The organism is Niallia sp. HCP3S3_B10, assembly GCF_052064465.1.
GTDB lineage: Bacteria > Bacillota > Bacilli > Bacillales > Cytobacillaceae > Niallia > Niallia hominis.
Window position 1 is genome coordinate 1 of sequence record NZ_JBQHVO010000015.1, and the last position, 57,671, is coordinate 57,671.

Sequence of the window (57,671 nt, forward strand, 5' to 3'; positions counted from 1 at the left end):
CTTACTAAATTCGACATTTTGGGGAGGTACTCCTTTTTTTGTGTCTCTGAGACCTTGAGGCTCTAAGCGTTAAATTTATGAAATTGATTCACATAATAAAAAATTTTTTAAGAAAAAATGAAACCTTTCCTGCTGTCGATTCGTAAATCGATTAGCCGCACTAGAGCGGAGGTAAATAGATGGAAGCAATCGTAAAAAAAAGGATTCAACAAGTTTTAAAAGGGGATAAAAATGCATTTGGTGACATAATCGAGCTATATAAAGATAAAGTGTTTCAAATTAGTTATCGGATGCTAGGAAATAGGCATGAAGCGGAGGATATAGCACAGGAAGCTTTTATTCGTGCATATGTTAATATCCATCGATATAATATGGAATATAAGTTTTCGACATGGCTATATCGGATTGCAACAAACCTATGTATTGACCGTATAAGAAAAAGAAAGCCAGATTATTATCTTGATGCGGAAGTTCCGGGTACAGACGGCCTTAATATGTATTCGCAAATTCCGTCAGATGGCAGATTGCCTGAGGAAGATGTGGAAGGCATGGAACTACAAGCAATGATACAACAGGAAATTTCAAAGCTTCCTGAAAAGTATCGGGCAGTTATCGTTTTAAAATATATCGAAGAACTTTCTTTAAACGAGATAAGTGAAATTCTGGAGCTTCCTTTAGGAACAGTTAAAACACGCATTCACAGGGGAAGAGAAGCGTTGAGAAAACAATTACGGTATGTCTGATAAAGAAGGTGAAATTAATATGACATGTTCAACAAAGATTATTTCCTATATGCATCAATATCTTGATGAAGAAATAGAAGAAGTGCATTTGAAAGAATTAAAGGAACATTTAGACCAGTGTGAAGAATGTGCAGCACATTTTCATGAACTGAAGAAAACGATCGCATTGGTCCAAAGCACTTCACATATCCAGGCACCAATGAACTTCACGGAGAATATACTTGATAGGTTGCCAGAAGAGCCAAAACAAGTAAGAGTGAAGCGTTGGCTAAGGCACCATCCTATGCTTGCTGCAGCCTCATTATTTTTAATTTTAATGGTGTCTAGTTTAATGTCAGCATGGAATGAGGATCATCAATTTTCTGTTTCGAAACAACCCAATATACTAGTAGAAAATAATACAGCTATTGTTCCAGAGGGAGAAACAGTAAAAGGTGATATTATTGTTCGAAATGGTGATATTAAAATAGAAGGACAAGTTGAAGGAAATGTAACAGTCATTAATGGGAAAAAATATATGGCTTCTGCCAACCAAGTGACTGGAGAAATAAAAGAAGTGAATGAAGTATTCGAGTGGCTTTGGTACCATATAAAGAAAACCGTGACCGACTTTACGGAATTATTTACGAAAGACAATAAAGAAGAAAATAGCCTCCCTGCAATTTGATGATTGCAGGGTTCTTTTTATTATGTAAAGGGATAAATATAACTGCTTCTGAATTACTATATCTCCAAATAAACATACTACTTTTAAATAAGAAGTCCGTTTATCTTTCTGGTAAAAAGAGGGCTAATTACAATGGAGACACATATACTAATTAGTGGACAATGACTGTTTCTTGCCAGTTGGTTGTGCTTTTCTTTGTATTAATTTGAATTGTGTTATAATATGATAATTGTAGGTTTTTCATCCCGCTATATTATCAATATGGAGGGCCATAATAAACTATTTAAGGTAGCAACTTTTGAAATATATACTTTGGAGGAAGGAAAATGTCGTTTGTAGATTTCCCTTTTTTAAAATATTTAGCGAATACAGTAGACATTATCCTTGTTTGGTATGTCATTTATAAAATTTTCACCATCATACGCGGGACAAAAGCTGTCCAGTTGTTGAATGGGATATTTGTTATTCTAATCATAAAGATGTTAAGTGACTATTTCCAATTACAAACATTAGGCTGGATGATGCAGCAGGTAATACAGTGGGGTGCATTAGCACTTATTATTATCTTCCAGGGAGAATTAAGAAGAGCTCTAGAGCAACTGGGGAGAGGGAAATTCTTCTCGAGGTCTGTGGTTCAAGAACATGAGCTACAACAGCAATTGGTAGAGTCCATTGTAAAGGCAGTAGACTATATGGCTAAACGACGTATAGGAGCATTAATTACGATTGAAAGAGAAACAGGAATGAGTGATTACATAGAAACAGGAATTGCTCTTGACTCAAAGATATCATCAGAGCTATTGATCAATATCTTTATTCCGAATACTCCACTTCATGATGGAGCTGTCATTATACAAAAAACGAATATCGCCGCAGCCGCATGTTACCTTCCTCTATCGGAAAGTCCTTTTATTTCAAAAGAGCTTGGAACTAGACATAGAGCTGCCTTAGGTATTAGTGAAGTCACGGATAGTTTGACCGTTGTGGTTTCAGAAGAAACGGGTTCTATCTCTATAACGAAAAACGGTGATTTGCACAGAGAATTAAAACTAGATGCTTTCAGAGATATGTTATCTAGTGCCTTGATAACACCTTCTACTAAACAAACCACTACAAGTAAGTGGAGCTGGAAGGGGAAGAAAAATGAATAAACTGTTTAATCATGTGATAGGTAAAAATTGGTTTACTAAAGTATTGTCGTTGGCTTTTGCCCTCTTACTTTTTTCCTATGTATATGATCCCAACGAAAGTTCAACAGATGTTAACGTTCCTAGTGATTCGGAAACAGCTATTTTAGAGGATATTCCGGTAACGGCGTATTACGATACTGAAAATGTTGTTGTAACAGGTATACCAAAAACGGTTACGGTAACGTTGAAGGGACCAACTGTTCATATACAACAGGCAAAACTCAAAAAGGACTTTGAAGTATATGTTAATTTAGCAAATGCAGAACTAGGTAGTAAAACTGTTCCACTGCAAATAAAAGATTTATCCGAAAAAATTAAAGCTACAATTGATCCAGAAACAATTAAAGTTACGCTGAAGGAAAAGGTAACAGAAGAATTCACCGTGGAAGCTGAATATAGTAGTAGCTCTATTGAGGATGGCTATGCAGCTGAAACAGCAATAGTTGAACCAAAAACAGTTAAGGTTACAGGAGCAAAAGATGATATAGAGAAAATTGCTTATGTCAAAGCAAATGTAAATCTTGATGGAAACATAAATGAGTCGGTTAGTCAGCAAGCGAAGGTTTCTGTGTTGGATAGTAGTCTGAATAAATTAAATGTGCAAGTGGAACCAGAAACAGTGCAAGTGAATATTCCTGTTAAAAGAACAAGTAAAACAGTACCTATAAATATTGTGGAGCAAGGCACGCCGCCTGAAAATATAACGATTGATTCCATTACATTAGATAAAAAGGAAGCAACCATAAGTGCACCAGAAGATATTTTGAAAGAAGTGGAAAGCACAAGAGTTGAGGTTGATCTAAGTGAAATTGAAAAAGATGAGGAATTAACATTGCCAGTTATCATATCCAACGGTGTAACAGCTGTCGATCCTGAGCTTGTTAAGGTAACGGTGAAAGTAACCGTTACGGAAGAGCAGCAGGATGCGGACGAGGAGGAGCAGGAGAATCAGGATTCAGAGGAAGCCGCAGCTGCTGAAAAGATAGATACCAAAACGGTAAGTAGTGTACCAATTACTGTTCAAGGACTGAATAGTAATCTGGAAGCAACCATTGAGAATCCAAAAAGTAGTAGTACAAGTCTTCGCATTTCTGGAGAGGAAAACAGAATCAGGGATTTAAGCGCCTCTGATTTTAATCTCTATTTAGATTTAACAGGGATGGATGATGGCAAGCACGAAGTACCTATTACAGTAGATGGACCTGAAGATATAGATTGGGAACTTGCTATTGATACAGCAAGTGTTTCCATTACGAATAAAGAAGCTTAACAGAAAACGTGATCTATTACTAGTTAGAAGGAGCGATATAGAAATGGGTAAATATTTCGGTACGGACGGAGTACGAGGTGTGGCAAATAGTGAACTGACACCAGAAATAGCGTTTAAGCTAGGAAGATATGGTGGTTTCGTCCTAACAAAAGACCATGATAGACCAAAGGTATTAATCGGACGAGATACTCGTATTTCCGGACACATGCTGGAAGGTGCGCTTGTAGCAGGATTACTTTCCATCGGTGCAGAGGTAATGCGCTTAGGTGTTATTTCTACACCAGGTGTTTCCTATTTGACAAAAGCTTTAGGAGCACAAGCTGGAGTAATGATTTCTGCATCGCATAACCCGGTCGCAGATAATGGAATTAAATTTTTCGGTCCTGATGGCTTTAAGCTCTCAGATGAGCAGGAGTTAGAAATTGAAGCACTAATCGATAAAGAAGAAGATACATTGCCTAGACCAACTGGTGCTGACCTTGGTCAGGTGGATGATTATTTCGAAGGTGGTCAGAAGTATCTACAATTTTTAAAACAGACAGTGGATGAAGAATTTGGAGGCATTCATATTGCCCTAGATTGTGCACATGGAGCAACATCATCCTTAGCAATGCATTTATTTGCAGATTTAGATGCTGATATTTCTACAATGGGTGCGTCACCAAATGGCTTAAACATTAACGATGGAGTAGGTTCTACACATCCAGAGGCACTAGCTAAATTTGTTTTGGAAAAAGAAGCAGATGTCGGATTAGCCTTTGATGGTGATGGAGATCGTTTGATAGCTATAGATGAAAATGGAGATATAGTAGATGGCGATCAAATTATGTATATTTGTGCAAAATATTTAAAAGAGACAGGAAGACTAAAAAATAATACAGTAGTATCTACCGTAATGAGCAATCTAGGCTTCTATAAGGCGTTAGAACAACATCAAATCACAAGCATTCCAACTGCTGTTGGTGATCGTTATGTAGTGGAGGAAATGCGTAGTAACGGCTATAATCTTGGTGGAGAACAGTCAGGACATATCATTTTTCTTGACTTCAACACAACAGGTGATGGTCTTTTAACTGGATTGCAATTGGTTAACATCATGAAAGTTACAAAGAAAAAATTATCCGAACTTGCAGGAGAAATGAAAAAATTCCCGCAAAAATTAGTGAATATTAGAGTCACGGATAAATTCCATGTCACAGATAATGAAAAAGTAAAAGAAGTTATTGCTAAAGTGGAAAAAGATATGAATGGAAATGGTAGAATATTAGTTCGTCCTTCTGGAACAGAGCCACTTGTTCGTGTTATGGCTGAAGCTCCAACAGAAGAATTGTGTGAGGCTTATGTGAATGTCATTTCTGAAGTAGTTAAAGAAGAAATGGGTTTGCCAGAAGAATAAGCGTATAATAACAAGGAGCTTATACTAATATCTATGCAATTAGGAACGAATTTAGCACGGTAGAATACATTATTAGGGTGAAGGACATTTCAGAAGGAATGTTATTCACCCTATTATTTTTCCACTTTCGTGTCGGAAAAGTATCCTACTTCACTTAGTGAAATAAAAATTTACGATTTTGTCATAGGAATGTATTTGACGGAAAGATTCTAGGTAGGGTATGATTAAATTGCTTTTTGAAAAAGCGAAACTATGAACAAGGAGGATAGGAGTGAAAATAGGAAGTGAAGCGCCTGGACTAGTGATGGACGACACGAAACTAGTTGACGAGGAGGAGGTTTATCGATTTTTCGGCGGATGCCTCCCGGTTGTGTTAGCCAATCGTAAGTACTACTTTAAAACATTAAGGCAACTTAATGCACAAAGAGTAGGGCATGCTAACAACAAGAGCATTACTTTTAAGTAGTATCGTTTACATTGTTCCGTTTATATATGCTTATCCGAAGGGAATAGAAGCATGGATGGGAAAGTAACAATGGATAGTGATAAGACTTATAAAAAAAATAATCAGAGGTAAGGGAGCAAGTTTGTTCCCTTAAATAGTGACTTCTTGCTCCCTTAGAACGGAGGAAAAGAAGTATGTGCGGAATTGTTGGTTATATTGGAAACCAGGATGCGAAAGAGATTTTATTAAAAGGTTTAGAAAAACTTGAATATAGAGGCTATGACTCAGCTGGTATTGCATTAAGCAATGGAGAAGGAGTTCAAGTATTTAAAGAAAAAGGACGAATTGCGGACCTTCGTAATATTGTGGATGAAGAAGTATTCGCACCAGCAGGAATTGGTCATACACGCTGGGCAACACATGGTGTACCAAGCAGATTAAATGCTCACCCACATAAGAGTGCATCAGAGCGTTTCACTATTGTTCATAACGGAGTAATTGAGAACTACGACTTATTAAAGAAAGAATATCTTGCTGATAGTACTTTAAAAAGTGATACAGATACAGAAGTAGTAGTTCAACTTATTGAACATTTTGTAGAAGCAGGAAGCGATGTAAAGGCAGCATTTGTTCAAACATTAAAATTATTAAAAGGGTCTTATGCTTTTGCTTTATTAGATGAGCAAAACAAAGACGTGATATATGTAGCAAAAAATAAAAGCCCGCTATTGATCGGTTTAGGTGAAAGCTTCAATGTCATTGCAAGTGATGCAATGGCTATGCTACAAGTAACAGATCAATATGTGGAATTAGTGGATAAAGAAATTGTTATCGTGACAAAAGACAGTGTAACAATTGAGACTTTAGAGGGAGAAATTATTTCCCGGGAAGCATATACAGCAGAATTAGATGCTAGTGATATCGAAAAGGGAACATACCCTCACTATATGTTAAAAGAAATTGACGAACAGCCAGTAGCTATTCGCAAAATCATTCAGGAATATCAAGATAAGGATGGTAAGCTAACGATTGATCCAGCAATTGTTGAAGCAGTAAATGCTGCAGATCGTCTATATATTGTTGCTGCTGGTACATCTTATCATGCCGGTCTTCTTGGAAAGCAATTTATTGAGAAATTAGCAAAAATTCCAGTTGAGGTTCATGTTGCAAGTGAATTTAGCTATAATATGCCATTGCTTTCGGAAAAACCATTGTTCATTTTCATTACACAAAGTGGAGAAACAGCAGATAGTCGCGCAGTACTTGTACAAGTGAAGGAAATGGGTTATCCAACGCTAACCATTACAAATGTACCAGGCTCCACATTGTCTCGTGAAGCTGACCATACCTTATTATTATTTGCTGGTCCTGAGATTGCTGTAGCATCAACGAAAGCATATACTTCGCAAATGGCTGTATTATCTATCCTTGCAGAAGTAATGGCGAAAAGCAAAGGCTATGACGTTGATCTTGACCTTATTCATGAACTAGGCATCATTGCAAATGCAATGGAAGTTATTTTTGAAGATAAGGAAGAGCTTGAGGCAATCGCTAAGGAATATCTTGAAACCTCAAGAAATGCATTCTTTATCGGACGTGGAATTGATTACTATGTTGGTTTAGAAGGTGCTCTAAAATTAAAAGAAATCTCTTACATCCAAGCAGAAGGTTTCGCAGGTGGAGAATTAAAGCATGGAACAATCGCTTTAATTGAAGATGGAACACCTATTATCGCATTAGCAACACAAGAAAGTGTTAACTTAAGCATACGTGGTAACGTAAAAGAGGTAGTAGCTCGTGGAGCAAATCCGTGCATCATTTCCATGAAAGGCTTAGAAATGGATGATGATCGCTACATCGTACCAACTGTGCACGATCTGTTAACACCCCTTATCTCTGTAGTACCATTACAATTAATTGCTTACTATGCAGCGCTTCATAGAGGCTGTGACGTAGATAAACCACGTAACTTGGCAAAGAGTGTTACGGTGGAGTGATTTGAAATTCTTTGTGGTATGAAACTATGTAGCTGTTACTTTCCTCTTCCCCATGCTAAAAAGTCGGTACCTACTGCTAAATAGTTGGTATCCAAACTGAAAAGGAAGCGGGAAGAGCTGCGGGCAAACAAATATGTATGTAACATTTACTCAACTGCAAAATCAATCAAAAATCGGGCTGGATCCAATCGTGATTCAGTCCTTTTCTTTTCGTCCATTACTCCTTCAATCCCTTGTCCAATAAGGATAGCAGAGGGAAGAGAGTAACGAAAAAAGAGCAAAGGTTCACTAAGTTTTCAGTGTAAATCCGACAGAATTTCCATGGCTTTTTCAATCATTTTTGTAGTCTTTTCTCCTGATTCTTTCCTCCATTATGGGAAGAACTTTTTAACATTGTCCGAATATTCGATACAAGCCAGAACGGAAAAAAGAGGGCGAAAATGGGGGTTTTGGGGAAGAACAATAAAGCAGAAGGAAGAATAAGGGAAGGAAGAGGAAAGAGGGAAGAGGCTTAGAGCTGCAAGGGTTTGAGGGGAGTGAGGGGGAGAGAAGGGCTTTTTGGCAGGGGAATATAGTAGAAGAAAGAAAAAGAAGAATGAAGAAAAAACAGACAGGTATATTGCATTTACTTGCCAGAAAAGAGCGTGTAATTGTGGTGGAGGATGACCTTTTAGGAATACATACGTAGGCAAAAAAAATATACTATTTACTATAGTCAATGTATAAAAAGAACACCTATTGGGAAAAATAAAAAGTTATGCTATGTGTATAAGATTGAAAAAAGGTGTCAATGATTCTAGTAGTTATGAATTACTATTAGAAAGAAGGTAATAAAGTGGAGAGTAGAAATAAAAGAATAAGATGGAGTAGAGAAAAGGCGATTGAATTTTTCCAGCAGGAAATTGTCCCCAATGTAAAACCTTTAAATAAAAATAATATTAGAAAATACTCACCAAGGTTTTATCAAGCATTACAAAAAAGAGAAATGATAACATGGCTGGAGTTATTTGCTACTATCGGTTTGGACTTCGAAGAAATTCATAGGAATCAGAGAAATATTGGGGATCGGAAATTTTGGACTAAGGGAAGATTAATTTCTTACTTCGGTAATGTAATTCTTCCAAAGAATGAGGGATTGAAACGAAGAGATTTAGTTAAAAACCATAACCACTTTTGTAGAGGAATGGATAACTCCCAAGAAATAACATGGTATGAATTATACGCATTATTTGGTCTCGATTATGAGGCAATAAAAAGGGAACCAGCATACTGGAATCGTGATCGTTTAATAGAATTTATGTTCCACTTAATAGAGATAGGAGAGCCGGTCAATTTAACGGCATTAAGTGATAATCATGAATCTTTTTATAAGGCTTTATTGTATAGTAAGGATATAACTGTTGAAGAATTATGTGAGATTTGTGGTCTGGATTATAAACTGGTAAAAAGAGAAAGGAAATATAAATCAGATGATGATGCACGGCAAGGGTTAATAAAGTTGTCAAGTAAAGGGATTACTTTATACAATGCAAAAAACGTAAGAAAAGATACAGCATTATATAAATATTTACGAGAAAGAGGAAATGGAAATTTACAGCGAGGTATGGAGTTGGTAGGATTCAAGGTAACAAAGGATAGTAGTATACCAGAGATCCGGATTAGCGATATACGATATAGTCAAATTTTGGGGCATCATTTTCAAAAGGTTGTCTCAGATATTTTCAATATATTGAGACTAGGTATTCGGGACAATATTGAATCGATTAATGGTCTTAAACCAGACTTTGTTAGTAAAAAGGATGGAACTTGGTATGATGCAAAAATTTCATCAAGAGCTGTTTATGATAGTATCATAGATGGACGGTATGCAGAGAAAGCAAAGAAAGTTGTTTATGTGTATTTAGAAAACACCAAGGAATTGAACACTGATTTGCTGCCGTCAAATGTTGAGATAGTCCATGTCGATAAATATACTGAGATGATAAAGAATAGACAGAAAAAGGATTATTTTTTGGGTAAACTTGCACTTTTAAGCGATCTATATAAGCATTTAATGATTAAAGATTCCCAAAAGAAAACAAGTAGTTAAGATTTAACAAAATATTAGGCTGGATTCAAAAGTGGCTCAGAAGAAGCATTCTCAATTCAAGTGATGGTAAAACACTTATTCACTCTTGATTACAGCAACCAACTCACAACTCTTTCATTACTTACGCTTATTGAATTTTTGTGCTACCATACATTCAATAAACTTGAGAGAAGGGATTGCAATGAGTATATCCTCTGACTATTATCCTTTAAGTCAACACTTAAACAAGTTGGTTGAAAAAGGAATTACACAGATCACACTAACTTTCAGTGAGATTGAAGATGTATTAAAAAGGAATCTACCACCAACTGCTAGAAAAAATCCAACATGGTGGTCAAATTCACGAACGGAAAAATATAGACAGTGTGCTTCTTGGCTTGATTATGGTTGGGAGAAAAAGAAAGTGGATTTAAAAGGTGAAAAGATAGAGTTCCAATACATGGCTAAATAGAAAAATCAGCTGTATCGTATTCGGAATTATCCGACTCCCCAATTTTCTCCCACCTTTGTTTCAAGGGGATAGGAAGATTTAAAAGGTTCTATTCTATATAGTGAGGAAACAAACGAAATAGAGAAATGGTAATTCATATTTTTCTAAGTGAAATGTGTTAACGCTCAACAATTATTTAAAAGTAAGATTAATTAGGCAATGTCAACATTTACTCTTTATGAATCTTTGTTATATCAATGTTTATTTTAGGAAGTGTCAACACTTTTTATCCACTGAAAAGTGTTGAGTATGCTGTAGAATCGCAAAGCCATTCAGTAGATTTAGCTCTGGGTGGCTTACTTCGTAAAAATAGGATGAATTGAATTTACCCTGGACTAACAATTTAATTAATCCTCGATTTCTATTTCCCAATCCTCAATATAGTCCGAACCAAGTAGTTTTTTGATTTCTTCCTCTGTTGCATCTGTATCTCTTTTAGATTTAAGGTAATCATACTCCTCTTTTGGTACTAAGTATTCTCCTTCCATTTGCTTTCCAGAAAGGTATCCTTGTTTAATCCAACTTATCACTTTTTCTAATGTAACCTGATAATAATCAGCCACTATTTTTGCAGGAATATAAGGTATAACAGTTTCATCCCTTCCGCCAAGATTTTTTCTATCAATATGCCGTAGAGTTTCGTCCGCTTTTTTGTCTTGTTTTTTTGTGGTGGTGAAATTATATTCTGGAATCAGCCAAACACCATTTTCAGTTTGATAAGCGTCTCGGAACATTCCTTTTTCACACATATTTTGTACTGTTTGACGACCTAAACCTAGCTTCTTGCATACTTCAGCAATAGAATACATATTTTCACCTTTTTCTTAGTAATGTAAAGTTTATCCAAATGCTTACCTTGATTATCGCATTAATCTTATTTATAATACAAATTAATAAAATGAAAAGCAGGGAAAAACTATGATTGAGAAAACTGCGTTCAAAATAAAATTCAATATATTAAATGGCTCGTATTCCAGTTAAGGGGGAATACGGGCTTTTTTATTTTCCTTTGACTTTAGTCATTGGTAATGAACTGGAAGAGATTCAAATGTGAGGAGGATGAAGAAATGGGAATTTATATTGGTCTGGACATAATCCCGAATCAAATTAAACAGGAAGATTGGCAAATGGTTTTTGAAGAGACGTTACAGTTGATTCAAGCATACTCATTTGCAACGTTAAATGTGGATAGTGTTAATGGATTTAAGCGGATCGTATTAGAACGAACAGAACGGCAAAATGTCGAAGGCTATGGTTCGGAGGCAGAATATTGGAAAATAAATGGAGACTTAGAAAGCAAAGAAACGGGAGAGAGCTTTACGTTATTTTCCAGTTTAGAAAGATATAGTGGATTTAAGGAAGAGAGATTGAAGGAAGATATTTTACTCTACTACATAGAAGACGGAGTAAATGGAGCGAGAGAAGTTTTTTATTCTAAAACACAAGGGAAGGATTACCACACATACTTACTTGCCATTGCTGCATTAATTGAAAGTAGGTTTCCGAAGTTTGCATGTGTCTATGGTGAGATTTCCAAGGACCAGGCACAAAAAGCAGTGAGTTGGGCTAATTCCATTTTAAAAAAGCCAATAGATTTACCTGTCCGGGTTAACCCTTCTAAGCTCTTAGAACGTTTAGGAGTAATTGGTGGTATAGAAATAGAAGAAAAGCAGCTTGAGGCTCTATACGATCTTTCCATTGGTGCTAGTGATGAAGTGGATGACCTTGTTGGGAAACATTTTAACATGAATGTGGTACGATACTATTTTTCTAAAAAACTTCAAGCGTTCAAAAGTCCTGTACAATTAGGAGCTGAGCTTATAATTATAAGATTTCTGAATGCTGGACTCCCATTAGAAACACTGACTGACATTTGTTGCATTGACAGCAATGGACCAAAGTTTGAACCAAATGATTTCATAAAAGCAATTTGTTCAACTTGGGTATTTGTTGAACCAGAAATAAGAGGATATATGGGGCATGTTAAAAAATCAACAGATATCCCTGAGACAGTAGATGCACAATTCGGAAACATGTTTTTAGACATGGGATTTATGGGAAGACGGACAAGGAGATATGTTCCAAAAGAAGAGGTAATAAGCGTTCTTAAAGGGAAATTGGGCGACAATAACCAGTTTGTCCAGACGATAGAAGCGAAATATCAAGATATTGTAAATATGCTAAAGGAAAAAGGAAGGAAACTGAAGGAAATAGAAGACGATTCCCAAGTTAAGTTGGAGCGGGATTTTATCTATACTTTTGATGATTTGATGTATTGGAATAATCAGTACGAGATAAGCGAAAGTATCTTGAACATTATCACAACTGTAAAGGAAGCTGTTGAAGTAAGCCTTAGTAAAAGGAGCGACCTAATGCAGATAATTGGGGAGGCAGAAGAACAAGGCCAATTAATCAAAGTGTTGAGTAATATAATTCAAGAACACCGAAATCTAGTATTAACAAGGGGAGCATGGGATTGGATTGAAAATGAAACCAATGATGTTATAAAACGAATGGTGGTTATGCTTTTGGCTTTTGAGGATAACGGTGAGCTACGGAAACTCTTTAGGGCATATTTCGAAAATAAAGGTTTGTTTTATAAATATATGAAATGAAGTAGCGGAGATATTGATACTTAATCAGGATGAATAATGAATTTATAAAAAAGGAGGGGTTAGTGTGTGGTTATTAATTGTCTCCATTGTTGCCATTCTTGTTACTGTTTTATTAGCTACAGTTACTGCAGCGAGTATTTGGAGGTCAAAAAGGAGGAAGTAAATCTAAGGAAGTTTGATATTTGTTCAGAAGGAAGGCTTCTGAACTGTCTTGTGTTTTACCAAATTAGGAAATCAACATATTTGTTTGCACTAATAGTCAATGGGAGAGATAGAGTGTGGAAATATACGGAGGAAGAGCCGGTTATAATTCTGTGAGCTTTACCGGTAAAAAATATCAGGCATTAGCCCGATTTAAGGATGGGATAATCACGACAGAAGTAAGACTGAAAAAGATGAATAGGACAACCACTATTCTTTCAAGAATACCGTTTGTTCGTTCTTATTCTATGATAATTGAACTAATCCTTGAACATTGGAGACGATTTTTATTTGCGATAGTAGTCTTGTTTTTGATGGAGTTTTTATTCATTAGAACATCAGATTCTTATCTTTTACATAACATCCCAATTAACACCTTAGAAATGTTGTCATTCTTCCTAGTTATAGCTGGTCTAGTGATAAAAATAAGCCCGGTTGGGGCGTATCATGCGGCAGAACATAAGGCTTTTTCGGCATATGAGAAAAATCTAAATTTAACATTAGAAAACGTAAGAAAGCAACCAAGGACTCATCCATTTTGTGGCACCAATCTGGTAATATCCTATTTCATTTGCTACTTTATTTTATTTGTGATATTTGGCGACTCAATTTTTGTTTATCTAGTTGCCTGGGGCGTTGGATTCGAGCTCTTTAAGAATGAGCCAAAAATAATTTGGGATTCAATATTGGTAATTGGAAAAGTTGCACAATATCTTCTTTTTACTTCAAAGCCTCAAGACAAACATTTAATTGTGGCAATAGAGGCAATTACAAAATTGGAAAAGAAGGAATTAGCAAATGAAGATTAAATTCATAAACATAGAAAAATATTTAGAGTTCAAGACTCAGAGGAGGCTGTACGGGGATGAATGGTAAGAAAAGAGATCCTAAGAGAATCGAAAGGATTATAAATTTGCTTCAAGAAGTATGGGAATCAAATCCCGATATGCGTTTCTTTCAGTTAATAGATTCATTTCAACATGAATACTCATCAAGAAATAATGAATTTGGTAAGCGGGTGGGATTTGAACTGGATTCTAATAAATATGAGAAACCACTGGCATATATAGACCTCTTTTACCTGGAAGACAAAGAATTAGAGGCATTCTTACAGGTTTATATTCATCAATTTGGTAATAGGAAGTGAAGCTAGATGAACAAAGAAAAGGAACGTGAGGGACCACCTCTCTTGTATGTCTTTTCTCAAAGGAAACCACACGAAGATATTGTCATTGTTTCTAACAGGACAGCCCTGCTCCGAGTGAAGGGTACCATCGAGGATGCACTTGAAGATGGAGAAGGAGACTGTACGGGCGTTTTCTCCGACTTTGAGACATATGGTATTAAAATTATTCTAAATGATGAGATTTATGATACGGAGTTCTGGAAAAGGTTGCAATTGCCGTTTTTTGAGGTTGATGAAAATGAAGAGGGAGTTCTGTCAGTTGAAGACATTATAGGCTTCGATATAAAAAACTCAGATGATTTAAGAAATGCAGAACCGGAAATGGAGAAATATAGAAGACATAGTCAAGAGATGACGGAGAAGATGAAGCAAAAAGCAAAAAGGAATACGCAGAGGAACTCCCAATGGAATATATAAAGATATTGGATTCAAATGATTTAATAAAACTAGATGAATATTTGAGTAGCTACGAAGTTAATGAACAGGTAAATGGAGAAAGTCTCATTTACTGGGCTGTGTTTAATAACAAGCTGCCTGTTATTAAAAGATTACTTGAATTGGGAGCTGATCCTGTTCAAAGGGATTCTCTCGACAGGTCATTATTAGAAATCGCCTCTTATTTCGGATTCCATGATGTTTGCAAGACGCTTCTTGAAAACGGAGCGAAGATTGATGAAGATTGCTTCCGAAGAGCTGAAAATGGTTGGGATGGGTTTAGGCAGAGTGAAATAATTGAATTGTTACATGAGTGGCAAAAAGGTAATTGAACCCCCTGATATTTAATTCTCAGGGGTCTTTTTAGGTTGATAGGTTTTGATAAAATCAAGAAGGCATTTGCTGTAGATTTCTCTAAGACGGATATGCTGGAATCGGCTAGAATACAAGTCAGAGAACGCCTTGAAAATGTCCTCGTTTACCTGAATGGTTCTAGTGATCGTTTTGCTGCTAGAGTCATATATTTCTGGCTCTAAAATCAATTGAGTTTCATTTGAATGCAAAAGCCTTTTTAACTCTTCAAGGTGTTCAGCAACAAACTGCAGTGATTCCTCCATTTTGTCCTCGTTAGCTCCTGTTTGGAGATATTTCTTGTACTCCTCAATTGGCATAATTCGTTCGTACTGTTTGCTAGTTTTATTGAATTGATAACAGGAGTTTCCCCTAATGACCTTCGAAAGTGTTGACTCTGGCAATCCCAATTTAGAAGATACAACTTTCAAAAGAAAATCATTCTCTTTGAGCATTTTATTCACTAGCTCTACTTTTTCAAGTGAGGACAGACTCATAAATTTTTGTGTATCCATGTTGATTCCCCCTTTAAAACTAATGTCTATTTATACTAGATAACTATTAAAAGAAATATTCCATCCTATAGAAAATTATTAGTTTTATTAAGTAGTAGTAAACGGTTGGGTAGTTGCTTAGTATATAAGGTATTTTGACAAATCAGGAACTGATCAAGTATCAGTGAATAAGGAGGAAACTACAATGGAACAACAAGGAAATCAGGATGTTCTTGATATGATTGAAAATCATTTCGGCGAATTAGTTGAGCAACTAAAGGAGCAAAGGGGATATAGTCTGAAGGATATATCTGACAAGACTAATCTGTCACCAAGCTACGTGTATAGAATAATTAGGGGTTTCAGGGGTGGCGAATTGACAACCAAACTGAATATCCTGATTAATGGTTTTGGATTAGAAGATCTAGCTGAAGAATATTTTAAGCAGGTTTTACAAAACAAAGATCAGCTAAAAAAGATTACTGATTAGAGTAATTGAAAGGTGAAGCTACTGATTTTTTCTCAGTAGCTTTTATTGTTAGTGGACTCCTAAAGTTAAATACAATAAGTAGAAGGAATTACTCATAATTCTCACATTGGAACCGTTTCGGGTACATAATACGTTGCTTATATTTTGAATGCTAGTTTTTAGAAACGTTTTAAGATCGTATATAGTCCTAAATGAGTACAATATGGAGGCTGAAATAAGAAAATGGACATTAATCAATGGTTGGAATTGAGTTCCAAATGAAATAAGACTAGAATAAGAGGTAAGTAAGAAAATTGCAAGAGGTGAATCCTGTGGAACTAAAAATGTTTTATCGTACACAGAGAGATTTGGCTGTTGATTTGAATAAGCTAGTGGATTCCTATTGGCAGGAAGAGATAAAAGAGAATGAGCTAATAGATGGAATAAAAAACTTATATCAACATAATCAAGAAAAACTAATAAAGGACAGTGAGTTCACAAAAGTAGTCCAGCAGCAATGCGGTAAAAGGCGTTTAGCAGTAGTGGGAAAGATACTGGAAATAAAATAGGAAAATAGTCTTGTCTGAAAGGTTTGATTGCATGACAATGGAATTAGAATATTCTTCAAGTTTGAATGGGGCATCCTTTTTACTTTTTGAGTTAAAGCAGGTAATAAAGTTAAAGCAGCTTGGACTTTCTAAACAGGAAATTAGGCAAAAAGTAAAAGAGGAAAATCTGTTTCAATTTAATAATCAAGGGAGAATCAATAGAGCACTACCTTCCGTTATGAAAAGGGCAGAAGCTATTGACGAAACTCTGGCGGCTTTAATGCTAGAAGGTTCTATTGAAACGGGAAAAATCCTTAACCTGTATGCCATTATGAAGACTGATTTGCTGTTTTTTGAATTCATGGATGAGGTAATAGGGGAAAAGCTACATAATAATGACTACCTAATAGAAAAGAAGGACATTAATCTCTTCTTCGCCTCTAAGGCGGAGCAAAGTGAAAAGGTAGCCAGTTGGAGCGATATTAATATTGAAAAGTTAAAAAGGGCTTTCATGCAAGTATTGTATGAAAGCGGAATGTTAAGAACCAGAAAAGGTAAAGAGTTAGACAGATTAATTATTGATGAACAGATAAAGAATCATCTCACTCGAATTGGTGATGCTCGTTATATACGTGCAATGGGTGAGTAGGGGGTGAATATGTGGCAAATTTGAATGCAAGACTGGATCAGATTATACCGAAAATTAAAGAGGATAAGTTCATAGAGGGACGTGGCCTTGGCAATGAAATTAGCTTTTACGTATTTGACTACGAGCCGCAAGATGAACTTATGGTAAGGGATTATATTAAGCATATTAAGAAAGAGTTTGGTTATGAAGGATCTAACCGGAGAATTATTGAGTTTGATTTATATAAAATGCTGCTAGAAATTACAAAAGATAAAAGGATCTTCGAACGGATTTTTGAAATGGAAGAACGTCAAGGAAAAGATCAATTGTTTAAAGCAATGACGACATTTGCTAAGCCAGAAGTGTTTCTAGGAAAGATTAAAGAACAAATGGGTGATTATAATGTGGTGTTCCTCACTGGAATAGGTAAGGTTTATCCATTCGTTCGTTCACATAATATTTTAAATAACTTACAAGAAGTGTTGGACAATGTACCCGTTATCATGTTTTTCCCTGGAAAATATGATGGGCAATCATTACAATTGTTTGGAAAATTTAAGGATGATAATTATTACCGGGCTTTCCGATTAGTCGATTAAATGGGATAGGGGGAATTTAGATGATTATTAAAGATATGTTTCAAAAAGACATTGAACGTGATATTCGTGGAGTCATTAAAGTAGCTCAACAAGATGAAGATAATATTTATCAGGAATTGGACGAGTATGTCGTTACCCGTGAGTTGCAAAAACATCTTTCTAAGTTTTATGAGAATTATCAAAAAGGGATTAATGGTGTAACAGATAAGATGGGTGTTTGGATTTCTGGATTCTTTGGTTCTGGTAAATCACACTTTCTGAAGATACTAGCCTATTTGCTTGAAAATAAAGAGATCAATGGGAAACAAGCAATTGACTTCTTTCAAGATAAAGTGCAGGATCCACTTGTTTATGCGAATATGCAACGTACTGCCGATGTAGAAACAGAAACTATTCTGTTCAATATTGATTCGAAGGGTTCACTTGACAATAAATCCAAGGAAGACGCTATTTTGAGAGTCTTCATGAAGGTTTTTTATGAGCATCGTGGTTACTACGGAGATATACCTGGTGTGGCTGAAATGGAGAAGTACCTGGATAAACAGGGAGTCTATGAGGCGTTTAAAGCGGAATTTAAGTCATTAGCTGGTGAAGCATGGGAAGAACGTCGTAATAGTTTTTACTTTGATGCGGACTTTGTCATTGGTGCCCTAACGAAAGTAACTGATATGACCGAAGAATCTGCTCGAAATTGGTTTGAAAATGGTGTAAATAATTTCGAAATCAGTATTGAAAAGTTTGCGAAAGACGTAAATGAGTACATCAATAGTAAGGGGAAAAACTTCCACCTTATCTTCCTCGTGGATGAGATCGGCCAATACATCGGTGATAACCGTAGTTTGATGTTGAATTTGCAGACAGTGGCTGAAGACCTTGGAACCCACTGTAAGGGTAAAGTTTGGATAATGGTTACTTCTCAAGAGAGTATTGATAGCATAATCAAAGTCAAAGGTGATGACTTCTCCCGTATTCAAGGGCGATTCGATACAAGACTCTCTCTATCATCCATCTCGGTTGATGAAGTTATCAAAAAACGTATCCTATTAAAAAAAGATTTTGCTAATGACAAATTGAAGGTTCTTTATCCTGAAAAAAGTGCTATTTTAAAGAATCTAATTAGTTTCAGAGAAAGCACAGCGGATTTACGTGGGTTTGACAATGAACAGGAATTTGCAGATGTGTATCCTTTCATGCCTTATCAATTCAAGTTGTTACAAAACGTTTTTGAGCAAGTAAGGAAACATGGCTCTTCTGGTAAGCATTTATCTGAAGGGGAACGCTCCATGTTATCAGCATTTAAAGAAGCTGGTCTTCAATATAAGAATGCTGAAGAAGGTACACTTATACCTTTTTATGCCTTCTATGACACGATAAAGGAATTTTTGAATCCATCCATTTCAAGAGTTATCGAAGGTGCCTATGAAAATCCAGCCCTAAAAGATGATGATTTTAACATTGATCTATTAAAGGTTCTGTTCATGATTAAATATGTGAAAGAACTGCCAGCAAATCTCGATAATATTGCTACTCTAATGGTTACGCATATTGATGAGGATAAATTACAGCTTAAAGAGAAAATTAAAGTTTCTTTGCGTAAGCTAATTTCTCAAACGTTGGTACAGAAAAATGGGGATAATTTTATCTTTTTAACAGATGACGAGCAAGACATTAATAGGGAAATCAAGTCCCTAAATATTGATGAGGACATTGTTAAGCGGGAGTTAGCAAACTATATTTTCCAAGACTTATATGATGAAAAGCGTTTTCGTTACAACAGTGAATACTCATTTACCTACAATCAGAAAATGGATGAAAAAAACTATGGAAATCAGACATCTAATATAGGTATGCAAATTCTTTCTCCATTATCAGACCATTACCAGAAGTCCGAGCAAGAATTAATGATGATGACTTCGGGTAATGGGGAAATGATCATTAAACTTGGTGGTAATGAGGCCTATATCGAGGAAATTGGGGAAGCGTTGCGTATTGAGGAATTCCGTAAGAAAACGAATATTACGCAACTTCCTGAAAACATCCAAAATATCTTGAATAATAAACAAGCGGAAGTTCGTGAACGTCGAAGAAGAGTTCGTGAGCTTTTGGAGGAAGCGATTAAAGACAGTGCTTTCTTTATCAATGGGGATAAAGTAGAAATTAAAGGATCAACTGTTCGTGAGAAAATAAATACTGCTTTTACGATGCTAGTCGATAATGTCTACACAAAACTTAGTTATGTAAAGGAACACTTAGATAATGAAAGGGCCTTAATTTCAATCCTTTCTTCAAACGATGAACAATTGTCATTTGAAGAAACTTTGAAAGTAAATCCTAATGACTTGGCTAAGCGGGAAGTGTCTGATTTTATCGCCTTACAAGACGACTTGAAAAAGCAGGTACGTATTAAGATTTTATTCGACCGTTTCGGAGACAAGCCATATGGTTGGAAAATGCTTGATATATCAGGAATGATTGCACATTTATTAAAAGAACAACGTATCCGGATTCGTTATAATGCAGAATACTTGGAACCAGAAGATAATGTGAATACACTTGTAACGATTTTTACAAAGACACAGGAAGCAGACAAAGCCATTGTGTTGAAGAGGGTAAAGGTTGATGAAAAACTAATTAAAACAGCTAAAAGTATTTGTAAAGATGTGTTCAATAAAACAGATTTGGCTGACGATGAAGATGGGCTATTGAAGGACATTCGCCTACTTGTTGAAAAACAGATAGACGAAATTAAGGGATTTAAAGCCCGTTATGAAGGAAGAAAGTATCCTGGTATGAGTTTGCTCGATAAAGGATTAGAATACTTTGAGCAGTTCCATAATGGCTTAGATAATGTATCTTATTTCAATAAGTTAAAGGAATTAGAAGACGACTTACTTGATTGGGAAGAGGATATTGTCTATGTCAAAAGTTTCTTCGGTACTGATCAGAAGAAAATCTTTGATGATGGATTGGCAGCCATACGAAAATATGATGAAAGTAAATCCTATTTGGTGGGTGCAGAGGTAGAAGGAGTTATTAATAAGCTCCAGTCCATACTTCAGGATCCTTTACCTTACAAAAAGATAAAGGACATTCCTGAGCTTATTCATGCAATGGATGAACAAATTCATAATGTCCTTAATGAGAAGAGAGAAAATGCTCATAAAAAACTTAAAGATGATAGTGATTACTTATCGTTATTGACATCACAATATGGTGTATCCAATGAAACGAAAGAACGTGTAAGTCGTTACTATCAAGAACTTAATGCTAATGTAGATACTTTTAAAGATATTTATAAAGTCGATGCAACAGTTTCTCAAAGCACCAGCTTCAAGGAGAAAATGGAAGGGCATATCGAGCGGGAAATTGCTGAATGGAAACGTAAAAAGGAAGAGGAACAAAGAAAACGTCCTGATGGTGAAGTAGTTGATCCTCCTATATCGCCTGTAGGCCCAACTATTCAAAAGCAACCAGTAAAAGTAACAAAATTAGTCAATGTAAAAACATTAACTACAGAAGATGATGTCGATAAGTACATCAATGCTTTATCTAGTAAGCTAAAGCAGATTATAAAAGAAAATAAACAAATTGAGTTTGTTGAATAATTGGGGTGAAATGGATGAATAAAACTGCACTCAAGACTTTTGCTACGAATGCACGAAGAGAGCTATTGAAAAAGGTCGAAGCAAGAGCAATGAAGATAGGAATTACAGAAGATAACATAAAAAAAGCAGACATTGAAAGCTCAGATGCCATCTTTATAGATGGCAGACAGCTTTCAAAGGAAGAAAAGATTCAAAGAGATAGGTTGATTGATCGCATTGGTCAAATTGGATTCAAGCGAGTAATGGAGGAAGTAGCTTATACTTGGTTTAACCGTTTCACAGCCTTACGTTTTATGGAGGTAAATGACTACCTACCAACGAAGGTAAGGGTACTTTCTTCTACAAATGTAGATAGCAATGAGCCAGACATGATGAAAGAAGCCCTTGAGTTAGATTTAGATTTGGACAAGGAATATATCTATGAGTTGAAAATGAACAATAACTCAGAGGAACTGTTCAAATATCTTATTATCAAGCATTGCAATGACTTAAATCGTTATATGCCATTCATGTTTGAAACGATTGATGATTATACAGAAATCTTGTTTCCAGATGGCCTTCTTTCAACTGATTCCTTTATTAGATTAATGACAAATACAGAGGTAATTCCCGAAGATAACTGGGAAAAGGTTGAAGTCATAGGTTGGCTATATCAATATTATATCGCAGAAGAAAATGAGCGTGTTATACAAGCTAAGAAGCGATATAAAGCTGAGGAAATACCATTTGCTACACAGCTTTTCACACCTGAATGGATTGTGCGGTATATGGTACAAAATACACTAGGACGTTACTGGGTTGAATCACATCCAGAACACCGTGATCTTATAAAGGAATGGGAATTTTATCTTGAAAATCCTAACCAGGTAGTTGATTATGAGGAAGAATTAGCATCCTTTATTAATAGAGAATTAATAGTAGAGGATATTAAATGTTTTGACCCTGCGATGGGGAGCGGACATATTTTGGTTTACATGTTCGATGTTTTGTTTGAGATTTATAGTAAATGTGGATACATGGAACGTGAAATTCCACGTCTGATTATCGAAAATAATCTCTATGGATTGGACATTGATGGACGAGCGTTCCAGTTAGCGAGTTTTTCTCTTATTATGAAGGCATTAGAATATAATAGACGTTTTTTTAGAAGCATTGAACGGGATGGATTGAAAATAAATTTGGGATCCATTCAGGAAACAAATTCAGTTACGGAAGAAGAGTTGGAGTATATTGCAGGAGAATCATCAGGCGAGTCATTTGAAAAAGTGAAAATATTTGTTAATCAGTTCCAAAGTGCAAAGGCAATTGGCTCACTTATAAAACTTGATTCTAATGATATTGACTTTATTGAGGGACGTTTAAATGTAATTGAGCAACAACAGGGCAATCTTTTTGAGGAAAATATGAAAGATCGTATACTTCCCCTATTTAGAATGCTTGTCAAACAAACTTCCATAATGGATATGAGATATGACATTTTTATTTCAAATCCGCCTTATGCTGCTAACAAGTATTTGAATACCGAAGTAACAAACTATTTGACTAAACATTATCCTAATGTGAAATCTGATCTTTTTTCGGCATTTATAGAATATAGTTTTCACTCTACAAAATATAATGGACAAATGGGATTCATGTCCCCATTTGTATGGATGTTCATTTCCTCTTATGAAAAGTTGCGTCAAAACCTCATTAAGAATAGAACTATTAGTAGTTTAATTCAATTAGAATACTCAGGTTTTGATGAGGCAACCGTACCAATTTGTACATTTACTTTAAGAAATTACCCTAGTGAAACTTTAGGAGAATATGTAAGGTTAACTGATTTTAAAGGGGCTAAAAATCAGCCAACAAAAACATTAGAAGCTGTTGAAAATCCATCTGTCCCATACAGGTACACATTTGATCAAGATAATTTTAGTAATATCCCTGGGAGTCCTATTGCGTATTGGATAAGTAATAGTGGGATAAATGCGTTTAAAAATGCACCTAAAATCAAGGACTTTGGACAAACAAGAAAGGGTATGGCTACAGGATTAAACGCAGAATTTGTAAGGGCATGGTTTGAAGTATCATTTAATAGAATAGGAATAGGACTGGACAGGGAGCAAGCCAAAAAATCAGATAAAAAATGGTTCCCCTATGCTAATGGTGGAGAATACAGGAAATGGTATGGTAATTATGTAGATGTAGTAAATTGGCAAAATGATGGATACAGATTAAGGAATGAGAAAAATGAAGAGGGTAGAATAAGGGCAGTTAATCTTAACTTAGATTATATTTTTTCAGAGGGTTTATCTTGGACTTCTATCACGAGTTCGAAGTTTTCAATAAGGCTTTTGCCAAAGGGCTTCTTATTTAGTTCTGCTTCTAATGCCTTATTTGCAAATGAATATAATAAATATTTTTTGGGTTTATTAAATTCAAAAGTACACCAATATCTTTCAAAGATCTTAAATCCTACTTTGAATGCAAATCCTGGAGATATTTCAAAAATTCCGGTGCTTAATGATAATAGGATTAATACTTCTTTAATAGATGAAATATTAGAATTGGTTAAAAGTGAATGGGATTATTATGAAACTTCTTGGGATTTTAGAACACATCCTTTTATAGAATTCAAAGAAGATAAATTAACTATAGAAAATATTTATAAACGATGGGAAAGATACGCAGAAGAACGATTCAATCTTCTCAGGTCAAAAGAAGAGGAATTAAACAAAATTTTTATAGAGACTTATGGTTTCCAAGGGGAAATATCTCCAATAGTTGATGATAATGATATAACTATCCGTAAAGCAGATTTGGAGGAAGACATTAAGAGTTTCATCTCATATGCAATTGGATGTTCATTTGGACGTTACTCTCTTGATGAGGACGGTCTGGTTTATGCTGGTGAAGGGTTTGAACGTACACGATATAAATCATTTCCAGTTGATCAGGACAATATCCTCCCCATCCTTCCAGGAGCATATTTCGGAGATGATATGGTTTCAAAGTTTGTCAACTTTGTTCAGATAACATTCGGTGAAAGTAATCTTAATGACAATTTGGATTATATCGCTAATGCTTTGGGTAGAAGGAAAGGTGAAACAGCAAAAGAAACACTTAGACGTTATTTCTTAAATGATTTCTATAAAGATCATTTAAAGACATACAATAAACGACCTATATATTGGTTATTTACTTCTGGAAAAGAGAAAGCCTTTAATTGCTTAATCTATATGCACCGTTATGATAAGACCACACTTTCCCGCATCCGGACAGATTATTTACATGACTATCAGATTCTTTTAGATGCTGAAAAGAAAGACTTACTTAATATCATTGAAGGTGATTCTACAGCAAAAGAGATAAGTAATGCAAAGAAAGAACTGAAATACCTTGATAAGAAGATTGATGAATTAAAGGAGTACGATGAATTACTCCATCACATGGCAGATATGCAGATTGAAATAGATTTAGATGATGGTGTTAAAGTGAATTATGAAAAATTTAAAGGACTCGTCGCAAAAATTTAAATAAATCCAACGGAGATACATCAGTGTTTTGCTGGTGTATCTTTGCACTATAATGTAAATAGAAAGTAGGTGAAGGAAATGAATATAACTCAAATTGAGGCTGCGTTATCAGATATATTCAATGAGCCATTAAAAGATGGGGAACAACGGAGGATTGTGTTCTGGGTGGATAAAGATAATGAGTTCACTGAGGACATTGAACAGCTTACCGTTGGTAAAGTAAAGGTACATATGCTTACGGACCGTAACCAGTTTCAGACGAAATATTTGCTTGAAGAAGAAGATCCGGAGTCTCCATACTTGATATATACAAATATAGAATTGGGTGTGGAAGACAACTGGTTAGCAGATACAGTTTTTTATTCAAAAACGTTCTATGCAGATCGAGTTTCACTTATTTTAAGTGAGTTGAATATAGACCCATCACTTCGAGCTGTAATCAAAAAGTATGAACGTTTCTTTAATAATAAGGAGCGTTTTAGAAAGTTTTCAGCATTAAATATAGAAACTTATTCAGAGCAAATCATTGAACTTTCAATTATGAGTGTATTATGTAATGTTAGAACACCCGATTTTGAAGAAGTTTTAAAGGTTGTATTAATGGATACTCTGGATGACAATGAGAATAAATATCTTTCCCTTCTGGAGAAGTTTTTTGATATTGAGGTGTTCTGGAATTATGCTTCTAATTACTATGGTTATGAACGGGAGAAGAAGAGTCTAAAAACCTTGTTCATCCATCTAGCAGTAACGGCATTCAGTCAATCGGTTGGAGAAGAAAATCTAAATGAACTTAGAGATTTTATATCCAATCGAAATAAAACAAATGCAGTTGTGTTTATTGACCATTGGATGCACCATAAGACTGACTATGTGGTATTTGATGAATATGCTGCAATGGCTGAGCAGGAAATCCGACTTTCGAATATAATCAATAATTTGCCAGTTGAAGCCTTTAAACAAACGGATACTTTTCCATATCTCGACCGAGCAATCATTATTTACATAGCTAATGGGTTGGTTACACAGCTTGAGGATTATGAAGAATACACGAAACTAATTAAATTGAGAAGAGCAAAGCATTACTATGATAAATTTGCTTCCATATATGAGGCACTTTACTACACTGTGAAAATTCATGAATTTTATAAGGAACATCGCCAAGGTATCCCACAAGGACGGGCTATTGATTTATATCAAGCATATGTAAATGATTATCATTTAATGGATACATATTACCGTAAGTTTTATGTGGCTTATGATGAGGAAAGTAATCATGATCTATTGAAAAAGTTAAAAATGCTAGTAGAAAATCTATATACTAACTGGTATATGGGGGAGTTGAGTTCCCATTGGTCCCAAGTGGTTGAGTCTGAAATGACACAGGACTGGTCATTACCTGGTATCAAAAATCAGCAACACTTTTATTCTTCATTCATCGACTCTAAAGTTAGAAATGGGGAACGAGTTTTTGTTATTGTTTCAGATGCGATGCGTTATGAAATAGGTGTTGAGCTGGCCGATCGTCTTAATACCGAGACAATGGGTGTTTGTGATGTGGAAACATTACTTGGAGTAGTGCCTTCTATTACTAAACTTGGAATGCCATCTCTCCTACCACACAAAGAAATTGACATAGATACAAATGCTAGGGTCTTAGTTGATGGGAAAGATTCTTCTGGTTTGGAAAATCGGAAAAAGATTATTGAATCTAAAGTGGCTGAAAGCATTGCTGTTCATTTTCAAGATGTACTAGCGATGAATAAAGCGGGGAGAAGAGAAACCTTTAAGGGTAAAAAGCTCATATACATCTATCACGATACGATTGATGCAATGGGAGATAAGGCATCAACAGAAGTCTATACATTTAATGCAGTAGAAACCTCATTAAATCAATTGTATGACTTAGTTAAAATTATTCGGGATGATTTAAGCGGCACGAATGTGTATATTACGGCTGATCACGGTTTCTTATACCAAAGGGATGAATTAGAAGAAAGTGATAAGATTGGACAAGATGCAGGTAGTAGTATTGAAGTTAAACGTCGCTATATACTTTCAAAAGAGCAGCGTGAAGTGTCAGGACAATTGGCTATTAATCTGTCATCTGTTATAAAAAATAAACAGCAATTAACAGCGTATTTGCCAAAGGCAACGCTCAGATACAAAATGCAAGGATCAGGTATTAATTTTGTTCATGGTGGTGCAAGTCTGCAAGAGATTGTTGTCCCACTATTAACGTTTAAAAACAAACGTACTGGGCAAAAAGGTGCTAAGGCCATTAAAAAAGTAGATATTAAACTTACGAATACTACTCGTAAGATAACTAATAGCATTTTTAATCTTGAATTTTTCCAAACCGAAAAGGTGGAGGACAAGACAACTCCTCGAACTGTAGTCATCTATATGGCTGATGAGGAAGGAAGCGTAATATCTAACGAGGAAACAATTATAGGAGATCGCCCATTTGATAATCCTGCTGAACGTACTTTCAAAATAAGGTTTGTTTTGAAGAACACTCCTTACGATCGAAATAAAACGTATTACCTGACTATTAGAGATACGGAGACAAGTGTTGTAGTGGAGAAAATACCGTTTAACATCAACTTGGGTATTATCAGTGATTTCGACTTTTAAGAGGGAGGAGGACCGTGAGTGGAAGAAAATATAAATGAAGGATTAACTGTTGATTTAGATAAAAAACTGAATGACGTTTTTGCCGGAAGAGTTGTACGTAAAGATTTAACCAATCTTATTAAAGAGGGAGCAAACGTCCCTATTTACGTACTCGAGTATTTACTCGGAATGTATGCTGCAACTGATGATGAGGACAGTATTCGTGAAGGGCTAGAGCGAGTGAAGAAGATTCTTTCCGAAAATTTCGTTCGTCCTGATGAGGCAGAGAAGATTAAATCACGTATACGGGAATATGGTCAATACTCTGTTATTGATAAGGTAACAGTGGCGTTAAATCCGAAGATTGATACTTACGAAGCCGAGTTCTCCAACCTAGGATTAAAAGGTGTTCCTATTTCATCCATGTATGTGAAAGAGTTTGATAAGCTCCTTGTCGGGGGCATATGGTGCATGGTCAAAATTGATTATTTTTATGACGAAGAGGTACGTAATTCTAATCCTTTTAATGTTAGTAGCTTACAGCCGATTCAAATGCCAAATATGGACATAGATGAGGTATTTGAAGGGAGAAAGAGCTTTACAAAAGACGAATGGATTGATGTATTAATACGCTCTATTGGAATGGAACCTACACAATTAGAAGAGCGGGTGAAGTGGCATTTGTTGCTACGTTTGGTTCCCCTTGTAGAAAACAACTACAATATGTGTGAACTCGGTCCACGTGGTACCGGGAAATCGCATGTCTATAAGGAACTATCACCGAATTCAATTCTCGTTTCGGGTGGACAAACAACGGTAGCAAATCTTTTCTATAATATGTCTACGAGAAAAGTAGGCCTTGTCGGGATGTGGGACTGTGTTACTTTTGACGAGGTAGCTGGTATTCGTTTTAAAGATAAAGACGGCATTCAAATCATGAAGGACTATATGGCATCAGGTTCTTTTGCTAGAGGCAAAGAAGAGAAGAATGCCTCTGCTGCTATGGTATTTGTCGGCAATATCAATCAAAGCGTGGACACATTAATTAAAACATCACACTTGTTTGCACCATTCCCAGAAGAGATGGCAAATGATTCGGCATTCTTTGATCGGATGCACTATTATCTTCCAGGCTGGGAGATTCCAAAGATGCGTCCAGATCTTATTACCGAAAAATATGGCTTTATTGTAGATTACATTGCAGAGTTTTTCCGTGAAATGCGGAAACGGACGTTCAGTGATGCGATTGATCGCTATTTTAAACTTGGAAACAATTTAAACCAACGTGATACAAATGCAATCAGAAAAACGGTTTCTGGTATGTTAAAACTCCTTTATCCTCATGGCGAATTTACTAAGGAAGAAGTTAGCGAGGTATTGGAATACGCTCTTGAAGGTCGCCGTAGGGTTAAAGAACAGTTGAAGAAGATTGGCGGTATGGAGTTCTATGATGTAATGTTCTCTTATATTGATAAGGAAACACTCGAAGAACATTATGTATCAGTTCCAGAGCAAGGTGGAGGCAAATTAATACCAGAAGGTATGGGTAAGCCGGGGCATGTTTATGTTGCTGGACATAGTCATTCTGGCATGATTGGAATCTATAAGCTCGAAAATCAAGTAGTTAGTGGAACAGGTAAATTTGATAAATCTGGTGTTGGTTCCAACCGTGAAGCAAAAGAAAGCCTAGATACAGCTTTTCGTTTCTTTACAGCTAATAGCAAAAGCATTAGTAATACCATTAGCACTAAAACAAAAGACTATCTCATGCACATAAGTGATTTACAAGGTATCGGTTTAACGGATGAACTGGCCGTTGCTGAATTAATTGGCCTTTGCTCAGGTGCATTAGGAAAGCCAACACAGGAAAGTTTGGTCGTTATAGGCAATATGACTGTCGGTGGCACTATTTCCAAAGTGGAGGAATTTGCAAACACTTTACAAGTATGCGTAGATGCAGGTGCTAAAAAAGTATTAATACCTGCAGCATCGGTTATGGACTTGCAAACAGTTCCACCAGATCTACTGGTAAAAGTGCAGCCAGTGTTTTATTCTGATCCAATAGACGCTGTGTTTAAGGCATTAGGAGTTAGCTAAATAGTGTAATTATATAAGAAGGAGTCGGTCAACCCGATTCCTTTTTGTGCATTTACAATCACTTTTAATGAGCATGTCTAATGGATTCTTCTTAGATGGCCCTAAAATGGTTGCATTTTTTGTATATCTAGGCAGCAATTATCAACCTTGGGGAAAAGATTGCCCTTGACGGTAAAAACAAAATTATCTAGTTAACAGGGGCTGTGTAGTAACTGAAAATACTTCATTCAACTGCATTTTGGCTGATACGAGTGAAACGAGTGCATTTTTCTATTTCCCTTTTTAACTCTTTTGAAGGTACTCTTTAAATATTTAATATAAGAGGATAATAGCAATTCTATATCCTACTGCATTGAATGAAGCATTTTATCCTTAATACGAGTAAAACGAGTGGTTCTTATACATTTTGACATTAGTTAAATTTTTAGATGGCATAGGGAGAGAGAATATCATAAATAATAACTTTTTATGTGAAATACCACTCGTTTCACTCGTATGCTGTGATGTTAAAAGGTATTTACTTAAATAGGATAAGCATTTCATATAGTAAAAGATTCACCTTGATGGTAAAAACAATATCATTAAGTTGGGCTGATATTCCCATTAATTGATACGAGTAAAACGAGTGCTTTATTTAATCTTCTATTATACTCTTTTTGAAAAGCTCTTTAAGGAAACCCATTTTGAAGGATGTAACCACAACGTTATTTTTGCATTGAATGAAGTATTTATATCTTTACGAGTAAAACGAGTGGATTTAGTAAAAGTTAAGTAGATTTTTGATAGATAAATAGGAATTTCTATAAAACACCATGAAATTGATTGTATAAAATACCACTCGTTTCACTCGTTTGCCTTGATGCTATATCACATAAACAAGCTATTACTCTTCTAAATAATGAAAAGACCGCTCTTTACGGTAAAAGACAAATATACAAAGTTTAGGTGGCAAATTGAAATATTAAGTGCTTCATTCAACAGGATCATGTAAATCAACAAGTAACGGTGTAGTAATAATTCTTATAAAGATTCTATTAATGTGAATGAAGTATATTGTATTTGTACTCGTTTCACTCGAATACCCATATTAGAAATTTGTATTTTGGAATTAGAAATGGGATAGATTATTAAAAATGTACTCGTCTCACTCGAAAAAAATAGATAATATTAGTTTCTTAGCTAGATATAGCTTTCTGTGAATGAAAATGTAGAGGTAGAACACAATAACATTGACTATAAACAATAGAGTGATGCAATATGTATTGTGAAAGCTATTTAGATTTTCTTTTCATTTCAATTTTGAAATAAAAAATTAAAAATCCATTGACTAAAGGAAATGGTGATGATAGAATTTAATCATAGAGTTGAAAAGCAACATTAGATTTATAGGGAGGTGAGTCCTTGGAAAACGAAACTACATTTGATTTAGGTTCTCTTATGAAAAAAGAAAGAGAGGCTAGGGGTTGGTCTTTTGCAAAATTCTCAGATGAAACAGAGAAGTATGGACATAAGTTAAGTGAATCATACTTATATAGGCTTGAAAGTGGCAAAAAGAAAAATCCAACAACTCAGTCTTTAAAAGTAATAATGCAAACTTTAAACCTATCGTTGGATGAAGTTCTAATATGCCTAGGGATGGATGCTTTCCTGGATAAGGAAAATATACAAACTGTGGAGCTAAATGAATTTATTTTTCCTGAAGATTTGTTTCGGTTCAATGTGGTTAGACAAACGGATAATGGGAAAGAAACCATTACAAATGCCCAAAAAATTTTGCTAAGAGAACTAATTGATGATTGGTATAGTATTACTGAACATGCCGATCCAACACGATTTAATGATACCTTTGAAAAGTATTGTTTACGATTAGGTGAGCTTTTAGAAAAGGAACGGAACCTAATTGAAATAAAAAAAGAAGATTTACAAATGACTTTCAATGTTGAGGTAATGCTCAATAAATATGGCATGAGTAAAAATGATATTCAATCTGAATTAAAGAAGTTAAATATAGTAGCACTTTATAATTCAAAGTCTTCCTCCATCCCATTGAATATAATGGGTGATACATGGATGACGAACAAGGAAGATAATGAAATAGTAATAATTGATAAAATTTCTGAAATAGCAAACTCATATATAACTGATTAATATTTAGCGGGGGAAACACCCGCAAAAATATTACCTTTACATTGCCTAAAGGCAGTAAAGTGCAAAATATTTCAATTCAGAAGGGAAGATCAAGATGGAAGCAATAAAAAACAATTATCTTTACAATGGATTACCAAATGAAATCAGAGGGTTAAAACAATGGGCTTGTTTTAAAGTAATAGTAAAAGGAAAAAGGAAACGAATTGTTGCTTGGGATCCAATAAAGAACCAGGAGATTAAAGGCAATGATTTAAGTAATTTAGTTTCCCTTGAACAGGCAATAAAATTGAGAGGTGAATACAGCGATGGGGTAGACGGAATTGGTTTCGTACCAACCCAAAACGATGCCTATGTTGGAATTATCATTAAAGATGTAGGCGATAAAGATAGGGAGAAGAGCAATCTCCTATCTGATGTTCTGGACTTGTTTCAAGGCTACATTTATGCTGAATTTAATGATGGTATGTTGAATGCTGTCATAAAAACAGATAAAAAGGATGGCTTAATCTCTAAAGATGAAAATTTAGCCTACATTGAGGAAAAAGCAATTATTCCATTACATGGTAATCCTATAAAAAAGCCAAAAACTACTTTGAGTATATCAAAAGGGATTTCATGGTTTAAGCGAATGTACCTAGAAACTAGGAACGAAGAAAAAATGGGTAACAAGGGGAATTCAATTCCAGAATACTACGTTGAAAAAAATGGAGAGCTTAAACTTAAACCCGATAGACTGGCATCAAAAATAATTGAAGATGAAAATTTAGCCTATGCTAATGATACTGTATATCGGAGAGAAAAAGGTGGAGTTTTCAAAATGATGGAGAAAAAAGATAGACAAAAGATGATTAAGGACTACCTCATAAAAGGAGAAGCTAGATATAACCAAATTAAGGAGGTAGATTCTCTGATAGTCCCTGATATTGAAACAGACGAGGGAATCCTAGATACAAATAGGATTAAAGGGAAAATCAACTTTCAGAATGGAGTTTACAATTTAGACGTAGGTACTTTAAGTGAATACCCGGAAACATATCGTACCGCAATACAACTAAATGTGGCGTATAATTCAGAACAAGATTGTCCAAAGTTCAAGAATTTCCTTGAAGAAGTTTTAGAGCCTGAAGACATCCTAACTATTCAGGAGTTAAGTGGTTATCTACTAACTGCTGAAACACAAGCCCAAAAGGCATTTGTGTTAGTGGGGCCTGGACAATCAGGGAAATCTACTTACATTTCAATGATGGAAGAAATTATTGGATTAGATTTGGTAAGTAATGTATCGTTCCAGAATCTATCTGATAAATTTTATCCGGCTGAATTAAAAGGAAAACTTCTAAACACATTCTCCGATTTACCCCAAAAGGATATAGGTGATACAGGAATGTTCAAAAGTTTAGTTGCTGGTGATAGTACGTCAGTAAACAAGAAATATAAAAATCCCTTCACCTTAAACAACACAGCTCGCTTTTTGTTCTCCTGCAATAAAATCCCCGCCAATTATGTTGACACATCCACAGGCTTTTACCGCAGACTGGTATTCATTCCCTTTAACAAACCCGTATCCAACTTAAAAATAAATAGAAATTTGAAAGAAGAATTGCTTGAAGAAAAAGAAGGCATTGTTCAGTGGGCCCTTCTAGGACTGCAAAGGTTGATCAATAATGGCTACAGTTTTACAGAAAGTGCTAACTCTAAAAAACTGATGAAAGAATATATGAAAAGAAATAACAGCACCCTTTGGTTTTGTGATGAGCATTGTGAACTTGATATTGCGTCAAACGTATCGGGAAAAAGGCTTTATGATGAATATAAAAAGGCTTGTTTAGCTGCCAAAGTACGATCTGTTTCCCAACGTGAATTTTATTCACAAGTGGAAAGTCTATTTGAAGACGATGGTGTTTCAAAACATCAGGGATCACAAACAAGGGCTGTTGAGTTTGTTGGAATCAAATTAAAGTAAAAAGATGGAGAGGCGGTGTCCCTTAGTGGGGCAACAACCTCCCAAGCCAAGAATTTAAGTAAGGTAATTGGAGAGATTCATAATATTTCTCTCCTGCTGTTACCTTAGATAACAACTACAAAACAAAGTAAAAAGGAGTAGATCTATAATGACAATTTCAAGAGAATTCCATCCATATCGTTCTGCATTTATCCAAGAAAGAATGATGGCAAAAAATGAGTTAAGTAAAGGTGAAAAGGCCTCAAAATGGCGGAAGACGAAGTACGATGCTTCAACTACTTTTGTGAACCTAAAGAATCATGATGAATTTGAGAGTGCAGCAGTAGAAAATAATGTCTTTTCAATGGTTTTTCCAAATTTAAAAGCTATAAAGGAAGAAACACTTTTTCCTTGTGAAATATTCGATGGAAACGAAGCGTGGATTGGTAAGGATACTACAGGAAAATACAAATACTTCACAGGTCAACCTTATGATGAAGCAGTTGCTTATTCGATTTTTGATTTGCTACTTTGCTTTCCACAAGTACAAGGAAGAGGCTATACACAGCGACGTCAATTTGTAAGAGATGAGCTGATCAATTTACTGAATGTATCTTATGGTGTAGCCGATTGGGAACAAAAGGAGAAGGATAAATATATTGAAAATGAACTGATTCTTGCTCTATTTAAAAACCACGACTTTCAAGTTAAGTATCCCAACCTATTTAAAAAGATAAAGTCCTATGTAGATGTACTTGAAAACATGCTAATTCATGGTCAAAAGTTCATTGACAAAGAGAAAAGAAGTGATAAAAATAACTCTATCTTCTCAATGTATGCAAGTCAAAGTAAAGTATCTTCTGCTAGATTCAGTAGTGCTGTAAAGAGATTTAGGGAGTTAGGATTACTTTCTGCTGAAAAAAGAAAAGTTGCTTTTTTCGATAAGAACACTCAATCAAAATGTCTGACCGAAACAACATTATACTCCTTTCCACTTTACTCGGAATCATACTTCAAGGAAATAGAAGTACGGTTAAAGAGTAGTAGGACACTAAAAAAGTAATGTGCCACCTCACGCTTAAAAAAGTTTCTCCAATTGAACCCTCAAAAAGTTTTTTCCGAAATCAACAAATTCACTGATATTGTTCATTTCTTTGATGTCTAGTTCCGACCATTGGTTTTATCTATTTGCAAGATCGTTCATAACCTATCTTCTGCTGTAGGTTCAAGTGAACAGCAGGACCAAAACAAGGTAGAACCATAATGGGAGATTAAGCATGAAGGAAAAGGAATACGATAAATTAAAATAAAAAACAAGAAAAGGGAGAGAAGTACCTATGAAAAATAATGTAATTCGCTATGTTGAGAACAGATACGATATGTTTGACTTTGATCTTGGGGGTTTGTTATCAATGATATTGGATCAACAATATTATTCAGCTAAACCTATTTGCAAAAGTGCTAGGGTCGATCAAGAAGGGATGTATTATGATGATGAATTCTTTTTGAACAAAGTTGGAGAAATCATTTGTGGAATATTCGCAACAAGTTTTAAGGAATGTGAGGAATTTGATGGAGAAATAACAGTCTACAGAGAGATTTATATCACAACATCAGGAGAATGCTTAGTCCTTTATGCTACTTATGAAAAGACTAATGGTCACATAGATGGTGAAGAACATAGTAGAATTTGTCGTTTCTTTCCAACGGACCAATCCCTATCGGATGAAGAAAAATGGGTAGCCATAAATGAGCTATTGTATAAGCATTATAATGCTAATGAAATTTAGCTTTGAAGATTGATTAAAAAGTTAAGGATAATTGGATTAGGTAACTATTGCCCCCAACCAATTTGGGTTCCTAATCCTCGGTTATCCTTTTAAAAGGAGATGCTTCAAATTGAATGAACAGGTTAAACGAATTCAACAAGAGTACAAAAGAAAACGGGAATTATCAAATTACAGTATCTTAGACATAGAGGTTCGCCTCAAGGAACTTGCAGAAAAAGGAGTTATATGGGTTCTAAAAGACGTGGGAGGTATTTGTGAAGCAGAAGAAATATTGATAGAAAAATACCTTCATAATTACAGAGCCAATCAGATTTACGACAACCTCGAGGAATCCCTCGATATTCAATCCCCAAACAACTTTTCCGCTGTAATTTCACGCAACCCCCCACAATCAAGAACACCTTCAAATGAAAAACAAACCAAAAAACAACAGCAGCACCTTGAAGTAAGAGATGTAAAGCAATTTATTGGTTATAAGAAGGCTAGGGAGTTAGAAAAAAAGGTAATTGAAATGTGTAAGAACCTTCCCTCATACGAAGTTGATCACATAGTAAACCAGATTGAAAGAAGTGCTGGTTCAATTAAAGACAGAATTGAAGTAGGTGAGCAAATTTATGTAGGGGAGAAGTTTTACCAATACAGCATTGCAATAGGTTCAGCAAAAGAAACCTCAGCATGGCTCCAAATGTCATTGGGGCAGAAATATATAACCCAAGTTCAATTCATTGAGTTAGATAATTTGACAACTCAAGTGGTAAGCATTCTAACAAAAAACCTGTCCAATATAAAAGAAAAAGAGGGAAGGGGAATGGATTTACCAAATCCGTTTACACCAAACGTTAAAAACTTTGGTGCCTATACTAATGCCCTGCAATTGGTTGAAAAGATTTACGAGATTACAAATAGACGTGAATTTTGGAAGGAAAAAGACCTTGTGAAGATTATTAGGAAACGGGCGACATCAAGCGTTGCCAACCTTGCCGAGGCACATCAATTGTATATTCCTAAAAAGTTTCGTTTCTTTAATGATTCATTGAAGGCATTGGATGGCCTTCATAGTTTGTTGGAAACATCCTTAATCAAAGGGATTATTTCAGAGAAGGAGCTAAAAGAGATTGATGAGTTGAGGATTTCTATACGGAATGTTCTTTCAATGAAGATGAAAAACATTAGTGATGAGAAAATGAGTTAGCCTTTAGAAGGATTAGGAGATATTATGCTCTTATCCTTTTTTGTTTGAACGGACAATTACAGGGTCAAATTTAAGTTGATTAATTTGAATTGGACGGGACTAAGAACGCATTTTTATGATAAGGGATTTTTTACTTTGTCTATATAACGTGGAAGTTGATAATCTTTTAATACTATAAGATAGTATAGAGTTTATAATAGTATCAATATTATTTTTAATAAGGGGGAAATTCATTTCTATGGAAAACATTAAGAAAGAATTGGTTGATTTCAGCTATGGAAATAATTATAAGAATCTTGATACGTTTTTGGCAGAACTATTTGGAGTTTTTGGTTTTGGGGGTTACGAACTATCAAAGGAAACTTTGAACCAAATTAAGGAAGAAGTAGAGAGAGTAATCATACTTAGGGAAGAGGGTTTGTTGAAGGAAAAATTACAGATGGATTCAGTATATTTAACTCGCATAGAATTACATCTCCAAAACTTGTGGTATAGCATTCAAGATTTACAAGCAGAGTATAATAAGAATGAAAAAAACATTAAGTATTTTCTTCCTTCAATAATGGATTCGTTTTCTTTATACAATATGAGAAGGGAGATACTGATGGATTTAACCAATTCATTTGGATTGGTTGGAAATATTTTAAATAACGAAGAACTTTCTGATAAAGAAAAACTAGGTCATATTGAGTTTGTAAGCAAAAGGATTAATCAGAATTTAAGTGAGGGTTATAAAGAACAATCATTAAATATAGTACAAAAGAGCAATAGAGTTGAGTAATTTTAAATTATCCTTTACTTTACAAAACCCTGTTGTGTAAACAAGGAAATCCTATAAAATCGGCATTTTTATTTTTGGATTTTGCCTCTAGGCTGTTGAATCTTACTCAAATAGAGATTTACAATGAATATGTAAGATTCATACAGGAGGTGAACTAAAGTGAAAGTTGTTCATCCGATTCGAGATTTAAAACAACTTGAAGCGGTGAAAGGATACCTTCGAGGGAAAAATAAAAGAGACTATTTGCTTTTTATGGTCGGTATTTCATCAGCTCTAAGAATTTCTGACATTTTGATGTTAAAGGTGAATCAAGTGTGGGACGGTAGGAAGCCAACAGAGTTTATCGAAGTGAATGAAAAGAAGACTGGTAAATATAAGCGGTTCCCGATTACGCCAAATTTAGCGAAAAGTATTAAAGAATTTAATAGAGAGTTTCCTGATAAGAAACAGGAGGACTTCCTTTTTACCAGTAGAAAGGGAACCAATCAACCTATCACCAGGCAATATGCTGCATCAATGTTGAATGAAGCCTGTGATATGGTAGGGATAACAGAGAAATTCTCAACGCACGGAATGAGAAAAACTTGGGGCTATTGGGCTTTTAAGAAAGGCATATCACTTGATTACATATGTATAGCCCTTAATCATAGGTCCGTTGCGGAAACTAAAAGGTATCTTGGAATATTACAAGAAGATCTTGATGAATTGTACTTACAAGTTAATTTATAAAATAGAGGCATTTGTTGCTGACTTTGTTATACGGAGAAAAAAAACAATCCGTTTTGACAAAAGTCAACGCAACAAATGCTTTTTTATATTTAAGGGGGCTTACTAAACGATGGACAAAATTAATGCTGTCATTCAATACATTGATGAGCATTATCATGATGAGATTTGCAATAAACATGTAGAAGAATTGGCGGGTTGTTCTTATGTTGATTTTGTTTCTGAATTCCAAAAAGTAACAGGGTCACAGTTCTTACGTTATTTAATCCGTAGGCAATTAACACTGATAAAAGAAGAATTATGTCGTATTAATGATTCACAGGATAAAAATTACTCTCCATTTAATGGTTGGGATGAATATTCTAATCTTTTTAAATGTGAATTCAAAACAACTGTTGATTCAGCAATTGATAATGAACACATTATTCTTCAAGAAAGAGGGAGTAGGGGGATACCGAATGATTAGAGAATGGAATGAAACAACTATTAAAAGGTTCCTAATGGAAAAACGAGGTCAAGGAACAGGAAAAGACTATAAACCATGGCTGCAAGTTCAAGACATAGCATCGAAAGGAAGATCTACTCGTATTTTTGGTCATACCACTCAAAGGGTCTACCATCTATTAAGCGATATGCAGTTATATTACTTCTACTTATTGGAATTTGACGACCATGTTACTGACATAAGGGAGCAGTACCCTTTACTAGATTTCCATGACATGAATATCCAAGTGGATGAGGAGCTTACAAAGAAACTATTTGATACGAAGACACAAGTACCACATATCTTTACGGTTTCTTTTTTTGTAACAAGGAAGGGGGAAAATGGAGAACCTTATTATCAAGCAAGAATAATTAAGCAATCACAGGAGTTAGAGAAAAATGCAACCTTGCAAAGATTGGAACTACAAAGAAGGTATTTTGAAAAGAAAGGGATTGATTTTGGAATTGTGACAGAAAAAGAAATCAATAAACAATTGGCACGAAATATTGGCTGGGCATTGAACTCCTATGACATTCAAGATTATCCATTGCTTACTTTGAATTTGCCCCACTTAAAAAGAGATATAGTTCAGTATTTGTCTAATAAATCGGATACGTTTCAAGGCATTTTTTCCCGATTGGAAAGAGAATATAGCTTGGATGAAGGATTGGGTCTAATCTTATTTAAACATTTGATAGCCCATAAAGAAGTAAGCATGGATTTAAGCAGGAAAATCTATTTGACTAATAAAATTGAAAATTATCATATTGAATTTACTGGTGAAAATGGTGGTGATGTAAGGTATGCAGTTGGTAATTAATGATTTATTACAAAGCACTGAAAATCCTGAATTTATTCAAAGGGTAGTTTGGGTCGATAATGAGCATCAACTTTGTTTTCTAGTTAATGTCCGTGAACCATCATTTCCTTACAGTGAGGAAATACACAGTATAGAATCCTCTTTGATCAAAGGTGAGATTACAAAGGTTGCAACTGAACCGTGGGCGTTCAGCGTGAAAGAAGAAGATTTATCTGGGATAGAAATTGAAAAACGTGATAAAGCATGGATAGTAATAAATCAAATCTATTTAATTCCTGACATTTTTATTCCAAAGAGGAGATCAGAGCTAATAAAAATGGCCAGTAAGGATTTTTTCCTTAGCACAAAGACCATTCGACAATATTTAAAACGATATTGGTCGAGAGGGATGGTAAAGAATGCTCTCTTACCCGACTTTAATAAGTGTGGGAAACAGCAAGGAAAGGAACGTAAATATATCAAAAAGGCAGGAAGACCCTTCGCTTACTCTTCCTCTATTCAAAGGGCAGCAATAACCGATGAATGGAAGAAAATCATTAGAATTAGCCTAGAAAAATACTACTTTATTCGTTCTAAACCCTCATTAAAATATGCTTATCAGCAAATGGTAAAGGAGTATTTCTCCAAAGAGGATGAAAAGTCAGGCTATAAAGTATTAGATTTAGATAAGCCAATTATTTCATATGACCAATTCTATTATTGGTATCGCAAGTGGTACAAACCGGAAGATGCCATTCATAAAAGAGAGGGCAGAAGGGAATTTTTACAAAACTATCGTGCTATAACCGGTTCAGCCACAGAAGATTCTATGGGGATAGGTACATATGCCATTGATGCAACCATTGGTGATGTTTATTTAGTTTCAAGTTTTGATAGGAATATAGTGATTGGCCGTCCTGTCATTTATTTAACTGTGGATATTTTTTCCAGGTGTATTGTTTCTGTATATGCAGGAATTCAAAATATGTCAAAAGAATCGTTGAGGTTGGCTCTTGCAAATGCCTTTGAAGATAAAAAGGAATTTTGCAAGCGGACCCTCGATATGGATATTGATGAAAATGATTGGCCTATTCATTATCTTCCGCATACTATTTTGGCGGATCGGGGTAGTGAGTTGATTTCCAATGAATTAACACAAATCACGGCGGATTTAAACATTAAGATCCAAAATTTAGGTCCGTACAGACCTGAGCTAAAGGCCGTATGCGAAAAATACTTTGACATTCTTCAGGACCACATCTCTCCATTCCTCCCTGGGGCGGTCCAAAAAGATTTTATGAAGCGTGGAGGAAAGGATTACAGGAAGAAAGCAGTGTTAAACCTAAACGAGTACGTCCAAATTTTAGTCAGAACGGTTCTATATTATAACAATCATAATTATTTATCGGACTACCCGTTAACGCAAAGTATGATAGCAGAAAAGGTCCCACCAATACCGATAGAAATATTTAAGTGGGGTTTGCGTAAAGGAACAGGATTACTGAGAACTATGCCTTTAGATGCGATCAGAAGTAGTGTTTTACCTAAAGCTAGTGCAAAAATCACCCCGAAAGGAATCAACTTTGGAGGTCTCTATTATACTTGTGCGAAAGCATTGAAAGAACGGTGGTTTTCTAAGGCTCGAATAAAAGGCAGTTGGAGTATGGGGGTGCATTATGATCCTCAAGACGTATCTAATATTTATATTCGTATAGATAGGTTGAACTATGAAGTTTGTTCATTAATCGAACAATACGAAATGTATCGTGGTGTAAAGATGGAAGAAGTTGTGAGTTTAAAAACTGAAAGAAAGCAACAAGAGGCAGAATATGAGGAAAGCAGTTTAAATGGAGCAATTCAATTAGCTCAGGACATAGAGGAGATTGTTAAAATGGCGAAAAAAGAGGCTAACAATCAAATCTTAAATGGTGAGGTTCCTAAAGATATAAAGAATATTAGAGAAAATCGAGAAAAAGAGAGAGAAATATTTAAAAGGGAAAAACAAACCGTGGTGGATCAAAATAACATTGGAAAGCAATCGAACGAAGTAAATCATGATACTGAACCGGTAAAAGTGTTGGATATTTTCCGAAAGAAACAAAAGGAAGTGCTTTATGATGGAGATAATTGAATTACATAATGGAACTGAGGCACAAATTGCAGAATATAGGGAACAAGAGATATTGGAATATCAAGGCAATCCTCTTATAGAGGCGTTGCCGCCAATCTATTCTCAGGAGGAAGTCATTGACCGTCTAAGCATGTATCCTCCTTATAATAAGGAAGAAAGATATTTGAATGACCATCAGAGAGTTCATCTAATTTCTAGGTTGCTGCATTATTTTCAAGCTATCCCGATCCATCTAAGAATTGAGTCATCAATATCTAGGTTAATTAGAACTGGTTATACCTATCGCAATCCAGTAAGTTCTACTTATGCACAAACTTTTGTGGATAACTGGAATAATATACAAAATAAGTCTTTTGATAAGTCTATTATCCAGACAGGACAAACATTGAGTATTTTGGGGGTCTCAGGTGTAGGAAAAACACGTACATTACAGCGAGTCTTGCAAACCATTCCACAGGTCATTTCTCATGTTTCATATAAAGGGCAAGCCTTAAATCACTATCAAGTAACCTATTTAAAAATTGAAACCCCTTTTGATGGTTCCGTAAAAACCATTATTTACGATTTTATGTATCAAGTAGATCTACTTCTAGGCTCCAACTATTTTAATAGATACGTAAACAGTCATTTGTCAACAAGTCAGCTAATGCCCATTATGGCTCAGATTGCTAAAAGTATAAACCTTGGCATGCTATTCCTGGACGAGTTACAACATTTAAAGGGTATAAAAAGCTCTAGCTCAGCACAGATATTAAACTTTTTTACAGCGTTAATCAATACGATAAATATCCCTCTCATTATGGTTGGAACCCCAAAGGCAATGGATGTCTTACAATCACAGTTTAGACAAGCAAGAAGAAGCACTAATATGGGGAACATCATGTGGGATAGATTTGAAAAAGATGCTATTTGGGATTTATTTGTTCAGGGTATGTGGAAATACCAGTGGACAAAAGAGGAGATTCCTATTACAGAGGAAATATCTTCAATCCTATATTATGAGTCCCAAGGAATCGCTGACATCGCAATTAAGCTCTATATGATGGTGCAGCTACGTGCGATTAGTAGTGGTAAGGAAAAGATTACTTCTACGTTAATAAAACAAGTGGCTCAGGAAGAACTAAAGATGGTTCAGCCGATGCTAAATACTTTAAAAATTGAAGATTATAGCAAACTAGCAAAATATGACGACTTAATGCTACCAAATATTGAGGACTATATTGAACAAGAACGGATTATTGTTGATCAAAAACAGGTAATGAACTCACTCCAAGAAGGAGCCAAACGGAAAAATGAGGAAGTAAAATTAATTGATGATGCTGTTTTCCGTTTAGGGATGATAGGTTTTAAAAATGATGCTGCTGTTAAGGCAGTACAAAAAGTGATTTCTGAGAACAATCAAATAAGAGATATATCACAAGTCGTAAAAGATGCTTTTCTTCTATTAAACAATAATGAAAAAAGTACGGATAAAATAATAAGTAACGACCTGAGAACCATTATAAAAAAAGGGAAAGAACAACAAATAACTGTTTATCAAGCATTACTAGATGCTGGAGTAATTAAGCAGGATTACCCTGAGCGTGATGTTTCATGATTATACAATTCCCAACCCCGTATCCAGATGAACTTTTATATAGTGTTATTTCTCGTTATCACGTTCGAGCAGGTAATGTCTTTTGGAAACACACATTAGAAGACTTATTCGGAAAGAGGACGATAAGTGCTTCGGTATTTTTGCCATCGGGAATTGGTTCTCTTGTTCAGCATTTACCAAAAAACACGACATTGAATGAACAGATATTTATAGAGAAACATACAATGTATCCTTTTTATACAGTGTTCTTGCCAACAGAAAAGGCTCAATCAATTTATGAGTCTATGACAAGTGATGACGGAAAGAAGATTTACATGCAATCGGGTATAATGGCAAGTTCGATACCACAAAACAGGTTTCTAAGGTATTGTTCAGCCTGTGCTGAAGAAGATATAGCTACGTATGGAGAAATGTATTGGCACCGAATCCATCAGTTACCTGGAAATCTCATTTGTACTAAGCATGAGTTGTGGTTAGAGGATAGTGATGTATTGATAACTCATTCTAATAAACATGCTTTTGTCTTACCAGCCACTAGCAACTGTCATTTGAACAGAAAGAGAAAGATTACTTGGAACAACCTAATACAACTCAAAAATATTGTTTTACAAGCAGAGCATTTGCTGAATAGGAAGTATCAAAATCAACCATTTTCTCATTTTACACAGTTTTATCGCTATCATTTAATTGATAAAGATTTTGCTAGTTTTAAAGGGCAGACAAAGCAGAAATTGTTACATGAGGCCATTTATAACTTTTATTCTAAAGAGTTATTGAAGAACCTATACATAGAAGTTGGGGATAAAGAATGGATAGCTAACTTTTCAAGGAAACATCGAAAATCGTTCCATCCATATTACCATTTGTTGATGCTCAACTTTCTTGATTTAGACTTGGATGCAGTGTTTAAGGCAACTTCTTTTGAAAATAATCCATTTAATAATCCGAATTGGCCTTGTTTAAATACCACATGTCCAGATTATAAGGAAAACGTCATACCGGAGATAACGATTAGAAGATGTGAAAGGACGAAGAAGCCAATTGGACGGTTTACTTGCCCGACTTGTGGCTTTTCTTATACAAGGAAGGGAAAGGACAATAACAAAGATGATCGTTACAAGTTTAGCCGAATCATGGATTTTGGCTTCCTTTGGAAGAGAGAGCTGCAAACATTATTAAATGATGGATTGAGTTATCGAGAGATTGCTAGGATACTTGGTGTTGATACCAATACAGTAATTAAATATGAAAAGAAAAATATTGAATGTGAACAAAAGGCGAAAGTTCGGATAGATAGTGATTTGGTAAAGGAACACCGTTATGAATGGATTCATCTTCAAAGGGATTTTCCTGGCCTTTCAAAAACAGAATTGAGGAAGAAAAGGTCCGAAGTGTATGCTTATTTGTATCGTCATGATGGAGATTGGTTAAAGGTAAATTCACCGAAGAGGAAGAAGGTGGACCCAACAAATAACCGAGTCAATTGGCTAGAAAGGGATAAAGAAATATTAGAGAAGGTTCAGAAGGTTGTAAGTGAGTTAAGAGGCATTGATAAGAAGCCAGTAAGAATCACGGTTAAGATACTTGGAGATAGCATTGGTGAAAGAGCCTTATTGGAAAGACATTTGGATAAGTTGCCGGAAACGAGGGTGTTCATTGAACAAGTTTCTGAATCAGAACAGGATTTTCGTTTAAGAAGGGTAAAGTATGTAATTAATGAAATGATGGAGAAGGGGGAAGTGATTAAAGAATGGAAAGTTTTAAGAAAAGCAGGAATTAAACAGGAGTTTTATGAGGAGGTTCTTAAATTTCTTAAAACAAACATTTGATAGGAAGTGTTTTTGTTTCTGGCATTTAATTAATGTATATTTCGGCAGTATGTTTATTAATCGCTATGAATTATTTCTTAAAAAAACCTATAATCACTAATATTTATACAGTTTTTTCAGGTTGCCCTTATTGAACAAACGGTGCAGGATTGTTGAAGAAGACATAGTAATTTTTAAAAATATTGTTTTTCTACAGGTACGATATTTCAAAAGGGGTACCGCTTTATTATGCTTATAATAAAATGTAACCTTTATGATTCGATAAATAACTTATCTACGAATGAATATTTCATAAAAAATACTAAGGAACACTCTCTTTTAAAATTATAATTAAATGATAATTATTATTAATTATTTATAAGAATCTACCTTATGAAGGTTAATATAAAAGTAATTGAATATAATTATCATTATCAATTGTGGAGGTAAATTCTCAATTGAACTTGACAGCCAATAATAATTCTCGTAATATATATTTATAATAATTCTAACTAAGAGGGTGATGTGAATTGAGTAGTAATGATGCACAATTTGAATCTAGTAGAAAGAAAAACAAAAAATTATTTATATGGGCTGCATCCTTAACTCTGTTTTTTGCTTTAGTTGAAATTATCTATGGATTTATTTCAGGTTCCTTAATGATGATGGGTGACGGTATACACATGGGTTCAGATGCTTTCTCATTGATTCTTGCATTGATTGCAACCATTATGGCTACCAAAGCAGCAACAAAAAATAAGACATTTGGTTACAAGCGATTTGAACCAATCGCAGCTTTTATTAATGGTTTAACGTTAGTGATTATCCCCATATTTATCATTGCTGAAGCGATTAGTCGCATGATTAATCCAATAGATATTATTCCAAACCAAATGTTGGTTGTTGGTATCATTGGTTTGATTGTAAATGGAATAGTAGGCTATATTTTAACGAAGGCTAATTCTAATTTAAACGTAAAAAGTGCAATGCTCCACGTTTTGGCTGACTTATTTACGAGTGTAAGTGTGGTCATCGCAGCATTGGGTATTAAATATTTTGGGCTAATATGGTTAGATCCAATCGGTAGTATATTGACATCAATCATCATCATTGCTGGTGGCGTTAAAATCACAAAGGCATCTTTTAATATATTAATGGAAGGAACCCCTAATGGATACTCCGTCGATGAGATTAAAAATACTCTACAAGAAATGAACGAAGATGTAACTGTTGAGGATGTAAAAGTATGGTGTATAAACGAGGAAGAAGTTTACACATTAATTAGAGTAAAATCTTCTTCAAAATTAGTTGAAAATATGCAAAATGTAATAAAAGAATTAGTTTCAAAGCATACCAAAATACCATCAAATAATATCTATTTAGATGTAAAATAATCATCAATATTTCAACAATAGTTATGCATCATAATTATTATTCATAATTAACTAGCTGAAGGAGTTTGAATATGGATACTTCAAAAAAATTGAATGAAATACTAGATGCTATTTACCTTGCTAAAGATACAACAAAAGTATTTCCAACCTTCCCAGAACGTATAAAAACTAGCCATCTGTATGTTTTATATGCAATTTATCAGTTGGGTAATGAGGTAAGAGTGACCGTAAGGTAAAAGAGTGTGCTTCATCTATCAAGGTAAACCCCCGTCCGGCAACATGTAAGAAGCCCCAAGCAGAGTTCTCGCCCATAAAAAATAAATATAAATAATTAGGTATGGGGTTAGGAGGTAAGTAAGGGGATAGCGGTGGTAAGGCGAAACCCTAAGATATAGTAGTGTGCTGCTTCTTTTAATGGAAGCCCACGTCCCGAAACGTGTGATCCGCTTCAGACTTTAGCACTCGCCCATAAAGAAATAAATATAAATATAAATGAATAATTTGGTATTGGTAACATGGTAAGTATGGGAATGACGGTGGTATAGGAGAGACGGTAAGGTACTATGAATAAGACCGATTGATTAGACTATCTAGTAGTAGTAGGAAAGGTATCTTCGATACCCCCTTTATTGGCAAGGTGCGAATATCATTAATGAAATACCTATACTAGCACCTATCCATCGTATGGTGCACCCCATCCCCCACATATTGAAAGACTTCTCCATACTCGGCATATACTCTACCCCACTAAATGGCTTCTCTTAATCCAAAGCCCAATACATAATTCCGCCAATATCGGCAATTCGAGCAAATATAAACAATACAATTGCATAGATACTCCATCCGAAGGCATGAATCGGATATGGTACAGGAGGCACCGAAAGGTGCCTTTTTTAGTGTTGACCACTTAATTCATTTGGTGTTCGCCCCTATATCACTAAGCAAACTTTATTCTCATCATATTAATTTTATGTGTTAATTTACGGCAGAAAGTGAGCAAATCTTTGAGCAAACTTTATTCTCAGAGAATAATTGGGGAAATGCCATTGAAGTCAGATGTATCAAGGGGTTTACCCAATAACCAATTTCAGCAAACTTAATTCTCATTTAACAGGAAGTTTTATTGGACAACCCTTATTTAATTACCTAAAATTATATAAGCCTATAAATTGGGAGTATATATATTCGTTCCCTATTTACCTTACTATTGGAATTGTGGTTAAGTTTGTAGTATCCAGAATAATCAATTTGCAAAGAAAAATGGAATGAGGAATTTGATATATCCCTGTCACTTCCATCTTCCCTAAGCTAAAAAGTCGGTACCTACTAAACAGTTGGTATCCAAACGGCAAAGGAAGCTGGAAAAGCAGCGGGCAGTCTAATATGTATTCAATCGTTATTCAATTGTTTATTTCAATCAAAAATCAATTAAAATTCGAGGCTGGATCCAATAGAAATCCAGTCTTTTTCTTTTGTTCAATATCCCTCTAATCCCTTGTCCAATATTCATAGGTGCAATTGGAAGTGAAACTATAGCTAAAAAATACACGACAAATAGTTAACTATCCAGCAAGATTAAGTAGCTGTTACTTTCCTCTTCCTCATGATAAAAAGTCCGTACCTACTGCTTTATAGTTGGTATCCAAACGGCAAAGGAAGCGGGAAGAGCAGCGGGCAGTTATTTATGTATTCAATCGTTATTCAACCAGTTGTTTCATTCGCAGATCAATGGAAATTTAGGCTGAACCGTATGGGTACAGTCATTTTTCTTTGTTCAATATCCCTCGAATAGGATTGTTAATTATTTCTCTTGATTCTGTTTTTCTGACACAACATCCAATAGACTCTGTAAAGAGACAATACCTCGTATTTGTTCAACGAGAGCATAATCTATGTATTCAAGAGATTTAAGAACCATTTCCTTAGCTTGAGAAATAATAAGTCTTGCTAAAAAAACAAGATATTTTTCATTAGTTCGATTTAACCATTTCAGTTTTTCTTTTATTTCTTTTTCTAAGGCTTTTTTACTCTATTGGTTACAAAACATTTTTGAGAAAATCAATCGAAAATAATTGAGTCAAATTTTCATGCTGTATCCAAATGGATTCAGTCTTTTTCTCTTACAAAACTGTAATACCCACGTAATGAAATTCGATAGATAGAAAAACGTATGAGACTGAGAAGTTGGTCCCTCGTCTCATACAACCAATTGAATATTGACACCCATATTTTTTTACATTAAAATTTGATTAATCATTCAAATAAAAAATTAAACAATCAATCAAAAGGGGGTTTTTTAATGAGTAACAATGGAGAAAATATGGAGAATCCTATTAACAAAAATGAGAAAGGAAAGCAGTCATTCATCGCTGAAGCTAGGCGTGAACAAATTATTGAGGCTGCAATTCAAACACTTGATGAAATCGGATATGTAAAGACGAGCCTTTCTCAGATAGCAAAAAGGGCAGGCATAAGTACCGGACTAATCTCTTATCATTTCTCGGATAAAAATGATTTGATGAATCATTTGTTAATGAATCTATTAGAAAGCTCCACTAATTATATTTTGGAGAAGGTAAGGAAAGAAGATACACCAAAGAAAAAACTTAATACATTTATAATGGCAAGCCTAGCTTATCAAGGCATATATCACGCACGAAATATAGCTCTGATTGAAATTATCTTTAATGCGAGGACCCCTGATAATATTCCGTACTATAAATTAGCTGATAGTGATGATAAAGATCCGTTGATGGATGAGCTTTATCAAATCCTTCGGGACGGTCAAGAAAAAGGGGAATTTAGAGCCTTTAATGTGGATGTAATGGCTAATATGATTCAAGGGGCAATTAGTGAGTATATGTTATCCGCCATTACCAAAAAGGTGGATCTGGAAACATATAGTGATGAACTAATAGATATTGTGGGTATAGCAACAAAATAGATAACAAAAAATGTAAGTAATTTAGAATAGAAATATAAGAAAAATCAACTATTTTAAAATAGAATGAGGGAGTAAAAAAATATGAAAGATACATCCATAATTGGTATGGGATTCTTGGAAAAACTCTTTGCAGTTTTATTTCCTGTTGTATTAGGAACGATAGGCTGGTTCCTCCCAAAATTGATTGACCTAGTAAAAAAAATACCATTATTTACTGATTCAAAGGTCATTGAACTATTGGATTCATTTAACCCTTTTTGGGTGTCTATTATCTTGATGATTATAGGTGTGATTATAGGGAGTCTTTTGTCATTAACAGTCTATAGTGAAGCCTTGAAAATGAGTATTAGAGATACTGAAATTTTGATTAATAAAGATGATAAAGAAAATAGAATTACAAAATCAGATGTTAAAGAAGTTTTTATGGAGGATCATACAGTTGTAATAACTGGAAAAAAGGGACAAGAACTTTTAAGAGAAAAGACAGATATAAAAAAAGCGAAAGTACGAGAGGGCTTTCTATATCATCATTATCCGTGGAGTGAACAAGATCCGTATGCTGATGACTACAAACTCTGGACTCTTGAAGACCGTACGGTTGGCGAGAACGTCAATGCCATATTATATGAACGTAGGAAAGCAATTAGAGAAGGAGACAAGAAAAAAATAAAACATTTAAGAATGGACTTAAATGAGCTTGGATTTGTTGTGAAAGATAAAGGTGAGGATCAATATATACGCAATTTTCATAACTAATATTGTCTCTATTATTTCAAAAAATATGATTTGGATGTGATGAGTAATGAGTAAAACAAAAAAAGAAGTATTGGAAATTGCAGAAAAACATGGTCTCCAATTAATAGAGGATTCTTTTATTTTTAATGAATCTGGATTAGACTTTCAGGTGGTATTTGCTAAGGATCAGGAAGGAAAGGAATGGGTGCTGCGTATTCCGAGGCGAACAGATGTATTCCCTAGAACGAAGGTAGAAAAAATAGCACTGGACCTAATAAACAAGTATGCTGGTTTTGAGGCTCCTGATTGGGAAATTTACACAGAAGAGCTGATAGCTTATAAAAAGTTACATGGAGTTCCAGCAGGAACCATTGATCCTGAAGCTAAAAGATATGTTTTTGAAATTGATGAAAATAATATACCGAATTGTTTTTATCAGACGCTTGGAAAAGTATTGGCGACACTTCATAGCATTCCAAAGGAGAAAGCATCTGAAGCTGGAGTTATAGTCCGAACACCAGAGGAAGTAAAACAAATCATGAAAAATCGTATAGATGCTGTTAAGGAAAAATTTGGTGTGGGAGAGGTGTTATGGAGCAGGTGGCAAACATGGTTGAATAATGAAGAAATGTGGCCAAAAGAAACTGGACTGATTCATGGAGATTTACATCCAGGACACATCCTCGTTGAAAGGTCAGGAAATGTAACAGGTTTAATTGATTGGACAGAAGCGAAGGTAGCTGATATATCTACTGATTTCGTTGGCCATTACAGAGTATTTGGTGAAGAAGGTCTTGATACACTTATCAAGGCTTACAAAGAAGCTGGAGGGTATCATTGGCCTAAGATGAAGGAACATATTATTGAATTAAATGCTGCCTACCCTGTTGGAATTGCCGAATTTGCCTTAATATCTGGGATGGATGAATATATTCAGATGGCAAAAAAAGAATTAGGTTTAGCTGGAATGTAACTTGAAATGTAAATATAGTAGCGGAAAGACGAGGGAAAGATAGTAAGATTCCCCAATTAATACTTTCTCGGTTTCTTAATGGGAACGGATTAGAGAGAAATCAATAGAAATCCGTATGAATTCCAATGGTTTTCAATAATCAACCAATCGGTTTTTTATTATCAAAAATCAATCAAAATTCAGAGCTGGATTCAATAGTGGGTCCAGTTTTTTTCTTTATGGAGGTGGAGCAAATGCCATCAATTCGAGACGATTCAAATTCAATTTCTAAAAGTGACAAAGAGATTCAGAAAGCAACGGTTGGAGAAAGTAAACCTCACAATGCTCTTATCATACTTCATGAGTATAATCCACACTGGCCAACGCTATTCAACCAAGAGGCAAATAGGATTCGTTACATACTCGGAAGCAAGGTATTGCAATTGGAGCACGTTGGATCTACTTCAGTACCGGGGCTATGTGCCAAACCAATCATTGACATTCTAATGGTTGTAAAGAACTCTGCCGATGAATCAACATATGTTTCAGACCTAGAGGAAGCTGACTACACTTTACGTATTCGAGAACCCGAGTGGTTTGAGCATCGTCTATTCAAAGGTCCCGATACTGATATTAATCTGCATGTATTTAGTGAAGGAGCCTCTGAGGTTGATAGAATGTTACGCTTCCGCAATTGGCTACGGACCAGCAGTTCCGATCGAGATAAATATGCAACCGTCAAGCGAAACCTAGCTGGGCGTGAATGGCGACATGTCCAACACTATGCGGATGCCAAAAATTCGATAGTTCAAGAAATTATGGAAAGAGCAAAGGCAATCGAGTAGTATGCTTGATAAGACTTTTGGAATTGCAAAAACAATTAAAGAAATTATAACGTAACTATTATATGAAGAAACTTTGGTTTGTGGGAAGTCGTCTGGAACCCAGCGTGGGAGATTAAAGATTAGACTAGGTTGTCTAATTAATTGGAGATGTTAAAACAATGAAGCAAAATAAATATGACGATGTTGTCTTTTTTTCTGAATATGAAAAAATGCCACGATCAGTCAAAGGACTTGAAGGTGCAGGCGAATGGCCAGTAATAAAAGCAATATTGCCAGAGCTTAAAAATAAGAATGTACTTGATTTAGGATGCGGTTTCGGTTGGCATTGTAGGTACGCACGTGAACAACAAGCAAGTTCGGTGATTGGTGTAGATATTTCTGAAAAAATGCTTCAAAAAGCTCGTAAAATGACGGATGACTCTGCAGTTTCATACATTAAAATGCCAATTGAAGACATAAATTTTTCAGACTCACAATTTGATGTGGTAATCAGTTCGTTGGCTTTTCACTATGTTAAGTCATTTGAGATAGTTTGCCAAAAAGTTTATGGTTTTTTAAAGCCAGGAGGGTCTTTTGTTTTTTCTGTTGAACATCCTATTTTTACTTCTCGGAACGAACAAGATTGGTATTATGATAACCATGGAAATCGCCTATATTGGCCTGTTGACAATTATCAGTCTGAAGGCGTGCGTAATACAACCTTCCTAACGGAGAACGTTATCAAATATCACCGTACCTTTGCAACATATATCAATGATGTGATTCAAGCTGGTTTTTCAATTAAATTAGTTAAGGAACCTATGGCTACCGAAGAAATGGTAAGGAGTATACCGGAAATGAAAGATGAAAACAGAAGACCAATGTTTTTAATTATCTCGGCAGAGAAGTAATATTTTTCAAAGTGTACTAATAGAAATCTCAGAACAAAAATTCTCTGAGATTTTTCGTTGGTATATGGCACAAATACTGGAGGAAAATTACAATGAGAAGTGAACAAGAAATGATGGATATGCTCATTAAATTTGCGAGGAATGATAATAGAATTCGACTTGTAACACTAGAAGGATCTCGTACAAACAAGAACATTCCCAAAGATCCATTCCAAGATTATGATATTTCCTATTTTGTAACAGACATGGATTCTTTCAAAGAAAATGATCAATGGCTAGATATTTTTGGAAAGCGTTTGATAATGCAGAAACCAGAAGATATGGAGCTTTTTCCACCAGAGTTAGGGAATTGGTTTTCTTATCTCATGCTTTTTGAGGATGGCAATAAATTAGACTTAACACTTATTCCAATAAACGAAGTGGATGATTACTTTTCTAAGAGTGATGGATTAGTAGAAGTGCTGCTTGATAAGGATTCACTTGTTAAAAATGATGTTATACCGAGTGATCGTAAGTATTGGATTAATAAGCCAACAGCAAGAGAATTTGATGATTGCTGTAATGAATTCTGGTGGGTTTCAACCTATGTAGTAAAAGGATTAGCGAGAAAAGAAATCCTTTTTGCAATTGACCATTTAAACGAAATTGCTAGACCTAATTTGTTAAGAATGATGTCTTGGGAAATAGGATTAGAAAAAGGCTTTAGCTTCAGCGTTGGGAAAAACTATAAATTTATTAATCAGTATTTACCCAAAGAAGATTGGGATACATTGCTTACTACATATTCAGAAAGTGATTACCCAAGTGTGTGGCGGGCCTTGCTCACTTGTTATGAGTTATTTAGAAAATACTCTAAATTTGTGGCGGAGCGTTTTGGATATAAGTATCCAGATTATGATCAAGACATTACGAAATATACGCAAAACATTTATAAATCATTGAATGGATAGAGGGAGATGAGTAAAAATTAAAAGTCAAATTGTAGTTCCAACGACGGTTCAGCAAAAAGCAATGAGTTTGGGCGTTGATGGTGAACATTGGCTAAGGAACTTAGGTGAGGTCACTCATTTATTAGAACAAAAATGGAAGATAAGGCTAGGCAAAAGTTTAAACGGTGGAACAGAGGCTTTTGTTGCTGAAGTTACGACTAGGATGGGGGATAAAGCAATACTAAAATTGACCATGCCTCCAATGGAAGGAAACACAGCATTTAAACAGGAAATAGTAGCTTTAAAGATTGCCGATGGGCATGGTTATGTTCGATTACTAAATTATAATATGGATCAACGAGCAATTTTATTAGAGAAATTAGGCTCTCCTTTAAAAGATATGGGCTATCCTGCAGAAATGCAGATTGAGATTATCTGTAATGCATTGAAAAAATCATGGGGAAAATCTTTACCGAAAGACCATAAACTGCAATCAGGCAAGGACATCATAAATTGGTTTTCAAGTTTTATTCCCGAACTTTGGGCAGAGCTTGAACGCCCATGTTCCAGACTGTTAATCGAAAAAGCACTGGTATTCCTAGAGTCTCGTTTATCAAATAGCAGCCTAGAAACATCCGTATTGGTTCATGGTGATGCACATAGCGGAAACATTTTAAAAGACATGACAAAATCTAAGGCCTCATTTAAACTGATTGACCCCGATGGTTTGATTGCCGAACCAGCATATGATCTTGGTGTATTGATGCGTGAATGGCTAGATGATTTAACCATCAATCCAATGGAGAATGGTCGTAAACGGTGTTTGCTTCTAAGTGAAATAACTAGTATAAATCCTCAAGCAATATGGAAATGGGGATTTATTCAGTCTGTATCTACTGGATTATTCCTAATAAAAATTGGTCAGGGAGAAATGGGATTACAAATGCTTAAAGTTGCGGAGGCTTGGAGCAAAGTTTGATCATTTAGCTTTACTGGATATAAGATAGATTGCATTAGTATAATTAGAAAAGGAGTCGTCGAAACAACTCCTTAACTAAAATGAAAACCACTTCAATATTTATGGGAGCCAATCAAAGCAATTATGAGCTAATTGCTGTAGCTCCTCTAAAAATGTACTAGCATGAAATCCATCGCAAACGGCATGATGTACCTGTAATGAAATAGGCAACAATATTTTCTCTTCCTGATTAAAGTATTTCCCACTTGTAATAATTGGTAGTAAGAAGTCATGATTATTATTTACGTTTAGGTTGAAGCCAGTAAAACTAACCCAAGGAATACTAGATATAGGAAAAGAATTCTCTGGTACATTTTCTTTTGTAAAAAGCCCCTTAACATTTGCATATTGCTTAATATCATCTTGATAGTTTTTATAGAAGATATGAAATTCATCAGAAAATTCAGTCCATATGCTTGAGAACGATTTGTTATCATTATGGAAGATTGTATAACTTGGAATCATTCTATCCCAATAAACTAGTGCACCCTCATCATTAAAGCAAGTTCTAAATTCTTCATGAGAATTTACTACCCTAGTGACCATGTAAATAAAGGCTGGATAGAACTTTATTCCTTTGTTTTGAAGCTGTTCCAATAACGATGTAATGTCAATATTTGCTGTCATGCTAAACGTGCACTGTTGCTTCAAATAATGCTCGAAATACGGTAATCTATCCCATTCTTCTTTATCAATAATATTAAATTTCATTTAATTAGCCTCCTAAAAATGTGTTTTTGATTTTAGGAGGCTAACTTGTCTGCTCTTACCATATCCTCACCTCTTAATGATTCTGTAGTTAAGATACTAAATCATACATACTTCATTTTCAACCTCTCTCACGTATGTGTATCTGTTATTTATTAACTCTTTCAAAAAAGTGAAAATAACTTTATCCTTGAACCTTACGTAAGGTAATGTTTTATAGTGGACTTAACGGAAAATAATGATTGAAAGGAAACCTACCCATGCAAAATGTTATTGTTAAGACACTCATATTCGACAAACAAGTTCGTTTGTTTTTTGTTGATAATACTAAATTGATAAATACTATTTTTAACCTAAATAAAGAAATGAATAAATTGCAAATGCTCTTATTAGGTAAAACAATATCTGCTGTGAGCCTAATGTCGGGAACATTAAAAGGAGATCAGCGTGTAAGTCTTCAGATTACAATGAGTGACCCAAAATATAAGGTCTTTGCTGATGCAGATGCTAGAGGAAATGTAAGAGGCTATCTTAATGAAGGACTACAAAATGCTTCTCCGGAGTTTATAAGTAATGTATCGCTCAATCAACTTATTGGTGAAAAGGGAAGTATACGAGTAATTAAGGGCTCTGCCATGAATCAGTTTACTGGGATAACAGATATGCCTTACCAAAATATTGTTGATGATATTTCACATTATTTTATTCAGAGTGAGCAAACTCAAACCTTTATCGGAACCAATCTTGGGCTAAATCATGAGGAGGGGCTATTATTTAGTAATGCTATATTCGCACAATTGCTTCCAGGTGCTTCGCTTCATTTGATTGATGAAATAAAACACACCTTTCATACTAATAGGGGCTTCTTTAACAATTTGGGAAAATATAACGAGAACAATATTGAAGAAAAGCTAAGTGAGCTATTTAAGGATGTAAAATTCATGGAATGCAGTCCTATTCAATTTTTCTGCGGATGCTCAAAAGAAATGTTCTGTGGAATGCTATATGCTATAAATAAGTACGAGATAAAGCAAGCAATTAGTAAAAAAGAATCAATTGAAACTGGCTGTCAAATCTGCGGGAGAACATATAGCTTTAATCAAAGTGAACTTCAAGCACTTCTTTAATGAAGAATTCATTTTATAAAAAGGAATTGGTGAGGATGAAAGAGTATTTGAAAGTAGGAGAGCTTGCAGAATTGACAGGCTTAACAATAAGAACGTTAAGATATTATGATCAAATTCAATTGTTCTCTCCATCTGAATATACAGAATCAGGACATCGGCTTTATACGAAATCCGATTTAACGAATCTGCAGCAAATCTTATCTTTAAAACAAATGGGATTGTCGTTAGATGATATAAAGGAAGTCATGGAGGATAGAGAAAAAAATTCTGCTATCAATATCATCGAAACACAAATAGATCGTTTAAGAAGGGACATACAAGTCCAACAAAATTTATTAAATGAATTAGAACTCACTGCAAATGTCATTCGAAGTAAAAAAATGATGTCCGTAAAAGATATAACAGAGTTACTGGGAGCAATGAAAATGTACCAAGAAATATATTTTTCAAAACAGCAGTTAGAGAGCATAAGGGATTTCTATAATAAGATTGATAAGGATGATCTAAAAGGTGCAGAGAAAAAATTTAAGACGATTTTAGAAGAAATACGTGTTGAAATGGATAATGGCACTCCACCTTCGAATGCAAAAGTAAGGAAATTGGCGGAAGAATGGAGAAAAATACTTCATTCTATTACCATAAATGATTCTGAGATATGGAAACAGGCTGAAAGATTCCATCAGGAGAACCCTGATAATGATTTGCAGTATGGCTTAGACGGTGAAATCTATCAATATATACAGGGTGCATTGAAGGTAAGCAAATAGAATATTATAGGGGAAATAATATGGATCAAGTAAAAAGTATCTTAAAAGACTATTATAATATAGATATTACTGATGTGTTGTCCCAGCAGGGTGGTTGGGCATCCCTCGCCTATAAAGTGTCTAACAAAAATAAAAGTTATTTTTTAAAGGTATATGAAAAAAGTAGATCTTCCACACCAAAATTGACTGCTCTTATTGATCAATATGTGCCAATTATGGTGTGGCTTAAAAACAGTAGCGATTTGCAAGGAAAAATACCCGTCCCTTTGATAACAAGTAGTGGGGAATATAAATGCGAAGATGAGTATGGTG

The 57,671-nt window shown here is 35.0% G+C and carries 48 protein-coding genes (1 of these 48 running past the window's edge); 45 read left to right on the top strand and 3 right to left on the bottom strand.

The features are described from left to right. Positions 1-179: 179 nt before the first annotated feature. The 8 genes from sigW (at position 180) to ACTNDN_RS09200 (ending at position 10,248) form a co-directional block, all read left to right on the top strand. The gene (gene sigW, locus ACTNDN_RS09165) at positions 180-743 is read left to right on the top strand and encodes an RNA polymerase sigma factor SigW (protein ID WP_031540064.1); all 564 of its coding nucleotides are present in this window, start codon (positions 180-182) and stop codon (positions 741-743) included. 19 nt (positions 744-762) lie between these two features. After that, positions 763-1,410, top strand: a complete 648-nt coding sequence (locus tag ACTNDN_RS09170) for an anti-sigma factor family protein (protein WP_109769476.1) — start codon at positions 763-765, stop codon at positions 1,408-1,410. Positions 1,411-1,736: 326 nt separating this feature from the next. Further along, complete coding sequence (gene cdaA / locus ACTNDN_RS09175) at positions 1,737-2,561, top strand: diadenylate cyclase CdaA (RefSeq protein WP_031540062.1); 825 nt, start codon at positions 1,737-1,739, stop codon at positions 2,559-2,561. Further along, entirely contained in the window at positions 2,554-3,870 is a 1,317-nt protein-coding gene (locus tag ACTNDN_RS09180; RefSeq protein ID WP_441131118.1) for a CdaR family protein, read from the top strand. Before cdaA ends, ACTNDN_RS09180 begins: the two co-directional genes overlap by 8 nt. 43 nt (positions 3,871-3,913) lie before the next feature. Further along, positions 3,914-5,266, top strand: coding sequence for a phosphoglucosamine mutase (gene glmM, locus ACTNDN_RS09185; protein WP_235252590.1), 1,353 nt, complete (start codon positions 3,914-3,916; stop codon positions 5,264-5,266). Positions 5,267-5,905: 639 nt separating this feature from the next. Continuing rightward, on the top strand, positions 5,906-7,708 hold the full coding sequence (glmS, locus tag ACTNDN_RS09190) for a glutamine--fructose-6-phosphate transaminase (isomerizing) (RefSeq protein WP_235252589.1): 1,803 nt from the start codon (positions 5,906-5,908) through the stop codon (positions 7,706-7,708). 835 nt (positions 7,709-8,543) lie between these two features. Beyond that, positions 8,544-9,797 (top strand): hypothetical protein, encoded by a 1,254-nt coding sequence (locus ACTNDN_RS09195; protein ID WP_441131119.1) that lies wholly within the window; start codon positions 8,544-8,546, stop codon positions 9,795-9,797. 181 nt (positions 9,798-9,978) lie between these two features. Continuing rightward, positions 9,979-10,248, top strand: coding sequence for a DUF7662 domain-containing protein (locus ACTNDN_RS09200; protein WP_441131120.1), 270 nt, complete (start codon positions 9,979-9,981; stop codon positions 10,246-10,248). A 386-nt stretch (positions 10,249-10,634) separates the two neighbouring features. Here the strand turns inward: ACTNDN_RS09200 and ACTNDN_RS09205 are convergent, their stop codons facing one another. Next, positions 10,635-11,096 (bottom strand): hypothetical protein, encoded by a 462-nt coding sequence (locus ACTNDN_RS09205; protein ID WP_441131122.1) that lies wholly within the window; start codon positions 11,094-11,096, stop codon positions 10,635-10,637. Between the two features lie 258 nt (positions 11,097-11,354). On the opposite strand from ACTNDN_RS09205, the gene ACTNDN_RS09210 reads away from it, so the two are divergent. The 5 genes from ACTNDN_RS09210 to ACTNDN_RS09230 all read left to right on the top strand — a co-directional run bounded on the left by ACTNDN_RS09210 (position 11,355) and on the right by ACTNDN_RS09230 (position 15,056). Then, the gene (locus tag ACTNDN_RS09210; protein WP_441131124.1) at positions 11,355-12,902 is read left to right on the top strand and encodes a hypothetical protein; all 1,548 of its coding nucleotides are present in this window, start codon (positions 11,355-11,357) and stop codon (positions 12,900-12,902) included. A gap of 278 nt (positions 12,903-13,180) precedes the next feature. Then, positions 13,181-13,912, top strand: coding sequence for a DUF1385 domain-containing protein (locus ACTNDN_RS09215; protein WP_441131126.1), 732 nt, complete (start codon positions 13,181-13,183; stop codon positions 13,910-13,912). 56 nt (positions 13,913-13,968) lie between these two features. Continuing rightward, positions 13,969-14,250, top strand: a complete 282-nt coding sequence (locus ACTNDN_RS09220) for a hypothetical protein (protein ID WP_441131128.1) — start codon at positions 13,969-13,971, stop codon at positions 14,248-14,250. A gap of 6 nt (positions 14,251-14,256) precedes the next feature. Next, positions 14,257-14,706 carry a hypothetical protein gene (locus tag ACTNDN_RS09225; protein WP_441131130.1) on the top strand — a complete coding sequence of 150 codons (450 nt, stop codon included), beginning with the start codon at positions 14,257-14,259 and terminating at the stop codon, positions 14,704-14,706. After that, entirely contained in the window at positions 14,694-15,056 is a 363-nt protein-coding gene (locus ACTNDN_RS09230; RefSeq protein ID WP_441131132.1) for an ankyrin repeat domain-containing protein, read from the top strand. The genes ACTNDN_RS09225 and ACTNDN_RS09230 overlap by 13 nt, the downstream gene beginning before the upstream one ends. A 12-nt stretch (positions 15,057-15,068) precedes the next feature. Here the strand turns inward: ACTNDN_RS09230 and ACTNDN_RS09235 are convergent, their stop codons facing one another. Beyond that, entirely contained in the window at positions 15,069-15,590 is a 522-nt protein-coding gene (locus ACTNDN_RS09235) for a hypothetical protein (RefSeq protein WP_441131133.1), read from the bottom strand. Positions 15,591-15,774: 184 nt separating this feature from the next. Between ACTNDN_RS09235 and ACTNDN_RS09240 the strand changes: the two genes are divergently transcribed. The 29 genes from ACTNDN_RS09240 to ACTNDN_RS09380 all read left to right on the top strand — a co-directional run bounded on the left by ACTNDN_RS09240 (position 15,775) and on the right by ACTNDN_RS09380 (position 54,718). Next, positions 15,775-16,059 carry a helix-turn-helix domain-containing protein gene (locus ACTNDN_RS09240; protein ID WP_441131134.1) on the top strand — a complete coding sequence of 95 codons (285 nt, stop codon included), beginning with the start codon at positions 15,775-15,777 and terminating at the stop codon, positions 16,057-16,059. 311 nt (positions 16,060-16,370) lie between these two features. Further along, a complete protein-coding gene (locus ACTNDN_RS09245) occupies positions 16,371-16,607 on the top strand; it encodes a TIGR04540 family protein (protein WP_441131135.1) in 237 nt (78 codons plus the stop codon). A 10-nt stretch (positions 16,608-16,617) separates the two neighbouring features. After that, positions 16,618-17,235, top strand: coding sequence for a DUF1819 family protein (locus tag ACTNDN_RS09250; protein WP_441131136.1), 618 nt, complete (start codon positions 16,618-16,620; stop codon positions 17,233-17,235). 11 nt (positions 17,236-17,246) lie between these two features. After that, a complete protein-coding gene (locus ACTNDN_RS09255) occupies positions 17,247-17,813 on the top strand; it encodes a DUF1788 domain-containing protein (protein ID WP_441131137.1) in 567 nt (188 codons plus the stop codon). A 20-nt stretch (positions 17,814-17,833) separates the two neighbouring features. Further along, the gene (brxC, locus tag ACTNDN_RS09260; protein ID WP_441131138.1) at positions 17,834-21,418 is read left to right on the top strand and encodes a BREX system P-loop protein BrxC; all 3,585 of its coding nucleotides are present in this window, start codon (positions 17,834-17,836) and stop codon (positions 21,416-21,418) included. Between the two features lie 14 nt (positions 21,419-21,432). Further along, a complete protein-coding gene (gene pglX, locus ACTNDN_RS09265) occupies positions 21,433-24,939 on the top strand; it encodes a BREX-1 system adenine-specific DNA-methyltransferase PglX (protein ID WP_441131139.1) in 3,507 nt (1,168 codons plus the stop codon). A 78-nt stretch (positions 24,940-25,017) separates the two neighbouring features. Continuing rightward, positions 25,018-27,576, top strand: a complete 2,559-nt coding sequence (pglZ, locus tag ACTNDN_RS09270) for a BREX-1 system phosphatase PglZ type A (protein WP_441131140.1) — start codon at positions 25,018-25,020, stop codon at positions 27,574-27,576. A gap of 18 nt (positions 27,577-27,594) precedes the next feature. Then, positions 27,595-29,652, top strand: coding sequence for a protease Lon-related BREX system protein BrxL (gene brxL / locus ACTNDN_RS09275; RefSeq protein WP_441131141.1), 2,058 nt, complete (start codon positions 27,595-27,597; stop codon positions 29,650-29,652). Positions 29,653-31,053: 1,401 nt separating this feature from the next. Beyond that, positions 31,054-31,800, top strand: coding sequence for a helix-turn-helix domain-containing protein (locus ACTNDN_RS09280; RefSeq protein WP_441131142.1), 747 nt, complete (start codon positions 31,054-31,056; stop codon positions 31,798-31,800). 94 nt (positions 31,801-31,894) lie between these two features. Beyond that, on the top strand, positions 31,895-33,763 hold the full coding sequence (locus ACTNDN_RS09285) for a phage/plasmid primase, P4 family (RefSeq protein ID WP_441131143.1): 1,869 nt from the start codon (positions 31,895-31,897) through the stop codon (positions 33,761-33,763). Positions 33,764-33,911: 148 nt separating this feature from the next. Further along, on the top strand, positions 33,912-34,805 hold the full coding sequence (locus ACTNDN_RS09290; RefSeq protein ID WP_441131144.1) for a hypothetical protein: 894 nt from the start codon (positions 33,912-33,914) through the stop codon (positions 34,803-34,805). Positions 34,806-35,079: 274 nt separating this feature from the next. Beyond that, complete coding sequence (locus ACTNDN_RS09295) at positions 35,080-35,532, top strand: hypothetical protein (protein ID WP_441131145.1); 453 nt, start codon at positions 35,080-35,082, stop codon at positions 35,530-35,532. A gap of 109 nt (positions 35,533-35,641) precedes the next feature. Next, on the top strand, positions 35,642-36,724 hold the full coding sequence (locus ACTNDN_RS09300; RefSeq protein ID WP_441131146.1) for a four helix bundle protein: 1,083 nt from the start codon (positions 35,642-35,644) through the stop codon (positions 36,722-36,724). Between the two features lie 238 nt (positions 36,725-36,962). Further along, positions 36,963-37,505 (top strand): hypothetical protein, encoded by a 543-nt coding sequence (locus tag ACTNDN_RS09305; RefSeq protein ID WP_441131147.1) that lies wholly within the window; start codon positions 36,963-36,965, stop codon positions 37,503-37,505. A gap of 159 nt (positions 37,506-37,664) precedes the next feature. Next, entirely contained in the window at positions 37,665-38,234 is a 570-nt protein-coding gene (locus ACTNDN_RS09310; RefSeq protein ID WP_080848942.1) for a tyrosine-type recombinase/integrase, read from the top strand. A gap of 109 nt (positions 38,235-38,343) precedes the next feature. After that, the gene (locus tag ACTNDN_RS09315; RefSeq protein WP_080848941.1) at positions 38,344-38,697 is read left to right on the top strand and encodes an AraC family transcriptional regulator; all 354 of its coding nucleotides are present in this window, start codon (positions 38,344-38,346) and stop codon (positions 38,695-38,697) included. Then, positions 38,690-39,535, top strand: a complete 846-nt coding sequence (locus ACTNDN_RS09320; protein WP_080848940.1) for a TnsA endonuclease C-terminal domain-containing protein — start codon at positions 38,690-38,692, stop codon at positions 39,533-39,535. The genes ACTNDN_RS09315 and ACTNDN_RS09320 overlap by 8 nt, the downstream gene beginning before the upstream one ends. Continuing rightward, positions 39,519-41,645 carry an integrase catalytic domain-containing protein gene (locus tag ACTNDN_RS09325; protein WP_080848939.1) on the top strand — a complete coding sequence of 709 codons (2,127 nt, stop codon included), beginning with the start codon at positions 39,519-39,521 and terminating at the stop codon, positions 41,643-41,645. Before ACTNDN_RS09320 ends, ACTNDN_RS09325 begins: the two co-directional genes overlap by 17 nt. Then, positions 41,629-43,242: an ATP-binding protein gene (locus ACTNDN_RS09330; RefSeq protein ID WP_441131148.1), complete on the top strand. Its 1,614-nt coding sequence runs from the start codon at positions 41,629-41,631 to the stop codon at positions 43,240-43,242. The genes ACTNDN_RS09325 and ACTNDN_RS09330 overlap by 17 nt, the downstream gene beginning before the upstream one ends. Continuing rightward, positions 43,239-45,071, top strand: coding sequence for a TnsD family transposase (locus ACTNDN_RS09335; protein ID WP_441131149.1), 1,833 nt, complete (start codon positions 43,239-43,241; stop codon positions 45,069-45,071). Before ACTNDN_RS09330 ends, ACTNDN_RS09335 begins: the two co-directional genes overlap by 4 nt. Positions 45,072-45,580: 509 nt before the next feature. Next, positions 45,581-46,444 carry a cation diffusion facilitator family transporter gene (locus ACTNDN_RS09340; protein ID WP_109769390.1) on the top strand — a complete coding sequence of 288 codons (864 nt, stop codon included), beginning with the start codon at positions 45,581-45,583 and terminating at the stop codon, positions 46,442-46,444. A 71-nt stretch (positions 46,445-46,515) separates the two neighbouring features. Further along, the gene (locus ACTNDN_RS09345) at positions 46,516-46,680 is read left to right on the top strand and encodes a hypothetical protein (RefSeq protein ID WP_349205315.1); all 165 of its coding nucleotides are present in this window, start codon (positions 46,516-46,518) and stop codon (positions 46,678-46,680) included. 2,063 nt (positions 46,681-48,743) lie between these two features. Then, complete coding sequence (locus ACTNDN_RS09350) at positions 48,744-49,388, top strand: TetR/AcrR family transcriptional regulator (protein WP_262393312.1); 645 nt, start codon at positions 48,744-48,746, stop codon at positions 49,386-49,388. Between the two features lie 81 nt (positions 49,389-49,469). Next, positions 49,470-50,144 carry a YqeB family protein gene (locus ACTNDN_RS09355; protein ID WP_109769392.1) on the top strand — a complete coding sequence of 225 codons (675 nt, stop codon included), beginning with the start codon at positions 49,470-49,472 and terminating at the stop codon, positions 50,142-50,144. Positions 50,145-50,190: 46 nt separating this feature from the next. Further along, on the top strand, positions 50,191-51,096 hold the full coding sequence (locus ACTNDN_RS09360) for a phosphotransferase (RefSeq protein ID WP_109769393.1): 906 nt from the start codon (positions 50,191-50,193) through the stop codon (positions 51,094-51,096). 233 nt (positions 51,097-51,329) lie between these two features. Then, positions 51,330-51,920 (top strand): GrpB family protein, encoded by a 591-nt coding sequence (locus tag ACTNDN_RS09365; RefSeq protein ID WP_109769405.1) that lies wholly within the window; start codon positions 51,330-51,332, stop codon positions 51,918-51,920. Positions 51,921-52,078: 158 nt separating this feature from the next. Beyond that, complete coding sequence (locus ACTNDN_RS09370) at positions 52,079-52,810, top strand: methyltransferase domain-containing protein (protein WP_109769394.1); 732 nt, start codon at positions 52,079-52,081, stop codon at positions 52,808-52,810. A gap of 92 nt (positions 52,811-52,902) precedes the next feature. Then, complete coding sequence (gene ant(6) / locus ACTNDN_RS09375; RefSeq protein WP_109769395.1) at positions 52,903-53,760, top strand: aminoglycoside 6-adenylyltransferase; 858 nt, start codon at positions 52,903-52,905, stop codon at positions 53,758-53,760. 67 nt (positions 53,761-53,827) lie between these two features. Continuing rightward, complete coding sequence (locus tag ACTNDN_RS09380) at positions 53,828-54,718, top strand: aminoglycoside phosphotransferase family protein (RefSeq protein WP_441131150.1); 891 nt, start codon at positions 53,828-53,830, stop codon at positions 54,716-54,718. A gap of 99 nt (positions 54,719-54,817) precedes the next feature. Here ACTNDN_RS09380 and catA read toward each other — a convergent pair whose 3' ends face one another. Further along, on the bottom strand, positions 54,818-55,468 hold the full coding sequence (gene catA, locus ACTNDN_RS09385; protein ID WP_109769397.1) for a type A chloramphenicol O-acetyltransferase: 651 nt from the start codon (positions 55,466-55,468) through the stop codon (positions 54,818-54,820). Between the two features lie 257 nt (positions 55,469-55,725). Between catA and ACTNDN_RS09390 the strand changes: the two genes are divergently transcribed. The 3 genes in view from ACTNDN_RS09390 to ACTNDN_RS09400 are tightly spaced (at most 35 nt apart) and all read left to right on the top strand, a layout consistent with a single transcriptional unit that may run on beyond the window. Continuing rightward, positions 55,726-56,592 carry an Hsp33 family molecular chaperone HslO gene (locus tag ACTNDN_RS09390; RefSeq protein WP_109769398.1) on the top strand — a complete coding sequence of 289 codons (867 nt, stop codon included), beginning with the start codon at positions 55,726-55,728 and terminating at the stop codon, positions 56,590-56,592. Positions 56,593-56,627: 35 nt separating this feature from the next. Then, a complete protein-coding gene (locus ACTNDN_RS09395; RefSeq protein ID WP_349205314.1) occupies positions 56,628-57,359 on the top strand; it encodes a MerR family transcriptional regulator in 732 nt (243 codons plus the stop codon). 20 nt (positions 57,360-57,379) lie between these two features. Continuing rightward, on the top strand, positions 57,380-57,671 hold the 5' portion of the coding sequence (locus tag ACTNDN_RS09400) for an aminoglycoside phosphotransferase family protein (protein ID WP_109769400.1). The gene runs 647 nt beyond the window's last position; 292 of the gene's 939 nt are visible here — the first part of the coding sequence; its start codon is at positions 57,380-57,382; its stop codon lies off the right edge, out of view.

Bases quoted from the DNA above. Each gene is read 5' to 3' on its own strand.
- ACTNDN_RS09370 (WP_109769394.1), top strand. From the start codon at position 52,079: ATGAAGCAAAATAAATATGACGATGTTGTCTTTTTTTCTGAATATGAA.
- ACTNDN_RS09295 (WP_441131145.1), top strand. From the start codon at position 35,080: ATGAAAAATAATGTAATTCGCTATGTTGAGAACAGATACGATATGTTT.
- ACTNDN_RS09170 (WP_109769476.1), top strand. From the start codon at position 763: ATGACATGTTCAACAAAGATTATTTCCTATATGCATCAATATCTTGAT.
- ACTNDN_RS09355 (WP_109769392.1), top strand. From the start codon at position 49,470: ATGAAAGATACATCCATAATTGGTATGGGATTCTTGGAAAAACTCTTT.
- ACTNDN_RS09395 (WP_349205314.1), top strand. From the start codon at position 56,628: ATGAAAGAGTATTTGAAAGTAGGAGAGCTTGCAGAATTGACAGGCTTA.
- glmM (WP_235252590.1), top strand. From the start codon at position 3,914: ATGGGTAAATATTTCGGTACGGACGGAGTACGAGGTGTGGCAAATAGT.
- ACTNDN_RS09330 (WP_441131148.1), top strand. From the start codon at position 41,629: ATGATGGAGATAATTGAATTACATAATGGAACTGAGGCACAAATTGCA.
- ACTNDN_RS09315 (WP_080848941.1), top strand. From the start codon at position 38,344: ATGGACAAAATTAATGCTGTCATTCAATACATTGATGAGCATTATCAT.
- brxC (WP_441131138.1), top strand. From the start codon at position 17,834: ATGATTATTAAAGATATGTTTCAAAAAGACATTGAACGTGATATTCGT.
- ACTNDN_RS09210 (WP_441131124.1), top strand. From the start codon at position 11,355: ATGGGAATTTATATTGGTCTGGACATAATCCCGAATCAAATTAAACAG.
- ACTNDN_RS09205 (WP_441131122.1), bottom strand. From the start codon at position 11,096: ATGTATTCTATTGCTGAAGTATGCAAGAAGCTAGGTTTAGGTCGTCAA.
- ACTNDN_RS09335 (WP_441131149.1), top strand. From the start codon at position 43,239: ATGATTATACAATTCCCAACCCCGTATCCAGATGAACTTTTATATAGT.
- sigW (WP_031540064.1), top strand. From the start codon at position 180: ATGGAAGCAATCGTAAAAAAAAGGATTCAACAAGTTTTAAAAGGGGAT.
- ACTNDN_RS09180 (WP_441131118.1), top strand. From the start codon at position 2,554: ATGAATAAACTGTTTAATCATGTGATAGGTAAAAATTGGTTTACTAAA.
- ACTNDN_RS09230 (WP_441131132.1), top strand. From the start codon at position 14,694: ATGGAATATATAAAGATATTGGATTCAAATGATTTAATAAAACTAGAT.
- ACTNDN_RS09320 (WP_080848940.1), top strand. From the start codon at position 38,690: ATGATTAGAGAATGGAATGAAACAACTATTAAAAGGTTCCTAATGGAA.
- ACTNDN_RS09350 (WP_262393312.1), top strand. From the start codon at position 48,744: ATGAGTAACAATGGAGAAAATATGGAGAATCCTATTAACAAAAATGAG.
- pglX (WP_441131139.1), top strand. From the start codon at position 21,433: ATGAATAAAACTGCACTCAAGACTTTTGCTACGAATGCACGAAGAGAG.
- ACTNDN_RS09305 (WP_441131147.1), top strand. From the start codon at position 36,963: ATGGAAAACATTAAGAAAGAATTGGTTGATTTCAGCTATGGAAATAAT.
- ACTNDN_RS09220 (WP_441131128.1), top strand. From the start codon at position 13,969: ATGAATGGTAAGAAAAGAGATCCTAAGAGAATCGAAAGGATTATAAAT.
- glmS (WP_235252589.1), top strand. From the start codon at position 5,906: ATGTGCGGAATTGTTGGTTATATTGGAAACCAGGATGCGAAAGAGATT.
- ACTNDN_RS09240 (WP_441131134.1), top strand. From the start codon at position 15,775: ATGGAACAACAAGGAAATCAGGATGTTCTTGATATGATTGAAAATCAT.
- ACTNDN_RS09200 (WP_441131120.1), top strand. From the start codon at position 9,979: ATGAGTATATCCTCTGACTATTATCCTTTAAGTCAACACTTAAACAAG.
- catA (WP_109769397.1), bottom strand. From the start codon at position 55,468: ATGAAATTTAATATTATTGATAAAGAAGAATGGGATAGATTACCGTAT.
- ACTNDN_RS09235 (WP_441131133.1), bottom strand. From the start codon at position 15,590: ATGGATACACAAAAATTTATGAGTCTGTCCTCACTTGAAAAAGTAGAG.
- ACTNDN_RS09325 (WP_080848939.1), top strand. From the start codon at position 39,519: ATGCAGTTGGTAATTAATGATTTATTACAAAGCACTGAAAATCCTGAA.
- ACTNDN_RS09290 (WP_441131144.1), top strand. From the start codon at position 33,912: ATGACAATTTCAAGAGAATTCCATCCATATCGTTCTGCATTTATCCAA.
- cdaA (WP_031540062.1), top strand. From the start codon at position 1,737: ATGTCGTTTGTAGATTTCCCTTTTTTAAAATATTTAGCGAATACAGTA.
- ACTNDN_RS09345 (WP_349205315.1), top strand. From the start codon at position 46,516: ATGGATACTTCAAAAAAATTGAATGAAATACTAGATGCTATTTACCTT.
- ACTNDN_RS09360 (WP_109769393.1), top strand. From the start codon at position 50,191: ATGAGTAAAACAAAAAAAGAAGTATTGGAAATTGCAGAAAAACATGGT.
- pglZ (WP_441131140.1), top strand. From the start codon at position 25,018: ATGAATATAACTCAAATTGAGGCTGCGTTATCAGATATATTCAATGAG.
- ACTNDN_RS09365 (WP_109769405.1), top strand. From the start codon at position 51,330: ATGCCATCAATTCGAGACGATTCAAATTCAATTTCTAAAAGTGACAAA.
- ACTNDN_RS09285 (WP_441131143.1), top strand. From the start codon at position 31,895: ATGGAAGCAATAAAAAACAATTATCTTTACAATGGATTACCAAATGAA.
- ACTNDN_RS09390 (WP_109769398.1), top strand. From the start codon at position 55,726: ATGCAAAATGTTATTGTTAAGACACTCATATTCGACAAACAAGTTCGT.
- ACTNDN_RS09225 (WP_441131130.1), top strand. From the start codon at position 14,257: ATGAACAAAGAAAAGGAACGTGAGGGACCACCTCTCTTGTATGTCTTT.